The sequence below is a fragment of the Neobacillus sedimentimangrovi genome (genome assembly GCF_010614825.1).
GTDB lineage: Bacteria > Bacillota > Bacilli > Bacillales > Cytobacillaceae > Neobacillus > Neobacillus thermocopriae.
Genome location: NZ_JAAFZF010000021.1, coordinates 1 through 48487, shown reverse-complemented (window position 1 = coordinate 48487; position 48487 = coordinate 1). Strand labels below are relative to the sequence as shown.

Sequence of the window (48487 nt, the reverse complement as noted above, 5' to 3'; positions counted from 1 at the left end):
TGAATGGAAAGCTTATGAATGGGGGAACAGTCGTAAAGGTTATTGGCGAATCTCAAAAAGTCCCATATTACACAGAACCCTTGGAAACTCCTATTGGAGTAACCAAGGGCTTAAAAGTCTACAGAAACGTTATGAATTCTTGCGTCATTTATCTTGATTGAACCGCCGTATACGGAACCGTACGTACGGTGGTGTGAGAGGACGAGGGTTAATCACCCCCTCCTACTCGATTTAAAGTAAACTTTTCTAATCTATTATTATTTCACCTGTATTTTTAAAGCGTTCCAGAATAACAAACAATCTAGAATAGCAATCTTGGATAGTTTTTTCATTTTTAATATTATTGTGGAGTCCTAGTCCCCAATAGGTGTCCTTATAAAATCCTATTAAATAATCTTCTGACTTGTTTGTATGAGCATTTTCATAACTTAATTGATCGTCAATAAACGCCAAATAAACTTTCTCAGATTCAATAAAAATAAATGGTATAGGCGATTGTAGATAAACTTCCGCATATTGGGGTTTTGCTGCTTCTTTCAAGTACCTCTTAGTTATAAAGACACTGTCTAAATTTTTGAATTTATTCTGTAAAATATCTTCCATTGACAATGAGATTAATGAAATATTTTTTTCTCTAATTTTTGGTTTGTCTCCTACAATCCCAATTTTTAGTTTACTCCCGGAATAAATAGGGGAGTCAAAATTTGCTTCTTGACTACAAGAGGTAATAATAAATAGTAAAGTTATTAAAATGAAAAATTTTCTCATTTTTTCCTCCAAATGGATATTTTTTAAAACGATTCAATTATATCAGAAAAAATATTTAAAAAAGTCTCTTTTTTGAATTGTTTTTCAATTATATTTTAAATGTAATTTTATTGAAAAAAGTAATATGGAGGAAGATTATGAAAAAATATCTTTTTATGGTTTTAATAACCATGGAGTCTTATCGAATGATAAGAAAAAAGCTCCAGTGCCTATGCAAACTGGAGCCATAAATTATAGTGCTTCTTTAATAATTTTTTTGTAATAGAAGACTGATAGAATGCCGAAGATGGAGTACAATGCCGCATATAATAGCATGACAATCAGCATAGGGGTCCAAATTTCAGTACCGAATAGGAACCAGCCGGATTGAACGGCAAAATAGCTGTGAGAAAGCCCGACCACCAATGGAATGCCGAAACTAAAGAGCTGTTTTCCTTGAATCCCTTTAATTAAATCTCCCTGTGTAAAGCCAAGCTTCCGTAAGATTGTATAGTTTGGTTTTTCCTCTTCACTTTCACCCATTTGTTTAAAATAAAGGATACATCCGGATGTGATAAGGAAGGTTAAGCCTAAGAAGCCGACAATAAACATCGCAAGTCCTAATACTCTTTTCTCGTGATTGCTGATTTCAAGACGAGAGTCGCTATCACCTTTAAACTCCATTTGTTGGAATTTGTCATTAGCCTTTCCTAATTTTGTTTCATCTTTTAATACAATTCCAATATATAGGGAAGACTCCCTCTGTATATCTGGATTGAGATCGTTTTTTAACTGTGTAAAGATGGTTTCGTCGACAATCGCAACGGGAGAACTGAATGTAAAATATATTGAGACGATATGATCTTTTTTCAATTCTGTATACTTTAATGGGATAACTTCTTTTTGCCCTTCCAATTCAATAGGTCCGGAATCTTTAAGGGGCATGAATCTTTGCATTAAATCATTATAACCAGATAAAACCACTTCATCTCGTGAGACATTTATATGTTTGACAGCCCGCTCACTTACCACGGGAAGGGTCAAGTTGTTAGGGTTAAACAACTTTTCTTCTAAATTAGAATCGATGATATTTGAAAGGTTGGCATTTGTCTGAATCACTTCAATCCTTTTCTCTTTATACTCGATACCTTCTTTTTCAAGTGCATCTGTAAAACGCTTGGCGTCATCCGAATAGATAAAGGCAAAATCCGCTGCAACATAATCTTTCGCTGTTTGTTCTGCTGAATAATAGGAGATATAGCTAAGGGATAGCAACCCGATTGCTAAGGCGGACACAGTTGTAATAATGGTTAAAAGAAGGGCGTTCGATTTCATGCGGAACATGATTGAAGACAGGGACATGACTTCGTTAATAGACAAATACCCATCCTTCTTTTTTCGAATGAGATGAAAGATAAAACTAACGGATCCTTTGTAAAAAAGATAGGTCCCGACAATAACCAAAATTAATATTGATATCATCGCCACGAAAAGCTCTGTTACCGTTGTAAAGCTACCATCAAATAATTTCGAAGATATATAGTAGCCGAGAGCGATGAAAACCATGCCGGCAATTCCAATAATCATTTCCCAAACCGATAACTTTTTCGCATTCCCTTCCGTGGATGATTGGACTCTGAATAATCCCAAGATTGTCTGACGCTTAATAAATAAATAATTCATCAGCATGATCAAAAGGTAGATAGCTGAAAAAACAATGACGGTTTGCACGAATGCCTCTGATGAAAAATGAAGTTTTGCAATGGCTTCCACTCCGGTAATTTTAAAGACAATCATTACGATAAGCTTAGAGACGGAAAACCCGAGAAAAACCCCAATGATTAAGGAACTGAAATAAAGAATAAAGTTTTCGGCACTCAAGATGCGGAATATCTTGCCTTTCGTCATTCCAATCAATTGAAATAAACCAATTTCTTTGCTGCGCCGTTTAATAAAAATCGTATTAGCATAAAGTAAAAAGACAGATACAATTCCAATGAGTAACACGGATCCTGCCCGAATGGCAGCCGCCCCTTTAACCGTACCTTTTGCCTCACTCATGGAAGGATCATATTGCAGCGTAACAAAGGAAAAATAAAGGACAACGCTGAAAATAAGCGCAAATACATAGAGATAATAGTTTTTTAAATTCATTTTCAGGTTACGGAGGATGAGTTGATTAATGCTCATGATGTGGCACTCCTCCCAAAACGCCTTGTGTTTTCATGATGTCTTGAAAGAACATCTGCCGTGATTGTTCGCCCTTGTTGAGCTGTGTAAAGATTTGTCCGTCTTTAATAAAAATAACGCGGCTACTGAAGCTTGCTGCCACTGGATCATGCGTTACCATCACGATCGTGGCATTTCGTTTTTCGTTTAATTGGCTTAATTTGTGAAGCAAGTCAGAGGCCGATTTGGAGTCTAGCGCACCGGTCGGTTCATCGGCGAAAATGATGCTCGGTTCATGGATAAATGCTCGAGCCGCAGAGGTCCGCTGTTTTTGTCCACCGGAAATCTCATTTGGGTATTTATCTTTCAGTTCGTAAATCCCCAGTTCCGTGGCTACTTCTGTAAATTTCTGCTCCGCCTCTTTTTTGGGCATTTTCGAAATGGATAATGGCAAGAGAATGTTTTCCTTGACGGTTAAAGTATCGAGTAGATTATATTCTTGAAAAATAAATCCTAAATGTTGTTTGCGGAATTCAGCGAGCTGCTTCTCCTTCATCCGAGTGATTTCTTTGCCTTCAATGTGTATCATGCCGTGGCTCACTTGATCAATGGAGGAGAGGACATTCAGTAAAGTTGTTTTTCCCGAGCCTGACGGACCCATAATGCTGACAAATTCTCCTTGATGGATGCTTAGGTCCAGTCCTTTTAATACTTCCTGCTTATTAAACTTGTTTCCATAGCTTTTATATAATTTTTTAGCTTGTAAGATTGGCATATCAACACACTCCTTTATTCGATAGTCTTATTATAAAAGCTGGTGTGTATCCCATTCCTTCGATTTGGCGAACAAATACGAAAAGCATGTGACAAATCTGTCACATGCCGGTAATGTGATCGAATTCGTTTTTCTTTGGAAAGGTTAAGGAGAATGTAGTCCCTTTTCCTAAGGTTGATTCTACGTTGATGTGGATCCGTAACGGTTCGGCGGCTTTTTGAGCAAGATAGAGTCCCATGCCAGTTGCACCACGGTCCTGATGGGCAATAGTTGAAGTAAAGCCTTTCTCAAAAATGCGGGGAAGGTCCTTTGGATCAATTCCACGCCCATAATCCTTTATTTCAAGAATCGTGTGACCATCCTTTCCATAGCTTTTTATGAATATATCAGAGGCTTCACTGTATTTTACGGCATTGGTTAACAACTGCCTGAGGATAAAAGCCAACCATTTGGCATCAGTCAAGACTTCAGCACCCTCAAGATTGACTTCAAAGCCAATCCCTTTTTGCATGCACCAAGATTTTAATGCTTTAATTTCTTTAAAAATGACTGCTTTTAAATCAGTCTTTTCGATATACAAATCATTTTCCATAAACGGAATTCGCTTTTGGTGGAGCTGCTGATCAAGAAGAAGATGAATGCGCAGCCATTCGTATGTTAAGCTTGCTTTCAGTTTTTCGTCTTCGATACGGTCAATCATTAATGACATGGCTGTCAAAGGGGTTTTTACTTCATGAATCCACGCTAAAAGGTCGTCCTTTTCCTGCTCTAAAGTCATCAGATTATAGGAAGACTCCCTCTTTAATAATTCGGTTTGGTTGATGACACTCGTTTCAATGATTTTTTCAAACGGACTTTCCGCATCGGCCAGTCTTGTCACATCTAAATCGTTATCCCATTCTTGTAAGCTTTTAAAAAATTTTGTTTCCTTTTGGTAACGATAGAACAAAAAAATGACAAAAATTAGGAGCGATAAAAAAACAATATAAAGTATGGGAAGGATCGGGATCGCCGAATCAAGGTAAGAAATAAAAAGAGTTACGGCTTCAAGGAATAGGACAAGAAGAATCCAGCTTTTTCGTTCGATCAAATATTTTTTAATCATAAGACCGGTCCTTCTTCCACGGCCATATATCCTTGGCCCACTTTTGTTTCAATAAAACGCCCGAGGCCGAGTTCATCTAATTTTTTTCGAAGCCGGTTTACATTAACGGTTAACGTATTATCGCTAACAAAACGTTCGTCCTCCCACAATGCTTTGATTAAAGCTTCTCGGCTTAATATTTTGTTTTTCTGATTAATAAGTTCTCGCAAAATTAACATTTCATTTCTTGTCAGCTCAATGGTGCCTAATTCATTGGTGACAGTATTCTTTTGAAAATCAATGGTGGCATTGCACCATGTTTTTAACTCAATAGAATCGGTACTATAATCGTAAACACGACGAAGGATAGCCTGGATTTTTGCGATTAGGACATCAAAATGAAATGGTTTTTGAATAAAATCATCAGCACCGAGCTGCATAGACATTACCATATCTGAAGGGTGATCACGTGAAGATAAAAATAGGATCGGAACATTCGAATGGGATCGGATCATTCGGCACCAATGAAACCCATCAAATTTAGGTAATTGAATATCGATAATGACTAAATCAGGTTTAATGGCGGTAAATTCCTGAAACACTTTGGAAAAGTCAGTGATTCCATACACTTCATAAGACCAACTTGTTAGCCGTTCTTTCATTTCTTGAAATAAGGTAACATCATCTTCAATCAATAGCAGTTTAAACAATGTGTTCACCAACTTTTTGATTTTCCTCTCTTCATTGTATAGTAAATATTTCCTTCATGCCAAAGGTTTGTAGGCTTCCAAAAGAAGAAGTTGAATCCAATAAAATCCAAATTCAACCAGTTATTGGTATTGTAAATGGATGTGATCTTGGAAACGATGAGTAATGATAGGTAGGAAGAGGAGAGTTTGTAGAACTGTCCTATAATATTGAAAAGTCCTATTAATTCGTCATTTTACATTTCATCAATTTTTTGATACTCTTTGTATGGTTGTCAGACGACTAACATCAAGAAAACGATTTCATATTTGAAAGCGTCTACAAACAATAGGAGGTACTGTATGCATTATTTGATTTCAATAATAGGTCTGATATTTGTGATCGCGTTAGCATGGGTAGTGAGTTCAGACCGGAAAAAAATTAGATACAAGCCAATTGTGATGATGATTGTTATTCAATTGATCCTTTCTGCTGCTTTGCTGAATACGAAAGTTGGGTTAATCCTAATTAACGGGATTTCTACTGTATTTATAAAACTTCTCGATTATGCGAATGAAGGTGTTGGATTTGTTTTTGGTGGGATAGCTAATGAAGGGGAAATGCCTTTCTTTCTAAATGTATTACTACCAATTGTATTTATATCGGTATTAATAGGAATTCTTCAATATTTTAAGATTTTACCTTTGATCATGAAGGGAATCGGTTTGATTCTTAGTAAGGTAAACGGTATGGGTAAGCTGGAGTCGTATAATGCAGTTGCATCCTTGATGGTTGGCCAATCCGAGGTTTTTATCACGGTGAAAAAACAACTTAGTCAGCTACCGGCTCATCGTTTGTACACATTATGTGCCTCAGCCATGTCTACTGTTTCCATGTCCATTGTGGGAGCATATATGACAATGATCGAACCAAAATATGTGGTGACAGCTCTTGTTTTGAACTTATTTGGTGGTTTTATCATTGCTTCCATTATTAACCCTTATCAAGTAGAGAAAGATGAAGATATTTTAGATATCCGTGAGGAAGAAAAACAGTCGTTTTTCGAAATGATAGGGGAGTATATTCTTGACGGATTTAAGGTAGCAGTCATTGTCGGTGCGATGCTCATAGGATTTGTTGCCTTAATAGCTGGAATTAATCATACGTTTGATTTATTGTTTGGTCTTTCATTCCAGCAATTGCTAGGTTATATCTTTGCTCCATTTGCGTTTTTAATGGGGATTCCTTTTTCCGAAGCGGTTCGTGCTGGCGGGATTATGGCTACGAAGCTGGTGACAAATGAATTTGTCGCGATGATGGATTTATCAAAAGTGGCAGATAGTTTTTCTCCACGAACACTCGGAATTATATCTGTATTTTTAGTTTCTTTTGCAAACTTTTCATCTATCGGTATTATTTCTGGTGCGGTAAAAGGCTTGAACGAAAAACAAGGAAATGTGGTTGCCCGTTTTGGATTAAAACTCCTATACGGTGCTACACTTGTCAGCCTGCTTTCAGGCGTTATTGTAAGTTTTGTTTTATAAATCCTAGTGCTTGTTGCACTAGGTTTTCTTTTTAATAAGAAAGTAAATGTGTAGTCCAAACGTCTTTTGCTTTCACCTTATTCATCATGAATCGCAACTGGTTCTTTTCTCTGTTTTGTACGTATTGATCGGACAATCCCTACTTGACTTATAGGAATTTGTGTATTAAACTTTTGAAAGATTAATAGGGGGGTATACAATGAATAACATATTAATTGCCGTAAATGTGGCCGTGCTTTTGTTGCTTATGTCTGGTTTGTTCATCATGCAAAAGAAGCATGTTTCTTTCTCCAAACGTGTTTTTACCGGATTGGGATTAGGAATTGTTTTTGGTTTTATGATTCATCTCATTTACGGAGCTCAGCATGAAGTAACAATTGGAACGATCGATTGGTTTAATATAGTCGGCACTGGTTATGTGAAATTGTTACAAATGGTGGTTATGCCGCTCGTATTCATATCCATTGTCGGTGCTTTTACAAGGCTTAAATTGACGAAAAATATTGGTAAAATCAGTATTTTAGTCATTGGGATTTTATTAGGAACCACAGCTATTTCTGCTGCCATTGGGATTGGTTCTGCTTTAGGATTTGGTCTTGATGGCATTCAATTAACAGAAGGGGAAGCGGAAAAGGCGAGAAACGAGGCTTTAGTGGAGCGTGTGACTACGGTTGAAAACATGACGCTGCCACAACAAATTATTGAATTTATTCCAGGAAATCCATTCCTTGATTTAACAGGGGCACGTTCGACTTCCACGATTGCGGTGGTTATTTTTGCAGCATTTATCGGGGTTGCTTACCTTGGCATCAAACGTAAGGATCCTGAAAATGCTGAGTTATTTGCAAAAATCATTGATTCTTTATACGCGATTATCATGCGTGTGGTTACGCTTATTTTAAGATTAACCCCATATGGAATTTTGGCAATTATTACGAAAGTGGCAGCAACAAGTGATTATGATGCCATTGTCAAATTAGGTACATTTGTTGTCGCTTCCTATGTGGCGTTAATTCTCGTGTTTATTGTTCATTTATTGCTATTATCATTTGCTAAGTTAAGTCCTGTTAAATATGTGAAAAAAGGATTGCCAACGTTAACGTTTGCTTTTAGTTCACGTTCTAGTGCGGGAACATTACCGATGACTATTAAGACACAGACAAAGGACTTCGGTGTTTCAGAAGGAATTGCCAACTTTGCAGGGTCTTTTGGACTTACCATCGGACAAAATGGATGTGCAGGTGTTTATCCTGCCATGCTTGCGGTCATGGTTGCGCCAGCAGCAGGAATTGATCCGTTTAGCCCAACGTTTATTTTAACGTTAATTCTGGTGGTTACCATTAGTTCATTTGGTGTTGCTGGTGTCGGCGGTGGGGCAACATTTGCAGCGTTAATCGTTCTATCGGTGATGAATTTACCGGTGGCGATTGTTGGTTTGTTGATTTCCGTTGAACCTTTAATTGACATGGGCCGTACAGCTCTAAACGTCAGCGGTGCGATGACGGCCGGTGTGTTAACAAGTAAGGCAACGGGTGAATTTGAAAAAGAAGTTTACCAGCGACCAAATGTGGTTGAAGCATAAATAGAGTCGTGAGAAGGAGGCTGTCGATTTCGTTCGGCAGCCTTTTTTTCATCACTCCACATGGGAGTAAAGTTCTCTCCTATTTTTCTTAAAAATTATAACTAAAGCCATCATAAATACAATACATGGTAAAATAAACGAGTGAGGTGAAGTGTGATGGAGTGGAAAATAAATCATTCAACAAAAAAGCAGGTAGATCGTTTTGAGATCGCAACGGATGAAGTAACATTGCCTAACGGAGAAATCACGACGTTTTCTTATATTGATTTTGCTAAAGGAGTTTGCATTCTTCCCATTACGAATGACCATAAAATCTTATGTTTAAAGCAATACCGCCATTCATTAAAAAGCTGGGAATGGGAGCTTCCTGCTGGTATGATTGACAGTGGATCAGATTTGTCACCGTTGACAGCGGCCAAACGTGAATTAGAAGAAGAAACCGGTTATCAAGCAGAACACTGGATGGAACTTGGCAGCTTTTATCCGTCCCCTGGTTCGACTAGTGAGGAAATTTTCTTGTTTGCAGCCGCAGGATTAACAAAAACAAAACAACAATTGGAAAATAGTGAGCAAATTGAAGTACATAAAATCAGTATGAAAACACTTAAAGAAATGGTCTTGACTGGAGATTTTCGTCATGGGGCAGGACTGGCAGCGATACTAAGATATAAGTTTGCCACAGATTAATGATGGAATACGATAGCCTTAAAATAGATAAAGGAAACGAGCGCCATTAAAATAAGCGTAAAAAAAAGTCCATGAATTTATTAGATATATTAATAATGGAGTAAGGATGGTTATGAAAGATAATCCTTACTCCCTTTTTATATTAAAATATTTAGTAAATAGGAAATGATGAGGGAGTAGTGAATAATATGGAAAGCAATTCTTCCAAAGATGTACAAGCAGTCTATGAACAATTATTAGAGGCTTGGAATAACCAAGATGCTCGAGGAATGTCAGACCTATTTACTGAAGATGGTGAAAGCATTGGTTTTGATGGTAGCCAATCAATCGGCAGGGAGGAAATATTTTCGCATCTTAACCCTATCTTTGAGCACCATCAAACTGCTCAATTTGTTAGTAAAGTAAAAAGTGTAAAGTTTTTAAATTCGGACATAGCGATATTACGAGCCATTGCTGGCATGGTACCGCCTCAATCAAACGACATTAACCCGAAGGTAAATACGCATCATACTCTTATCTTGGTAAAAAAAGAAGGAACTTGGCGTATTCATTTATTTCAAAATACTCCTGCCCAGTTTCACGGTAGACCTGAATTAGTGGAACAAATGACAGAAGAGCTTAGAGCCGTATTAAGGAGTAGTAAATAACTGTGAAAATATGTATGAATGATAAAAATAAAATACAAGAAAATTCATCCGAAAAAAGTAAAAATACTACTTACTGATTTCCTGGGCGTTGGATTGGAGGATTCTCCTTAATCATTGGACCGCTTTTATTATTGGCAGCAGCCCTCCTTAGGATACAATTTCATTATTTTTTTGATGCGCAGCTAGAAGCCTATGCTGAGCATCCCGTGCTGATCACTTCGGCCTATAGTTGTTTTGTGCTGGGGTGCCTTTTCCTTTGGCCGGGGATTATTACGTTAGTGAGATTCATTGGTGTGAAACATCCCAATTTGGCAGCATGGGGTGGAATGTTTACAATCCTATGTCTTATTGGCCGTGTTTTTCATGGTGGAATCGATCATATGGCTTTCCAACTTGTAAATATACAAAGCCTGGAACTCGCAACAAAGGCTGTAAGCGACTCATACCAAGCTTTCCATATCGTTCGTTATTTTAATGGTTGGATGATGGGTGGCTGGATTCTATTGGCAATTGGTGCCTATCGTTCAGGTACATTGGGAATCATTCGCTCAATTGCCTTAAGTTCCATGTTTTTCCTTCCATTAGGCACCCTTAAAGGAACAAGATTCGAGTCCACATTCATATTACTTGGCCTTTGCATAGCGTTAGTCCCGTTGGGTGTCAAAGTATTGCTTGATGGCCCGCCCCCTTCACGAAAGGCAATCATCTGGACTATTGCATTTATAGTGGGAGAGATTGCATTTATTGTACTTTCCATTTTCTTCCCTGAAATGATGCAGCACTAGTTTTTGTAGATATAATCCAGGACATCGATCCAACAATCGGAAGCGTTAGTTGAAGAAGGAATATGTTTATAAAAAAGCCTGTATTAATGATTACTTTGTCATCAACAATACAGGCTTTTCATCATTGTGGCTCATTTTTTATAGGTCGGCTTCGAAGACGATTCCGGCATCTTTTCTCGCCTCGACCAGCATGCGGATCACTGAATGGCTGTAGTCGAGCAGCTCATAGCAGCGGTTGAAGTCCCTATTTTTGAACATCTCATTAAATGCTAGTAGTTCATAATAAAGTCTATTGGTCGTTGTCTGGTTATTAAGGGTAACTTCTGTATCTTCCGTATGTAAAATGATGGATTCGCACGGGTTTGCACCATTTTTTACATGAATATAGCCTTTTTCTCCTTGAATGATCGCAAAATTGAAGCTTTGTGTATCTTTCGCTCCTACACATTCGGCAATAAAGTCCGGATATTTTAGAACTAAAACCCCGGAGGTATCAATTCCATTTGGATGTTTATTAGCGGTGTAACGAATGGAATCCGGAGTTCCAAACAAATTCATCACAAAATGTAGATTGTAGATGTTGATATCCACAAGGGCACCGCCGGAAAATTTAGGATTGAATACATTTGGCGTTTCACCGGCAAGAAGCGCATTGTATCTGCTCGAATATTGGCTATAGTTGCACTGGATCAATTTTATTGGTCCAAGCTTGTGTATATTCTCTCGAATTAATTGATAGTTTGGCATGTGAATCGTTGTAATGGCTTCAAACAGCATTAATTGTTTTTCCTTTGCCAGCGCCATCAACTTCTCCATTTCCTCGACAGTAGAAGTGAATGGCTTTTCGCAAATGACATGTTTGTCATGCTCTAAGGCAAGGCGAGTGTGTTCATAGTGTAGGCTGTTGGGAGATGCCACATAAATGAACTCGATCGCGGGATCTTTAAGCATCTCCTTTAAATCGGTATAAATGGTGTTGATGTGATATTTTTCCGCGAGTGGCTTGGCGGTTTCCCTTTTTCGAGAATACATCGCCACACACTGGACGTCGTCAATTTTTTCTACTGCAGAAAGAAAAGAGTCAACAATGAATCCTGTTCCGATGGTTGCAATTTTCATTTCAAAGCACTCCTATCATTAAACTCCTTTTATCATAATGGATTTTTCGGTGTATGCCAATAAAGACAAATAAAAAGCAGAATGTCAACACATTCTGCTTTTGTATAAAACATTCTGTTAACCAATGGCGTGAAGTAGAAAGTTGGTTAAGAACAGAATGGAAACGATATAGATGGATAAAGAAAGCTGTTTTTGCTTGTTAGTAAAAAGTTTTACCAGCGGGTAAGCAATGAATCCGAATGCGATTCCATCGACAATGCTGTAGGTTAACGGAATCATAATGATCACAAGAAAGGCCGGAAAGGCTTCCGTGAAATCGGTAAAATCAATATGGACGATATTCGTTAACATTAATCCCCCAATAATAATGAGGATGGGAGCGATGGCCGTATTCGGTACCATTTTAATAAATGGCATAAAGAATAGAGAGGATAAGATGAGAAACCCTGTTACACAAGAGGTTACTCCTGTTCTTCCGCCTGCTGTAATGCCTGCCGCTGTTTCAACCGTTGATACCGAAGGGCTTGTGCCTAGCAATCCACAAACGATCGTGGAAAGGGAAACGGCTTTAAGTGACTTGCCGTTCTTTTCAGGTGCTTGAAGCATACCATTCACTTGGGAATGCAGCAGCCCAATATTTTCAAACACAAGTACTAACACCAGTGAAAAAGTGGCACTCCAAAATGGAATGGTGGCCATTTTTCCAAAGTCGGCACTAAATAAGACATTCTTATAGTCCGAAAAGGAAAGAAATGCTGTACCTTCTTTTGGGAAATGAACCAGCCCGAAAAAGTAAGAGATAATGGTACCTACAATAATGCTGATTAAGAAATTCCCTGGTACTTTCTTTAAAAATAAAAATAACGTCAAAATCAGGTTAATGATCGAAGCCAGTACCACTGGGGACGACAGATTGCCCAGAGCTACAAAGTTCGTTGGGTTTCCAACGATAATTCCGCTTTTTTGCAAGCCGATAAAGGCAATGAATAAGCCAATCCCGACAGTAATCGATTCCTTTAATGATGTGGGAATGGCCTTGAATAAAACGGTGGCCAATTTTGAAAAAGCCACGATCACAAAAAGGCTTCCTGATATGATAACTGCAGCTAATGCTTCCATGTAATTAAGTCCGAGCGATCCGACAATGGTATAGGTAAATAAGGCATTGATACCCATACCCGGAACGAGGATTAATGGAGCATTGGCTATAAAGGCGACTAGCAAGCAGCCTATGAGCGAAGAAAGAACGGTGGCAATGATTCCGGCTTCCAGCGGAATTCCCGCATCCTGAAGGATATTCCCATTGACCGCAATAATGTAGACAATGGAGAAAAATGCCGTAATCCCTGCGATAACCTCCCTCTTCAAATTGGTTTCATGTTGCTTAAGCTTGAAAACTCCCTTCATTTTTTTATCACACTTTCTCGTGTGTCCCTCTCCCACCCGCATCAAGTTTATCGTATTTCGATACAACTCATGCCGAGAATATTATAACATATCATCTAGACAAGACAGAAGACCTAGCACCTAGTGTATGAACGTATTCAGGATTGGTGGAATTTACTTTTTTGGTAAATGGTAGGTTATTGGGTTTAGATTTTCCTGTATGGGAAGGACGAGTTTGGATATGAAAAAAAGCATTCTTGTGAAAGAATGCTATGATGATAATATTTGTTTTTCTTTCTCAAGTTCCCAAGCTGAAACAATATAAGCAAAACCATTCATTAAAAAGTAAATGACGTTAGATTTGACCCGTTCGGTTTCTTCTAAATACGTGTTTATGATGATAAATACCGAGTATAACACAACAAAGAATAAAGCAATTTTATTAAAAATTGTCATGGACACTCCTCCTTTATTTCAATGAAATGACGTATCCGCATGTAGGGTTGAAAACAATGGGATTTATTTAATCTTATTTGCTTATGACAAGTCTTATGCAGAGAATCACTTAAGGCAAAAACCGTTTCGTGTCATCATCAAGGTAAGCTGTTAATACATTTTATTAAAGAGGAGAATGAGGAGGTCCTTATTCTTTGATTATTTTTTTGAAATTCCAAAAGGTAGCTTTTCTTGGAACGAATAGGAGTTGATGGATTTAATGGCGGGTTTTAGGAATGTTGAGTGATCTACCATTTGTGGTGTGATTTTTTTGTTTTTAGGATGGGGAGGAAGAGAATGAGGCTTGCTTCAACTCGTAGAGTAGGGAAAAAAGATAGAGGAGGTGGCTGACAAAATGTGAATCGCTTTTGATAGAATCGAGCATAGTCGTCCAATCAATATAGTAGATACATATGATCGGATGAAGCTCATTTGAAAATTCAAGAAAATTAGGACCTAAATCCCCGCAATGATAACAAATTAACTAAATAGGGGTTAGGCCCTTGGATCATGTTATTAATAATCTGTGACAATGAGATCTCGATCTAAATAGGATTCAATTAATTCGCTAATTTGGTAAGCTACCTGAGGGGCATCAAAATTTTCAAATACATGTTCACAGTTATTTTTATAGCTCATAATCTCATCATAATGGGACAAATGCCGTTGGATGTCTTCTTCGCTATCTTGACGCATCCTTTGTCTTTCGACGACTGTATCGCGGTCGGCATAAACGAAAATGCGGACAACGTGGTCACCGTACATGGCTTTTAATTTTTCTGCCCCTTCTGGGTTTAAAGTTAAATAAATAAGATCATGGTTTTTAAAGGATTCGACGACATCCTGTTCACGGATTCCATAATAAATTCCGTCTATTTCAACGCTTTCAAGAAATTCTTGTTGGGCTTCCATTTGTTTGAAGGTTTCTTCGCTTACAAAGTGGTAGTCTTCGCCATTTTTTTCATAGTGTCGGGGAGAGCGAGTGGTGTATGAGATGATGGTTTCCATGTCAAAAGCAGTAGCGACCATTTTGGCGATGGTTTTTCTTCCTGACCCATCCGGTCCGGTGTAAACAAATATTTTCTCTTTTCCTTTGATTTGGTACATTAAGTAACCTCCTTTTATTATGATGATGGAAAAAATAACCTCATTTTCAATAAATAGCTATTAAAAAATGAGTTTACTATTATTATACCAAAACTATTTGATTAATAGAAATATTTCAATTATTTTAGTAGATTTAGGGATTAATTATGGCTTTTCGGGTAATCATAGGAGAAAGTAAAAAGGTTGTTTAAATGAAATAATGAAAAAGCAGAGCGGAAATGGACAAATGATGAAACAGGGTGAATGGAAGGTGGACAGTCGTTGGAACAGAGCTTGTTAAAGATCCATCAATTATATTTGAGAGGTGCCAAGGAATGGCACGATACAAGCAGCCAAAAAAACAAGATGAAACGAACTGAAATGTTGTTCGTATAACATAGTACAAAGTATAAAGGAGTTAGGTGACATGTTCTTAGAAGAACTTCTACCGGAGGAGAGAGTGGCTTTTATTGAATTGGCTGCTTTGATTGCTGGCGTCGACGGAAATTTATCCGTATATGAACATTCCATTCTTGAAAAGTACAAAAAGGAAATGGATTTGAAGAATTATCAAATAAAAGGATGGGCAATGGAGGAAATACTAAATACGTTCAAAACAAAACGAGCCAAAACCATTGTTCTAACAGAACTCTTTCAACTTATTTTTTCAGATGGTATTTTACATGAGCAGGAAAATGTGTGTATCCGCCAGATTAAGAAGCACTTTGGTTTTGACGAAAAGGAATTTCAAAGCTTTAAGGATTGGGTTGATAAAATTAAAGAATTGTCAAATGAATTGGGAAAATAAACGTTGACCTGCCTTTTCTTGTTAAACAAGCTTTGACTCTCACCAAACATTACTACACAAATTCACCAATCGTACCTCGAATCAGCAGCCAAAGATTCCACCGATATGATAAAAATCCTATAATATGACATTGTTCATGACGAAGTTGGAAAAGGAACCTACATCAAACAAAAAATAAGAGACACCTGATCCATTTATCGGGTGTCTCTTTTTAGCATTTTTGTTTTAAAATCAATTTCACGACTAAACCCATTCCTTTACGTTAAAATGATTCCTTACTCATCCTCCGCATAGGCTTCTGTTGTTGAGTCACGGCAATCCCAGCATTCTGCACGATTTCTCTCCATGATAGATAGCTCCATTCCGCAAGAAATACAGATGTCTATAGCAATCGCCCCCTTTCTAACATTAAATATATTCATATATATGTTATAAATATGCGATTTTTGAATCTTTATTGCTTGACTACAAAAATTTATTCGAGCAAGGGGTATGAAAATTCATCAGAATGGCAGGTGGGAGTGGCGGGAGAAGACGGAGGATCGAAGCTGGAAGGGCTAAATAAGGTTTCACTTGAGTTCATAATGGGTGCTTTTTTCCCTCCAAGCAAAATACGATAGTAAGAGGAGGATGATGTGAGGAGTGGATGATCGTGCCAATCAAGTGGAATGAAAAGGACAAGGTTTTTCATTTATATAATCATCGAGTAAGTTATTTCATTCAATTAGTCCATGGGAAGTATCCAGCTCATTTATATTGGGGAAGGAGGGTATCTTCCTTGCAGCCTGCTTCCATCTTATCCTACAAAAAGAGGGCTTTCTCTCCAATGACAGAACCGTCCGATCCCTCCTTTTCTTTGGATACACTTCCCCAAGAATACCCTGCATTTGGAAATGGAGATTTCAGAACCCCGGCCTATCAACTTCGTACAAAGGATGGTTCAACGATTACCGAATTTATTTATGATTCACATAAGATTTTTCAAGGAAAACCACCTCTAAAAGGATTGCCGGCAGCTTATGTCGAAGATTCGACAGAGGCAGATACGCTTGTTCTTACCTTAGTAGATTCGAAGCTGGGGATCGGACTTCATCTTCAATACACGATTTACCGTGACATAGATGTGATCACAAGATCCGTTCTATTTGAGCATCTTGGAAGTGATGAAGTGGAAATTCATCATTGTATGAGCATGTCTGTTGATTTTCACCATGCGAATTGGGATTGGCTGCACTTACACGGTACATGGGCAAGGGAACGGCATATCGAACGACAACCCGTCCATCGAGGAATACAGTCAATTTCCTCATCAAGGGGGGCTAGTAGCCACCAACATAACCCGTTTCTTGCTTTACTTTCCAAACATGCGACTGAAGAGTATGGAGATGTGTATGGGGTAAGTCTCGTTTATAGTGGAAATTTCCAAGCCTCCATTGAATCCTCTCCTTTTGATACAACGAGGCTGTCCATCGGTATCAACCCATTTGATTTTATTTGGCTTTTAAAACCGGGAGAAACGTTTCAAACTCCGGAGGCATTAATGGTGTATTCATCAGAAGGGCTTGGCGGCATGTCGCGAACTTTTCATACCCTGCTACGGACTCGGGTATGTCGCGGCATTCACCGAGACAAACCCCGCCCTGTTTTACTCAATAATTGGGAAGCTACTCGTTTTCATTTTTCTGAGGAAAAATTAAAAGAGATGGCGGACGCAGCAAGTCAACTCGGAATTGAGCTGTTTGTCTTAGATGATGGATGGTTTGGGAAACGTGATAATGACAAAAGCTCACTAGGGGATTGGCAAGTAGATCAGAAAAAACTTCCCCATGGATTAAAAGGAATTGCTGAGTATATGCAAAAAAAGGGGATGCAATTTGGATTATGGGTTGAGCCGGAAATGATATCTCCTGACAGTCATTTGTACCGCAAGCATCCGGATTGGTGTTTGCATGTTCCAGGGAGAAAGAGGACATTGTCACGAAACCAACTCGTGTTGGACTTAACCCGCAAGGAGGTATGCGACTGGCTAGTCGAGACGCTTACCAGTCTCTTTGAAAGTGCACCGATCTCATATGTGAAATGGGATATGAACCGAAATATGACGGAAGTACGTTCTGCTGTACTGCCTCCTGAACGACAAAAGGAAACGGCCCATCGTTATATGTTGAACTTGTATCAGATTTTGGAAATATTAACAAATCGATTTCCACATATTTTGTTTGAAAGTTGCTCGGGTGGGGGAGGCCGGTTCGATCCGGGGATGCTATATTACATGCCCCAAACATGGACGAGTGATAATACAGATGCGGTAGAAAGGCTGAAAATTCAATATGGAACAAGCATGGTCTATCCCGCTGTGACGATGGGCGCTCATGTGTCGGATGTACCTAATCATCAGGTAGGCAGAATGACACCAATGAAAATGAGGTGTCATGTTGCTATGGCTGCCAATTTGGGGTTTGAATTGAATGTGGAAAAACTCACGAAAGAAGATAAGAGGACAGTGATGGAGGAGCTTCGGTTTTACCACCAAATTAAGGATCTTGTCTGGTATGGCGATATGTACAGACTCCTTAGTCCATTTGAAGGAACAGACACAGCCTGGATGTATGTAGCATCCAATCAGGAACGTGCAGTAGTTTTCTATTACAAAACTCTTGCCACCCCCAATCCACCGTTTTTTCGCCTACCATTGCGCGGGTTAAATCCAGCATGGTTATACAGTATTAATTATGGAGAGAAAAAGTTTTATGGTGATGAATTGATGAAAATGGGATTAACTATGCCGTTGATCAAATCCGATTTTTCCTCAGAGACGTTTTATTTACAAGCTGTTCATTAATATTTGAAAAGTTTGTAGATGAAAGAAAATCAGAAAAAGATTGGTTGAAGGAAAGAAAAGGTCCGTGAATAGACATTCACGGACCTTTTTAAGGAATGACACGGAATATTTATGTTTCACTATGAAGTAAAGGAAATTCAATGGTTACTTTCGTCCCTTGGCCAAGTTCACTTTCGTATTCAATCGAACCATTCATATCCCGAATGATTTTGTTAGTGACCATGCTGCCAAGTCCTGTCCCCTTTGATTTTGTCGTATAAAAAGGCAAACCGATTTGCTTTAACTGTTCCTGTGACATTCCTCTGCCATTGTCACTAATCCGCAATTGAACCTTATTTTTAAAGTAATCTGGCTTTACATTTATTTTTATGATTCCTTGTCCCTCAATGGCTTCAATGCCATTTTTGATAATATTCATAATCGCTTGTTTTAATGAATGTACATCCCCACGAATAAAAATAGGATCGTTTTTTTCCCATTCGATCGATACATTGGTATATGAGGCATATGGACGCATTAATTGGACACAGCCGTTAATCACTTCATGCAGCGGTATATCGGTTAAGTGAAATTGTTCAGGCTTAGTCATCTTTAAATAATTTGTAATGATGCTATTTGTCCGATCGAGTTCTTCTAAGATGATGGGAGAGAATTGTTTAAACTGTTCATCCTTGGTCTCTTTGCTTAGAAACTGAATAAATCCCCTTACCGTGGTAAGCGGGTTTCGTATTTCATGAGCAATAGAAGCAGTCAACTGACCGATCATCGTCAGCTTATCAAGATAGACCATTTCCTCAAATTGCTTATTGATTTTTATCAATTTTTCAATCACAAATATAAGAGCCATACAAATGAAATAAGAAATGGTAAAGTAAATGATATAAAAGCTAAAATGTAAAAAATGTATTGAAAATGAAAGGAGTGTGATGTAAATACTTATATAACAAAGGATGGCAATGGTTCCTAATAAATATTTATTAGATGAACGTAAGAATATTTTTCGAAATAAAAGGGCAATGAATAATGCAAATAAATTGATAGTAAGTCCAATTTCAACAAATGGACCACTGATCAAAAAACGAATAAAACAAGTACATATTAAAACGATCGTTCCAGGGAGCCAACCAGTATATAAAGTAATGATAAAAATAGCAATCATTCGTAAATCAAAACGAGTATCTCCCAATGTTTCTATCGGATAAAACATGCAAAGCAGGCCGCCAAAGGCACCAATCAGTCCGTAAATGATCCTTTGTTTAAGTGAAAGGTGCTGTTTCGTCTGAAATGGGAAAAATAAATTCGCGTTAAAGGTAAAGGAAAATAGAATCGTAATATTCACTAATAGTGGTTTAATCAGAGTTATCAAGAAAGGAATCCTCACTTTTAGCTAACAGGTTAATGAGAGTTAATAAAGACTCGTCCATTCTCCTGTAGATAATTTGAATACCATCTTATTATTTCATTCTCTATCATATCACTTTCTTATGCAGAGAGGAAAACTATATTTGTACGGTAATAAAAAAATGACCACGAGAGAGTGCTCGTGGTCCTCGTTTGTTTATCCACTTTTTCTTGTTGTTGTTGTTGTGTCCAGACTTTTTACAGGTGTTAGGACGGTTACTCCAACAATAACAAGAATCCCTGTAATTAATCCGTAAATGATTGGTAGTGTTGATGTTATTCCATAAATCATAAAGGTGGTAAAGATAACAAGTGAACTTGCAATAATAGAATAGAAAGCAGCTTGGCTTGTTACCCGCTTCCAATATAGACCGATAATGAGGGGGGCGAAAATGGCACCTGATAGAATAGCATAGGCCATATCTAAGGCTACAAGAATATTTTGAATCCAGATCGAGAATATGATAGACAACACACCTAAACCAAGTGTGACGATTCGGGATGTTTTAATGATCTCTTGATCGTTCCTAACTTTTTTTCCATATACTTTAATGATATCGTTAGTGATCAAGGTTGCGGAAGCAAAGATGGCACCTGATGCATTTGACATCAGTGCGGAACAAACACTAGCAAGAACGAGCCCTAACAAGCCTGGTGGGAGAATTTCTAATGCGAGACTTGTAAAGGCAGATTGAGAGTCACCTAAATTCGGAAGAAGGACGAGTGCACACATACCGACAATACTAAGTGCCAAACCATATAAAATACTATAAATACCAGCCGAAACGGCACTGCCTTTCATGACCTTTTGGCTTCTTGCTGTAAATACTCGCTGCCAAATGTCTTGAGAGACAATTAATCCGAAAAAGTATAATAAAAAGTATTGAAAAATGCGATCCCAGCCAATGTTTGTGATACTATGATGACTTACTGGCACACTTTGGAATAGGGCAGTTAGACCACCTACACTATCTATACTGTAAGGAAACATGATAAAGAAGATGCCAATGGTCATGACGGCAAATTGGATAATATCTGTTAACGTAATGCTCCACATTCCACCTAGAATGGTATAAAAGAGGACAATCCCGCCGCCAATAACCATTGAAGGAATGACAGGCCATCCTAACAAAACATGAATGACATTTCCCATTCCGATTACTTGGGTGACAACAATCATGAGGGTATAAATAGCTGTAACAACCGCACTAATAAGCTGTGTCCCTTCTCCAAATCGTTTACCTAGTAACTGGCTTATTGTAAAAACTTCATAACCGCCAATTTTATTGACAACGAAAATTCCTAAAGCCGCTATACCAAACCCCATCATTGAAACAAACCAAAAACCAGAAATACCGAATTCATAGCCTAATGTGGTGGACCCCATTGTAGCGGCCCCACCAATAATCACAGCAGCTAAACAGCCTACATGGCTAAAGTAACCTAAGCGGCTTCCTGCAAGTAGAAAATCTTTTTCTGATTTTGCTTTTTTAATTCCAATGATTCCAACAATCATTAGAACACCAAAATAGAGAAGTAGAACAATCGTATCAAGAAGATTCATTTACACACCCCCATAACATACTTCTAATTCATATTCGGTAACCGCTTCGTCCAGCAAAGAAATGCCTAAGTCTAAATGTTTTTTATCGATCGTTAACGGAGGGATCATCCGAATGACTTCTCCCTGATTCCCGCTTAAATAGAAAATAACCCCTTTTTGTAGACATTTGTTAAGAATGTTCATTAATCCTTTACCGTTCGGTTCTCCTGTTTCCGGATGGACAATTTTTATTCCTAACATCAAACCGATGCCTCGAACATCTCCGATGGCAGGGTGTTTTTCTTTTAAATCCATTAGTTTTTTTAATGCATAGTCCCCTAAAATTCTAGCATTTTCTACTAACCCTTCTTCTTTTAAAACATCAATGGTTGCACACCCAGCTGCACAGGCGACAGGATTTCCGCCAAAGGTCGTACTATGGCTACCAATATCCCATTGTTCCATTAATGTTCGTGAAGCAACTGTGGCGCTTAGTGGTAACCCACTAGCAATACCCTTTGCAATGGCCATAATATCGGGTGTCACTTGGAATCGGTTCGCTGCAAACCAATCTCCTGTACGGCCAAACCCTGTTTGAACTTCATCAAAGATTAGTAAAATTCCATGTTGGTCACAAATTTCCCGGATTTTTTGCAGCCATGCTTTTGGTGGGACGACATAGCCCCCTTCACCAAGCACGGGTTCTAATAGGACAGCTGCTACTTCATCTGGTGAAACGAGATGGTTAAATAACCTTCTAAAATCTTTCTCAACTTGTTGGGACCAATACTCGTCATGGTCAAACCCATCTGGCGTTTCCGAAATTTGCGCATAGGGAAGTTGGTAAGTCAAATTGGCTCCAACGGGTAAATTCCTTCGATACTTGCTTTTTGATGTCGTCAAACTGAGTGCTCCCATTGTTCTCCCATGGAAGCCACCAATGAAAGAGATGACATAAGGCCTTTTAGTAACATGCCTTGCTAATTTAACTGCTCCTTCAATTGCCTCAGCTCCACTATTCCCAAAGAAGAAACAATCTAGCGGCTCTGGTAAAATCGCTTTCAATTTTTTTGCTAACAAAAGGATCGACTCGTAATTAATGATCCCGATAGGGCCATGAACTAACCGATCTACTTGCTCCTTGATGGCTGCCATGATTTTTGGATGTCGGTGTCCCGTATTTTCTGTAGCGATCCCAGAAGTGAAATCTAAATATTTTTTTCCATCGGCACCAATGTAAAAATATCCTTCCGATTTGACGACTGGAAGGTTAGGGAAATCTTTCGCCATCGTAGGTGCCAATAACCCTTCCTCATTTACGGTTTTCCAATCAATCATCACCATTAACCCCATTTCAAAAGATAAATATTGAGTGAATTTTCCTATAATTTTTACGGTTGGTCAAATAATAACTATAAAAAAATTTAATAGTAAAAATAAGGAAATCTTGTATTCGGTATGAAAAACATTCTTCTATGTATGAGACATAAAGAATCTAAAGGGAAGTTTGATATAATAATAGTAAATGAGGATTGGAATCGGATTCATTTCATATAGAGTAGTAAAGCGGTGATAAAATGGAATTGCGGAATTTACGGACATTTCAAGTGGTGGCAGAAGAACTAAATATGACGAAGGCAGCTAAACGATTAAAATATACACAGCCGACTATTACATTACAAATACAGTCTTTAGAAAAAGAATTAAATCATACTCTCATAACTAGAGTTGGAAAAAAGACCATGTTGACGACGGCTGGAAAAAAGTTAAAAGAACATGTTGATCACTTATTTGTTCTGTTGGAAAAAATGGAAAGAGACATGGAGTCACTACGCGGACCATCGGGGATACTGACAATCGCCGCATCGGAATACTATTGTACTCATCATCTTTCCCCGTTAATTAAAACGTATATGGAAATGTATCCTGGAGTAAAAGTTAGTCTTCTTCCGTTAAATAGTGTCCATGCCATCCAAAGTGTGAAGGATCAAGTGGCAGACATGGCGATTATTGCAAGTGAATGCAATGAGAGTGAACTAAGAAAAACATTTTTAGAGGAAGAACAGACCTTATTAGTGGTTTCTGAAGAACTGGCAAGAGGGAGGACGTATCAGGAAATCGTAAGGGAATATTCCTTTATTTCCTACAATGAGGATTGCAGCTTCAGCCGTATTATTGATTATTATTTTAAAAATAGCCGATTTCAGCCCCGTTCCACGATTATGGTGGGTGGAAGTGATGAGATGATTAAGCGAGCGGTCTTAAATGGAACAGGGTATGCGATATTAGGTGAGAATATTATTAAAAAGGAAATAAAGGAAGGATTGATTACTGTCCTCGAAAAAATAGACAAACCGATTATCACCTCTGCCATCCATTTAAAAATTCGCTCGAATGAACCCAATATTGAAACGTTTCATGAGTTTTTACAAAATGCCTGGCCTGTTCATTGGGAATAGGTAATGATGGTTGGGGACGGAATCATGTGGTGATAAGGAATCCTAGGAAAGAAACGAGACTTCTAAACGACTGAGTTTGTCACAATTCAATCATTCATAAATGTCTTCCTTAAAATTAGAATGAAGGCGAACAAGTGACCATCTTTGTTCGCCTTTTATGAAAACTGAATCCAAATTCCTGTTTTGTCGTCTTGTGTTAGGTTATTGGCCTGTTCATACTCGATTAAATTTTTTGCATACTGATATAACCCGTTTTGGTTAATGTGACTTAACATCGTTCCCCAATTTCTGTCTTTTGGAAATAAACCATCCGTTATTAATAGAATTCCCCTATATTCATCCTTTGGAAGAACTCCTTCATTTAAAAACTGGATGGCTGCTGGATCCCCATTTAATACAGCATAACCGTTCTCTTTGTTAGCTAATGATTTGTTATAAATAAGGGAATGTTTTTTAATCTGATAATATTCTTCAGGAGGCAATTTTCGTCCTAGGCGCCTTTCGTTTTCCCGGTGTTGCCTAGCTCTTTCTGAAATCCCAAAAACCATATCTTTCGATAAAATTTTCCATTCTCCTGTTCTAGTGGTGGCAAAAATCATACAATCTCCAATTTGGGCAAAATGGATCTCATTATCATACACTTTCACCAAGGCTAAACAAGTGCTCCAAAGTTCTTCTTTTTTGGAGGTGTCAATTCGATGGGTTTTCATTTCATTGGCTAGCAGCAAATTAGCCTCAGAAATAGTCGTTTTGATGGAGGTGTTCTCCATCTTGTTTAAAGCGTTTCCAACAATTCTTGAGGCTAAAACCGCTCCATTATGTCCATCTTGATTAACGAAGTTTGAGATGGGGGTTGCACCGTCCAATACAGCAAATAGCCCCATTTCTTTATTTGAGATAAAATAATCTTCACAAATATGTTTATTCGCACTTTTCATTTGAATAATCTCAATTTCCAGTTATATCACCTCCATTTCTATTAATGTATGATGGATCCATTCGTTTGATTAGTGTGAAACATGCGGACGCCAAATGGCTTAAAAGAAGGAGTTAAAAATGACAACAACGAAAACATATATTAAAGAATGGCAGCAAGCTTTACAGCAAGAAATTCATTATTTAAAGAAGTTCGGTGGTAGCCGCTATATTGTGACTAATGGCAGACTGCTATCGAATGAAGGGGATTACAACTATTATTTTGATACTGCTGTTCCATTAAGAATACCAGTCGGCTCCTTGATTAAATTGGAATGGGGCACGATGAAAACGAGTGGAAAAGTGCTTTCCTCAGAAGGTAAGGGAGTGATCCTTTCATTAGAACAGAGCTTCGGTGATCTCATCCCTGATGCTTATTTACTTCATGATCCATGGGAACTGCTTGAACAATTAATTGAACGTTTGGATGAAATCAAAAAAAGTAAACAAAAGCGTCTCCGGATCAAGCGGTTGATGAATCCCCCAACCGAAGCGAGGCATCCGAAAGAGAAGATTAAAAGTAATGTTCATGAATTGGTATTGCGGTCTAAATACAATCCGGTCACGTTCGTCTGGGGGCCGCCGGGAACCGGAAAAACATACACTTTGGCAAGAACAGCAGCCAACAAATATTTTCAACAGAAAAAAGTGTTAATCCTTTCGCACAGCAATCAAGCGGTTGATGTATTAATGGAGGAACTGACCGCTTTTATTAAAAAGAAAAACCGATTCAAGGAAGGCGATGTCCTCCGTTATGGTGCCAACATGGGGCAGATGACAGTCCATCATGAAATTTCGACGGATCGGCTTATTGAAAAAAAGGACCCGAAACTGGCTCAAGACCGAAAGAGACTGCTAGAAGAAAGGCAGCACTTAAAGCAGGATTTAGCGCAATCTTTTAGCAAACGGGATTCAGATCATCTGTTGGAACTAGAAACACAAATTGCTAGGATGTTGGAGAAAGTTCGGAAAAGAGAAATCCAATTAATCAAAGAGGCGTTTATTGTTGGGACAACCCTGGCAAAGGCGGCAAGTGACAGTGCGGTTTATGAACGGGAATATGATGTCGTCATTGTCGATGAAGCAAGTATGGCCTATGTGCCACAAACCGCTTTTGCTGCTTCTTTAGGGAAGAGGGTCATTATTTGCGGGGATTTTAAACAACTGCCACCGATAGCGGCTAGTAGAGATCCACTTGTAACCAAATGGTTGAAAGAGGATGTCTTTCATCAGGCAGGGGTAGTAGAAGGGTTGAATGAAGGGATGCTTCACCCCCATCTTTTTTTATTAAAAGAACAGCGGAGAATGCATCCTGATATTTCCGCTTTCACGAATGAGTATGTCTATCACGCTTTGGTTGGAAATCATGAAAGTGTTTATCATAGCAGAAACCCAATTGTAAGCCGGGCCCCTTTCAAAGATCAGGCGTCCATGCTAGTAGATACGAGTTTCACAGGCAGGCATTGTATGAGTGATCGAGCAACGAATTCAAGGTTCAATCTATGGCAGTTGCTGTTGTCTTTTCAATTAATTCATGAAGCATATATCGGAGGCACGAAATCGATTGGATATGTCACCCCATACCGGGCTCAGGCCAATTTGATGGAGCAGCTTTTGGAGGAGATCTATCAAGAAGAATGCACCCAGGCGGATATCATTGCAGCCACTGTCCATCGTTTCCAAGGAAGTGAACGGGATATGATGATCTTTGATACGGTCGATAGTGCCCCGCAAGATCGGGCCAGCATGCTGTTAACCGGCAAGGACAGTGAACGCCTTATTAATGTTGCGATAACGAGAACAAAAGGAAAGTTTCTTCATGTTAGTAACAACCATTTTATAAAAACCCATGTTTTTCAAGGAAAGACATTGAGGCAACTTGTTGACTATCAAATCCAGCACCAACAAACAGTTACCACGAAAGAGATCGGCACTTGGATCCGTAACCAGCACCCGAAACTAAGATGGATGCACGCTTTGAAGTTAGAAGCTGTGTTTCGGGACATAAAAGCGGCTAAGTTTTCGGTGATCCTCTCCTTGCCGGAAGGAATGGAGTTATCTAAAGCATGGCAGGAGCAGCTACGAAATAGAGGAGACCGAGTGGAATTTAGGCTGATTTCCAATCGAGAACAAGATGAAGGCTATCCTTTTCCATTTGTCATGATTGACGAGAAGGTGTTATGGCTGGGACTTCCGTATGAAGGTGCCAAAGATATTCGCCCCCCTTTTGTAGCGGCAAGACTGTGTTCTGAAAAGATATGTGAGTATTTGTTGAAACAAATGTAAGCGTAGGGTGGATTTTTTTAAAAAAATAGGTGAGGGGATGTGTAATTCATATGCCAATGACACCAAGTTTAAATTGGCTTTCTGATGTTCATGTGTTTGCCGTTAATCGTGTTCCAGCCCACTCGGATCATGTCTATTATGAGACGATGGAAGAGGCACGTAAGGCTGCTCCTATGAAGTGGCGTTATGATTTAAACGGAAATTGGAAATTTTCCTACAACATCAATCCAGAATTAAGACCGGTTAATTTTTTTAAAAAAGAAGTTTCTTGTGCCAACTGGGAAGATATAACCGTTCCAGGACATATTCAGCTTCAAGGCTATGGACAGCCACAATATGTCAATACGATGTATCCATGGGATGGCCATCATGAGATTCGACCGCCAGAAATTCCAACCGATTATAATCCAGTGGGAAGTTATGTGAAATATTTTACCCTGCCAGTCAATATGGAAAAACAGCCGGTATATATTTCGTTTCAAGGCGTGGAAACCGCCTTTTATGTATGGCTGAATGGCGAGTTTGTTGGCTACAGTGAAGATTCGTTTACACCGGCAGAGTTTGAGCTTACTCCGTATTTGACAGATGGAGAAAACAAACTAGCTGTAGAGGTGTATCAACGAAGTACCGGAAGCTGGCTAGAAGATCAGGATTTTTGGAGATTTTCTGGAATTTTTCGTGATGTGTATCTTTATACTGTTCCAGAGATTCATGTATTTGACCTGCATGTTCGCCCTGAACTTGATTCCACTTTTACAAAAGGATCACTGATGGTGGATTTAAAGCTTCAGGGAGACATTCCTTCAAAAATAACAGCTGAACTAGTTAATTCGAAAGGGGAACGGGTTCAAACTGGCATAGCAGAAAAAAAAGACGGTAAATGGTCGATTGCCATGACCGTCGATCAGCCGGCACTTTGGAGCGCAGAAAAGCCTCATTTGTATCAATTATTTATTCAAATCTATAACAAGTCTGGAAGTTTAGTAGAGGTATTGCCACAAAAAATTGGATTTCGAAAATTTGAATTGGTAAACAATATCATGTACCTAAATGGGAAGCGGATTGTATTCAAGGGGGTAAACCGACATGAATTCAACCCACGCCGCGGACGGGCAATTACGAAGGAAGACATGCTTTGGGATATTAAAACGTTAAAACGAAACAACATTAATGCTGTCCGTACTTCCCACTATCCGAATCAGAGCTATTGGTACGAGCTATGTGATGAATATGGAATATATGTCATTGATGAAATGAATCTTGAAACACATGGTTCATGGCAAAAGATGGGGGTTGTCGATCCATCCTGGAATATTCCCGGCAATAAACTGGAGTGGGAGCCGATTGTAATGGATCGAGCCATTTCTATGTTGGAACGGGATAAAAATCACCCTTCCATTTTAATTTGGTCTTGTGGCAATGAATCTTACGCAGGAGAAGTCCTTTTGAATGTTTCGAAGTATTTCAAACAAGCGGATCCAAGCCGCCTCGTTCACTATGAAGGGGTTTTTCATCATCGTGAATATAATGATACGAGTGAGATCGAAAGCCGAATGTATGCAAAACCAGCTGAAATTGAGAAGTATTTAAGGGAAGACCCGAAGAAGCCTTACATTAGCTGTGAGTATATGCATGCAATGGGTAATTCACTTGGTGGGATGTACAAATATATTGAATTAGAAAAATATCCTATGTACCAAGGCGGGTTTATTTGGGATTTTATTGATCAAGCCATCTATAAAAAAGATCGTTACGGGAATGAATTTCTCGCTTATGGTGGTGATTTTGGCGATCGTCCAACCGATTACGGGTTCTGTACAAATGGAATTGTCTACGCGAATCGGAAGCTATCACCGAAGATGCAAGAAGTGAAATTTTTATATCAAAATTTTAAACTTTTTCCTGATCAATCAGGGGTAACAATTAAGAATGAAAGCTTGTTTACGAATACAGCGGATTATGAGTGTGAGTATGTGTTATTCCATGAAGGGAAGGAATTGTATCGAAATACTCTTTTGACTGCAGTGGAAGCGCAAGGCGAGGGGCGTTATGAGTTTGCCCTACCTGTTGGGATCACTGCAACTCCGGGTGAATACTGTATTCAAACGTCTTTAAAACTGAAGGTAAGCACCCTTTGGGCGGACGCCGGTTATGAGGTTGCTTTTGGGCAATTTGTGTTTCAAATCGGGACAAGAGAAATCGCACCACCAACTGGAGAGTTTCATATTGTCCATGGGGATGTCCATATTGGTGTACATGGCCGTGACTTTACGGTGCTCTTTTCAAAGGCCGTCGGTAGTTTAGTTTCGCTGAAATATAATGGCAATGAGATGATATCCCAGCCGCCTGCACCATTATTTTGGAGAGCAACGACCGATAATGACAGAGGCTTTGCCCAAAACTATCATTCCGGACTATGGTTTGCAGCGAGCCTGGCACGAAAATGTGTCAATGTAGAGGTAGAGGGGAGGGAAAGCTCCGTCAGCGTTGGTTTTACTTATCATTTCTCAATCCATCCAGATATTGAAGTTAAGACCATTTACACGGTTTATCCGGATGGGAGTTTAAAGGTGAAATCTTCCTATAAAGGAGCAGAAAATTTGCCTCAACTACCGATTTTTGCTCTGTCATTCAAGATGCCGGCAGACTATGATCAATTAGAGTGGTATGCTTTGGGGCCGGAAGAAAATTATTGTGACCGCACGATGGGAGCGAGACTGGCCACCTTTAAGAATCAGGTATGTGACAACCGATCAAGTTATGTCATGCCACAGGAATCAGGGAATCGGACGGGTGTCCGCCGTGTCAGCGTGACCAATCGTAACGGACAAGGAATAAGAATTTCTTTTGTTAAAGAACCGCTGGAATGCAACTTTTCCCCTTATACAGCTTTTGAACTGGAAAATGCTCAGCATGTTTATGAACTGCCGAACATCCATTATACGGTTGTTACCGTTTCTGGCAAGCAAATGGGTGTCGGCGGGGATGACAGCTGGGGAGCGCCTGTCCATGAGGAACACTTGATCAAAGCAGACCAAGACTTAGTATTTGAATTTATGATCCAAAAAGTGTAATCGGTGATGATTGGTTTGCGGCTTCCTTCGACAACACGCTAAAGATCTTTTGTTTTGGAGAGGAAAGAGGAGACGGTGATAAAATCATCAGCTTTATAAAATTTATAGTAAACTTTGCAATGGAAAAAGCCAGGAGAATCTCCTGGCTTTTAATATACAACTACTGGCTCGTAAGTTTCTAAATGATCAAATACAGTTTTCATGACTTTTGGAGGGATATTGACGCAACCACCTGAACCTGCATTTAAATAGGCAGTAGGTGACCAGTTTGTTCTCCAGCTAGCGTCGTGGAACCCTTGACCACTGTTTGTAAATGGTACCCAATAATCAACATGAACAGCATACTCTCCACCGCCTACCCGGCTACCATTGAGGATGTCATCTTTTTTCTTGTAGAGAATATACCACACACCTTTGTCCGTATCTTCCCCCGTGCTGTGTTTACCGGTTACGACATGTGTGGTGAAGACCATTTTGCCATTTTTATATATCCACAAGCGTTGATCGTTAATGGATACTTCGGCATAGGTATCACCGATTCCGTTATTGGTTAATGTTTCGTAGCCATAGCCTTCGCCTTTCCAACCATGACCTTTAATATTAGCTGCTGAGATGTCAGTTTCTCCTTTTGCAAAAGCTTCTGCAATCAAAGCTGTTTCTTTTTTCACATCGAGTGCCCAACCATATCCTTTCCCTTGCACCGTGATCACGGCACCTGAATGGGTCTTGAATGTAAAAGGTTTATTTAAGGTCGATTGTGCAGCATTAATTTCATCGATCTTTTGGTTAATTACTGTTTCCTCGATGGTAATAGTATTTTCTTTTGAAACGGATGCTTTTTTAATTAATTCATTAGCTTTTAATGTATACACTTTATCTTGCACTTTATAATTCACAGTTCGTCCAAGTAGTTCTTGCAGCATTTTTTCTTGTTTTTTGACGATTTCACTATCAGCAGTGATCGGTTTAAGAAGAAGTGGTTTTAGGTTAATTTCACTCGTATAGCCATGCTTTTCGTACTCTTTTAATAGTCCAGCGACATCATACTGCTCTCCACCAACACTTTCTGTAATAACAATTTTGCCATCCTCTAATCGAGCTTGGGCGTCTACTGGTGCCTTTAACCCTCCATTCAATGATATAAGCTTTTCCTCTAATTGTTTTTTCAGTGTCACACCTCGATATTCATCCTGGCTGCTTGGCTTTAAGGCAAGATTCTGTTCTTTGGAGGATGGAAAAAAGGACCATTGGCTTTTTAATAATTTTTCGACTGCTGGGAGGTCTTTCTCGGTAAAAGCCATTTTTGTGTCATTTCCATCTAGGATTTGTTGATCTCCGATATAGATCGTATTTTTTAGTTTGGAAGATGTTAATTTATGCAGTGCTTCTTCCGCTGTCATACCGCCGACATGTACCCCATTAATCTTTACTTGGGCATTAAAGTGACTTGTTTGGTAAAAAGTTAATGCTCCCAGAAGTATCCCTACAACAATGACGCTACTTGCTGTGATAAACTTCCAATTTTTAACCCATTTTGTCGAATGTGTATGTTGTCTAGTTTGTTGCCCCATTGATTCTTGTAAAGCAGCATTTTCCAATTTCATTCCCCCTGTTTTTTTGTATTTTAACAAGATCGTTTGTAAGAATATGGATTGTATCAAAGATTTCAATTGTTTTTCGAAAATATTACTGTCTGTTATTCTAGCAGAAATCTTTGTAAAAAGTGTGTCGTTTTTTGTGGAATTTAAGATTAATTTTATTGAATAGCACAAAAAGTTGATAGAACGCGCTAAGACAAGTCCTTTCTATAATGATATTTTGATAGTAAAGACGCCTTAAGTAGTGAAAATGTTTCACTTCCTCCGAAAAAAATTTGAAATATTTACGGATATTATTTACATATTAGGAAAAAAGTGTCGTTTAATTTTTACAAAAATTGGCTGATTGGGAAAAGTATTCTAGAAAAAGAGGATGTGAAAATGAGCGTTCTTCTATTGGAAAAGCACGAATATAAATGGGGTAGTAAACTTTGTGTAAATATTCATAAATTTCAAAATAGATATTTACTAAATAATGAATGAATTGTACTATATTAATAACTTGTCAAATTCTTTAATATTCCAAATTTGGTCAATACTTCGTATATTTCAACAAGTTGGGAAAACTCTTACATAGTAATCACATCGTAAGGAGGAGGTTTGGGATGATTCGGTTTAAGTCTGTAAATAAGTATTATGGTGACTTTCATGTACTTAAAGATATTAATCTTGTCATTAATAAAGGAGAAGTAGTTGTTGTCATTGGCCCTTCCGGATCGGGAAAAAGCACCATGCTTCGCTGTATTAATCGTTTGGAAACGATCAGTGACGGAGAACTGACGGTTAACGGTGTGAAAGTCAATGACAAAAACACCAATATAAATGAGTTAAGACGAAATATCGGCATGGTTTTTCAGCATTTTAACTTGTATCCACATAAAACGGTCTTAGAGAACATTACCCTTGCTCCAACCATGGTGCTGAAACAGTCAAAAGAAGAAGCGGAAAAAATAGCTATGTATTATTTGGAAAAAGTAGGGATTCCAGATAAAGCGAATTCCTATCCATCCCAGCTATCCGGTGGACAGCAGCAGCGGGTGGCCATTGCAAGGGGACTTGCCATGAAGCCAGAAATCATGTTGTTTGATGAGCCTACATCGGCACTAGATCCGGAGATGATTGGCGAAGTGCTAGATGTTATGAAAGCTTTGGCAAAAGAAGGAATGACGATGGTTGTCGTGACCCATGAAATGGGGTTTGCGAAAGAAGTGGCCGACCGGATTATTTTTATGGACCAAGGGAGAATTCTGGAAGAGGGAAAACCGGCTGATTTTTACGCGAATCCAAAAGAAGAAAGAGCTCGCGTATTTCTTAGCCGTATTTTAAATCATTAAACATTTTAAGGGGGAATTATATGTTTAAGAGTAAAGCAAGCAAACTTGCCGGAGTTCTTTTATTATCCGCATCCATGTTACTTGCGGCATGTGGAAAAAGCGATGAAAAAACGTCAGGTACTTCAAAAAATGCTTTAGAACAAATAAAAGAAAGAGACAAAATGATCGTCGGTGTCAAATATGATACCCGTTTATTTGGACTGAAGAACCCGAATACTGGCGAAGTAGAAGGGTTTGATATTGATATTTCAAGAGAATTAGCAAAAGAAATTCTTGGAGACGAGAATAAGGTAGAGTTTAAAGAAGTGACTTCCAAAACCCGTATCCCAATGTTAAATAACGGGGATATTGATATGATTGTTGCAACGATGACGATTTCAGAAGAACGGAAAAAAGAGGTAGATTTCTCTGATGTGTACTTTCATGCTGGTCAGTCCCTTCTTGTCAAGAAAGGAAGCCCTATTAAAGGACTGGAAGATTTGAAAAAAGGGACAAAAGTTCTTGCGGTGAAAGGGTCTACCTCTGCTTTAAACATTCGTGAGAAAGCCCCAGAGGCCACCGTTTTAGAATTTGAAAACTATACAGAAGCGTTTACGGCATTAAAATCCGGACAAGGCGATGCCTTAACAACGGATGATGCAATCCTTTATGGAATGGCTGACCAGGATCCAAACTATACATTGGTTGGCGGAACATTTACAGAAGAGCCATATGGAATTGCTGTTAAAAAAGGAAATAAAGAATTAGTGGATGCAATCAATAAAGCGTTAAAGAAGATGAAAGACAGCGGAAAGTATGACGAAATCAAAAATAAATGGATTAAAACCAACGAATAACTGTGATATCAGGATGGGTGCAGGTCTGGCCCATCCTAATACTTCTTAAGAAAAAGGGGGGAGATTTATATGATTGATTTTTCGATTTTGATCGATCATTTCGATACTTATTTAGAAGGATTTAAAAACACGATATTAGCTAGTATTATTGGCTTAATTGGGAGCTTTATTATTGGTGTGATTATAGCTGTGATGAGAATTGCCCCGATTAAACCTTTCAATTGGATTGGCACCGCATATGTGGAATTTATTAGAAATATTCCTCTTCTCATTATCGCCTTCTTCTTTTATGTCGGTCTTCCTGCAGTAGGTATTCAGTTAAACGGATTTGTTGCAGGTACGATTGCTCTTGCTATATATACCGCTTCTTTTATTGCGGAAGCGATTCGAGCTGGAATACTATCGGTTCCAAAAGGGCAAATGGAGGCGGCAAGATCATCAGGACTCACCTATTTGCAGGCCATGAAGGCCGTTATTTTGCCACAAGCAATAAAAATCGTCATTCCGCCGATTGGCAACCAATTTATTAATCTTGTAAAAAATTCATCGATATTAGGGATTATAGCGGGACTAGATTTAATGTACTTTGGGGACATCGTTTCCTCCCATACATTTGTTACGTTTGATGTGTATATTTTCGTTGGGCTGTTTTATCTTGTATTGACCATACCACTAAGCTATGGCGTTCGTTATTTGGAAAAACGCCTTGCTAGAAGTTATTAAGGAGGGGGATTTATGGATTTTGCAGGAGCTCTTTCAGCCGATCATCTAAAATTCCTCGCCGATGGTTTTTGGGTGACATTATCTATTGCCTTTATTTCCATTATATTAAGTTTTATTATTGGCATTCTGTTAGGGACATTGCGTTATGCTCAAATTCCAGTTGTTTCGAGGGTTGTGGCGATTTATGTTGAAACGATTCGGAATATGCCGTTGTTACTCATCATATTCTTTACTTTTTTCGCACTTCCGGAAGTGGGGATCAAGTTAACCGTTACTCAAGCAGCGATTACGGCCTTAACGGTGTTTGAATCCGCGATGTTGGCGGAGATTGTTCGTGGTGGATTGAATTCCATTGATAAAGGGCAGATTGAAGCCGCACGTTCATCCGGGTTAACTTATATTCAAACCCTATGGCATATTGTCATGCCTCAGGCTCTTCGGAGAATGGTTCCTCCAATTGTAAGCCAATTTATTTCCTTATTAAAAGATACCTCTTTATGTGTCATTATCGCCTTACCGGAATTTATGCACAATGCTCAAATTATCTATGCTCAAAACGTCAACTATATTATTCCAATCTTTATACTTGTTGCCTTCATGTATTTTATTGTGAACTATGCTCTGTCACTCGTGGCTAGAAGATTGGAAAGTAGACAAGCATGAGGATTGAATGGATGGAAAAGCTAATAGTCCATGGATATCGGGGTTCGTATTCATCATTCAGAGGTAAACGAAAAGGGTGTTCCTAAAAGTATAATTTGGGGACACCTTCTTTATATGAAATAAAATTGGCCCGCATTTAATGTAAATACGAGGAAGAAAAAGAATTTCGGATTCTCTTAGAAGAATTATTTGGATATATTTTCCCTGTAACGAAGTAGGAGCTGCTTCCGTTTTATATAGAGAGTAGGAAAATTAGCCGTTCATGTTCCGAAAAGAAATACGAAAGGAGATGATCTATTGAAAAGAATAGCAAAGATTTGTTTCATTCCTTGTCTATTGGCTCTTCTTGTAGGCTGTTCCAATAACCAAGAAACACAAGCACCTCTTACTTCACCCAAGCACCCCCCATCGATAAATGAAGCAACCAATCCAACTAATCCATCCAACCCACCATCCCATTCCCAACAAAATAGTAGCAATCCTAAGCATACGACTTTAATACAGGAAATCGTCACATTGGCTAAAGTTGGAACAGTTAAAAATTGTAGTTTTCCAGCAAGTACAACGGTGATTGATGAAGTCATGTTATATTGGGGTAATCCTGATCAAGAAGATTTTGTTGCAGGGAATAGATATTTCACGTTTTCTAGCCATGGGATTGTTTTTGGTGTGAATAAGGGAGAACAAATTTTTGATGTACGCTCTTATTCTAAAGAAATTCAACAAATCACGTTTGATGAGGTTGAGAAAGTACTGGGTAAACCAGACAACGTTCGTTCCAATAGCGGGGACAAGATTTGGGTATATCATGTGAATGAGAAATTTCAATTAAAATTTGTTGGTTCAAAATCGACGATTGACCATATTTCAGTTTTTTATCCTGCAGGTGCCAAAAATCAAATGGCAGGTTGAGCATAAGCTATTAAAATGGTTGAAATAATTCATGCCTGTCACTGCAAGAATGTCTAGTCGATCACAATGACATCATACGTGAAGTGACAGGCACTTTTTTCTTTTCATGTTAGCCATTTATCACCCTAAATATCGATGATAGAGCGATTTAGCTTCTGATACATCCTTCGTTCCATGGATCAATACTCTTCCATCTTTAAAAACAACCATTCGGTATGGATCAACCTGAAAGGATAATAAGAAAGGGTTTCGCTGCACGGCTCTTCCTTGTTGAATCAATATCGTTTCTAAAGCTTCCAAATCACGGTCAGCAGTTTGAGGAGGCCGGATTTGTACGGTATCCCTCCCGCATAGGACAGCCGTTTTGGTTTGATTTTCAAACGATAAGAATGGATAGGAGCGAGAGGCTCCGCAAGAAGGACAATCCTCTTTTTTCAATGAATCGACGTTAACCACACTAAATTGATTTTTCCAAAGATCAAAGGAAACGAGTTTGCCGCGCAATGAATCCAGGTCGCCGACCAAAATTTTCAATGCTTCACTAATTTGATAAGAAACAACCATGCTTACAGCTGGGGAAATAATGCCAGCTGTATCACAAGTTAATCCCCCAAGTGGAACGGTTTCTAATAAACAGGCGAGACAAGGTGTTTTTTCAGAGATGAATGTATAGGATATTCCGTAACTTCCTACACAGGCTCCGTAAATCCAAGGAACACCGTACTTTTGTGAAATATCGTTTATGATCATTCTTGTTTCAAAATTATCTGTGGCATCAATGATCAAATCAACCTTGTTAGCCCAGGCCTCAAGCTCTTGAACGGAAGCATCCGCAACAATGGCCTCGATCTCTACAGAGGAGTTAATGGCATTTAAACGATTTTTCGCAGCAATGGCTTTTGGTAGTCGGTTTTTAGCGTCTTCCTCGGAATATAATTGCTGTCGCTGGAGATTGGACCATTCTACATAATCGCGATCAACAATCGTTAATTTGCCGATTCCGGCACGGACGAGAGCTTCGGCACTCCCTGATCCAAGAGCGCCGGCTCCAATGATAAGCACATGACTGGATGAGATCTTTTTCTGCCCGTTTTTTCCGATGGGAGAAAATAATTCTTGGCGAGAGTAACGGCTAATCAACCGGTAATCATTCCTTCTTTTGGACTGCTGGCTGTTGCATAGCGTTTTTTCTCCATTCTGCCTGCTTCAAATCCTAAACGGCCCGCTTCAATGGCTAATTTCATTGCTTTTGCCATTTTTACAGGATCCTTTGCAGCAGCAACAGCGGTATTTAATAACACACCGTCGGCCCCTAGTTCCATGGCCAGTGCGGCATCGGCAGGGGAGCCGATTCCTGCATCGACAATCACTGGAACTTCAGCCTGCTCAATAATATAGCTTAAGTTGACTGGGTTGATGATTCCTTGACCTGATCCAATTGGAGAAGCTCCCGGCATGATGGCGTGGCAGCCGAGTTCTTGAAGTTTCCTGGCTAACACGACATCGTCGGACGTATAAGGGAGGACAATAAATCCTTCCTTCACTAATTCTTCTGTGGCTTTTAGGGTTTCGACTGGATCTGGAAGTAATGTCTTGTCACAGCCGATCACTTCGACTTTAATCATGTCACACAGACCAGATGCTTTGGCGAGTTTGGCGATACGCACTGCTTCTTGGGCTGTTTTAGCTCCCGCTGTATTTGGCAGCAGTGTATATTTTGAGGTATCAAGTAGCTCTAGAAAGTTCGGCTGACTTGGTTCAAAAATATTCATTCGTCTGACGGCAAAGGTTAAGATTTCTGCTTCAGAGATTTCAACGGCATTTTTTTGGATTTCATAGTTTGGATATTTTCCTGTTCCAAGTAATAATCGGGATTGAAAAGAATATGGACCAATTTTTAACATATCAACCGCCTCCTACAAAATGAACTATTTCAATTCGATCATTATCTGCTAATCTAGTATTCTCATGTTCTAAACGAGAAAGTATTTTCCCGTTTACTTCTACGACGATGATTTTCTCATGGATGTTATAATGTTTGAGTACATCGGAAACAAACGTAACATGTTCCGGTAATTGTACAGATTCACCATTTAATGCAACTTTCATTTTTACCTCCTACATTACGGATGGTTGATGTCGATCGAGGCGAAAGGCTGAAAGCTCAGTCGTATTGCCTTCCAACAAATCGGCTACAAGTTTACCAGTTATCGGACTTAATAAGATTCCGTTGCGGAAATGTCCGGTTGCCACAAAAATTCCCTTATATTCAGGGTGCTCACCAATGTATGGTTTTCCATCATTGGTTTGCGGCCGGATACCGCACCACACCCGTTCCCAAGTGGCGTCCCTGATTTCTGGTACGAGCTTCACCGCTCTTTCGATTAATGAGGCTATTCCCCCAGGTGTGACGGCCTTATCAATAGAATTTTCAATCATCGTCGCTCCAATATATATTTCTCCATTTCGTTTTGGAACGAGATAGCAGCGCTTATCTGAAAAAATAGTTGTGTTGATGATTGGTTTATCCACTTTCACAGAAAAGCACTCGCCTTTTACCGGAAACACAGGAAGATCCTTTATCAGTCTGTTAGCCCAGGCACCTACCGCGATGACAACCTGCTCACAATGAATGATCCCATTTGAAGTATTTAAGCCTTTCACTTTGCCTTGATCATAGATGAAGGAGAGGACCTCCGTATGTTCGTGAATCTCTGCTCCAAAATGGAGGGCAGCTTTCGCAAAGGCTTTCGTTAATTTTTCCGGATGTACATGTCCATCATTTGGGAGGTACATCCCTCCGGCTACAGTAGGAGATAGCGCTGGTTCCAGCTCCCTGATTTCATGGGAATCGAGCCATCGAATTTCATGGTCCCACTTTCTTTGAAAGAGGACTTGTTGTTGAACTTCATGTGCGATATCTTCGGTTTCGGCAATTTTAAGCATCCCTTTTTGGACGAACTCAATATCAATGCCGGAGTATTCCAATAATTCTTGTGAAAGCGAGGTAAACATCTTTTGGCTTTTTAATGCTAGCTGGAAAAGCGGGCCATCTTGTTCAATCTCCGCTTGGGCTGCCAGCATTCCGGCTGCGGCACGGGATGATTCAGCGGCTATTTGTTGCTTTTCAAGTAGAATAACTTTTCGTCCTTTTTTGGCCAGTTCGAAGGCAATGGAGGTCCCATTCACTCCTCCTCCGATAATGGCTGTGTCAAATGATTTTTTCATCAATTCCATCTCCATTTTTTCACTAATAAGAAAGGATTAATTGATACACACCAAGAACTTTCTGATTTATCCATTTACGATTGTTTATGTAAGGCCATTGTATACGCTTTTACGGCATCGAGCGGGTTGCAGGAATCTAAAACTCCTGACATCACCGCAATACCAGCTACCCCAGCTTGAAGTACCTGCGGAGTATTTTCTGGTGTGATCCCGCCGATGGCAATAACCGGGATGTTGAGTTGGGATAACTTGGTTAATTCCTCCAGTCCTTTAGGAGGCAGGCCAGGCTTTGATTTGGATGGAAAAACATGGCCGTATAGCAGAAAATCTGCCCCCTCTTGATGGGCTTCTTCATAGGAATGGATGGAGGCCCCTACTTTTAGTAGAGGAAAAGCTTTTTTTACATGAACGGCATCTAAACTGTGCCCAGCTAATTGAACACCGGCCGTTCCTGCCGTAACGGCGACATCCACGCGGTCATTAATCATAATTTTGGAAAGTGGAATGTCTTTAGCTAACTGCTCAACAGCTTGAAAAAGCTCTTTTGCTGACTTTTGTTTTTCCCGTAAGTGAATCATGGTGACATAGGGATGTATATCCGTTAAAATCTCATGTAATTGTTCAATCGGCATTTTGCCATTGGAAATAATATGTAACTCCTTTATGTTCATCCCCCCAGTTTTCAGATAGATACCGCTAGAGGGAAAATAAAAAGCCACTTTCTTTTGTAAGAAAGTGGCTGTGAATAATGCATACAACGATCCCATTTTCCACTTCCCTACGCTGGTATTAACCAGATCAGGTTCATAGAGTCCCGAAGTAACACTTCGATCTCAGCCTTTTATAAAGGCACCTCTAGCGGATTTATTTACGTATTTATTTGTCATAATTCCTACGCTATCCATCGTAACACATTGAATAATGCCTGTCACTTGTTTCCTTGTTTTTTCTTCCTATTTATCTATTTTACAATGTTTGAATGGTGGTTTATCTCTAATTTTAAACCGCCGCCGTTTGCGTCTTTTGTTTCTTAGGTATTCTTACCGATTACTATCGTGGGCATTTTGAAAAGCATCGTATGAAATAATATTTTTATTAGCTATATCAAAGGCAATATAATTCAGTTTGACATTATAAATTATATCCTTTAAAAAATTCGATTCCTTTTTTGTAAGTGATACATGGTAGTCTTTCTCTGCCACTGTATCCGTGAACCATTTCCGTTATAACATTATATTTTTCCGTAAAATCAATTGGTGTTATTATAATTTTTAAAGTTTTTGCATTTTGATGGAAATTATGTTAAATTATGTTAGTATTTTTGTTTGGGGCAACTTTCGGAGATTCAACTAGTGGAGCCTCTTCTGAAGAATCTTTCCAAATTAAATATAATGGTGCCGCCTGGAATTACAGTAAGTCAAAATATCAATATACTTCGTTTAAATATACACGAGATGGTAGAACTTTACTGAGTAAAACAGCCTATAACGGCAAAGTTACAGGTTCTGTTTGGGACGATTTAAGATGGGGAGACAAGTATACTACGTATTTTTCTTGGAAGCGTGGACCACTTAAATAATTTTTCTGGGTTTGATTTTTTTAAATATTCGCTTAACAAAATTTAATGAAATATCTATGAGATTTAATTATTAATGAATTATAGGAAATCGTTGGGGCCTGATAGGTGTTTTTCTACAGGTCCCGATTTTAATTAGAAATAATGTTATCGACTTTTAAATCTTATAAAGTACCGCATTACTTTAATTATGAATAATAACTAATTGTTTTTACAGCTACGTAGTAGGTATTATTAAAAGGTGATACTATTAAATTTATAGATGCCATCTTTAAGGAGTAGTTTATGAAATATTCTTTATTTAGATTTTTCGACGTTTTTGAGGCGGTTGCTATCTATCTAATCTGTTTTGCTTCAAACTTACTATGTATTTATGTACAAACGTTGAATTTAGAAGGTTCTTCTATTTTAAAGTCTTTTTTGGAAAGTATTACAGATTATCAACTTATTATAAATATTTTTCTTACATTTATTATAATAGTATTTCACTATCAATTTTTAAATCGTAGGAAAACAGAAATATTCTGCCGAATACTTGTAGGAGATACGATGGTAAATATTATAATCCGATATATCTTGAATAGTATAGCTATTTTAGTGTTTAGTTTTTTACTCTCACTTTCATTAAACTTCTATTTAGGGCTGAATGTAACCAGCAATCTTTACTTAGTTTTTATTTTTATTATATATATACTATTTAGTGCGTGTCAGGTGAAAAAAGAATGAAAATTTTACATTTTTTTATAACTAGAATATTTTTAAAAAGATGGACACTTGTTTTAGGTATGATAATATTACTTTTTTTAGCTAATTATCTTTCTTTTACTGCTGCTCGTTCAATTATTTCAACTTTTCAAGGTTATCAAGAAATAGAAACTCTGAATCAAGAAGGAACTTTTATTGCTAATCTAGACCCAAATAGTGAAGCTGATTTTGATAGAATTGAAATAGATGATACAAAAAAAGTATATGAATATTTAAACAACAATTATACTTATGCTATGCAAGTCGATGGTTTTGTCACTTCATTATATAATAAATATAAGATGGAAGTTTCTTTCAATTATATCAATGAAGAGGCTTATAAGATAAATCAATTTAGATTATCTCAAGGAAACCACTTAAACTTCAACTATAAATTTAATAAAGAAGAAATACCTGTTTTAGTAGGTGCAGGTCTGGCCACAACATATCCTGTAGGGTCATATATTGAGATTACAGATCCTGTCACCCAACAATTAGTCAATTTAAAAGTTCAAGGGGTCTTGGAGAAGAATACTCATCGTTCTAATTTTTATGCTCCTAATTCAAAAAATTATTTTAATTTTTCGATTTTTCTACCTATTAACGAAGAATTTATTCAAAGTGCAGGTCTTGACCTCCTCGTTAATGGTTTGATGGACATGGTGCTTCTTGATTCGACAAAAGAGAAAGCAACGAATTTAAGTGAACTTATCCAGGAAAATCTAGGTTTAAAATTTAACTTTTTTAATCAACAAGAAAATTTTAATTACTTTGAAGATTCTTATTTTGATTCATTAAAAATTATCTGTATTATCACCTTTATTTTGCTACTAATCATTGTTTGTCTAGCTATCTGGAATACTTTGGTAAGCATTCGTTTGATGATAAAAGATTTTACAATCAATTTATTAGTCGGATTAAGTTATTCAAAACTAAGAGCAATTTTTTATAGTTATTTTGGAATATTGTTTTCTATTAATCTAGTCATACTATTTGTGATAACCGCTTTCAATAGATACGGCTTTTGGTTAAAAAAAGACTCAATATTTGCTACTTACGGAATGTTTGGCTTAATAAGTATGGATTGGATTGCTCTACTAATTGTTCTCTTTATAGATTTGATTATTGGGTTTACGATTGTTGAACTTACGATAAAAAAAATTAAAAGTATTCCGATTTCCGTGGGGGTGTTAAAATGAATAGTATAATTAAACTAGAAATCCAGAAAAAAACATTCAAGAAGAAAGGTTTTTCTATCTTAAATGATTTTAAATTGGAAGTTGAACCTGGGGAAAGACTTTGTATTATAGGGGAATCTGGAGTTGGAAAAACTTCTTTGCTTAATATTATTGGTCTACTTGATACACAATATCAAGGGAGCTATAAGCTTTTTGGTTCATCTGTTAAGGATTTATCACGAAATAGACTAGCTGAGTGGCGTAATCAAAAAATTGGTTTTGTTCTTCAGGAGTCCGCACTAATTAATTCTTTGACCATCGAGGATAATATTAAATTGCCGCTTATGTATGCTAACATTGAAAAAGACTCAACTGTCCAAGATCACTTTAAACGAATTGTTAATAAACTTGGGATTGAGTCCATTTTGAAAAAAAAACCACTTGATTGTTCTGGTGGCCAACGATCTAGAGCTGCTTTTGCTAGGGCTGTCATTATGAATCCCCAAATAATCTTATCAGATGAACCAACTGCGTCTTTAGACTTAGCAAATAAAGAAAAAATTATCAATCTACTTTTTGATATGAATAAAGAATCTAATACTACTGTTATTACAGTGACTCATGATTTAGATGTAGCCAATCGTCATGAACGAATCATTACTCTCGAAAGGAATGAATAAAATGGGATTCTATACAATGATCATGTCATTCATACTTGGCATATTCTTCACCATTTTTGGTGTTTCTCGTAGAAAACGGAATTTTTTATACAAGTTTTTCATAGTGCTAGGAATCATTCTCATTCTTTTTGCTGTTTATCTAGCAAGACCTCATTAAGAATCATAGTTATATATAGGAGTTATATTTCTAATTAAGCCCCTGGCTGGAATTTCATGATACATAGTTATTTTTGCAAAAAAAATCACTGCGTGTAAATGGACACTCCATTTTGACTTCGTGATATTTTCTTGGCTCCGATTTGAAGTTTTCTCCTTTAGTAAAAGTATACCGAATCATCATCATTCTGGGGAACTAGTATATGATTATTTGTATCCTGCTAAAAAGGGCTATCAGCTATCTACATGGCATAAAACGATGGGGAATCAGGATCTAACAAATTCTTGCTGAAAGAATTAGGAGTGGAAACGGTTCTGCCAGAATGGTTAGGGGCCAATCTTCTCATCAAAGGATTTCCAGAGTTTACGAAACTCACAATAGGCTCTCGTATTCTATTTCCAAGCGGAGCAGGTTTAATATGTATGGGAGAAAATCAGCCATGTACTTTATCAGGAGATGAGATTCAAAAACATTATGTGGAGCATGAGAAGCTGTCCACTCGTTTTGTTCGTGCAGGTTATAAAAGGCGCGGGATCGTTTGTGCGGCGGAAAGGCCAGGGGAAATTCATGAAAATGATGAAGTACAAATGTTGATAAATGATTTTGTTCATCTGATGCAATAGAGGAATGATGAGAGAGGAAGATTTCCTATTAGAAGAGATGAATACATATTAGGGGATGATAATCTCTCAAAAAATTTCTTTCTAATCATGTTAGAAAAATGACTAAACGGCCTTTTCCCTATAAATATAGAGCTAAGACCGCTTAGACCATTTTTGTTCTATACTATTTTTACCTCAGTTTAAAATCGTTACCTCTACTTGTTTTCTTCCAAATTGGATCGCTTCTTCTTTAGAAGGAATAAAGACATCAATTTTATTTCCTTTGATAGCTCCACCAGTATCACCGGCAATGGCTTCTCCATAACCTTCTACATACACTTTGCTACCAAGTGGAATCACCGATGGGTCAACGGAAATAACTTTTAGGTCTGGGTTTGCTCGTAGATCAATGCCAGTGGCTGTAATACCAGAGCATCCCTCGCATGATGCCGTATAGGCTGTAGCTTCCATTATAAGTTTCTTTTTACCTTCCGTTGTTGTTGAAGGAGCAGCGGCTGCAGGTTCACTTTTTGTTGTTGCATGATTTGTTGAAGGGGTCGCCGTTGCAGTTGGAGCATTCTTCGTTTCTTGCGCTGCTGGCGTTACTGTTTTTTCACTTTTAACTGTATTCGTTGTTTTTGCTCCTTCAAAGATAATAAGGTTTAAACCAGGATGAATGAGATCCGAAGATAATTTGTTCCATTCTTTTAATTGTGCGACGGTTACATCATGTTCTTGTGCTATGTCCCATAAAGTGTCACCTTTTTTCACCGTATATTGTTTTTCAGGTGCAATGGTGAGGATGTCACCAGGGTGAATAAGGTCAGTTGTAAGATTATTCAACATTTGAATATTTTCAACAGTAGTATTATTTGTACGTGAAAGATCCCATAAGGTATCACCTTTTTTTACAGTGATCGTTGCTGCTTGAACATTAGCACTTACAGTGACTGAGAGTACAGCACCTGCTACTATTGACATTGTTTTCTTTAGCATTGTTTTACCCTCCATGTTCTTTGGTTGCTAATTGTTATTTATCGTAACATAGATTTTTCTCAGAAAAAGAACAGGCAGGTAATATTTTGGTTACGTCTATGGCATTTATATTGCAATAATATTTCTAGAAATGCTAAAACTACTGGAAGGATGTTGGAAATTAAGAGGGGTTTAATAGGTAGCAAATATAAAAATACATTAAAAGGGAGTAATTAAATAAGATAAGCCTCTTCTTTTTACTACAAAAAAAGGTTAGTATTATTAATAGATAAATGAATTTTATGAATAGTAGATCAGAGAAAGGAATATGGGAATATGTTTGGCTTAATAATCATACTATTATTGGTCTTATTTCTGCCTTTTCTAGTAAAAAAAGTAGAACACAACTTGGAAGTTTTTTTGTTTATTATGGGAATTGCGGCAGCGACCATCAGTGGAATGATGGATCGCCATCTTATTGAGAAAGCACTTCTTGACCCAATCCATATTACATTGGCTGTATTTATAGCTGGATTGATTTGTAAGTGGTTTCAAACACAAATTGAAAAATCTATCCTATGGGGAAGTAGAAAACTGACACCAAGAATCTTTTTCGCCTTAACCGTTATATTGCTTGGGTTAATCTCTAGTATCATTACGGCTATTATCGCGGCGATTGTTCTTGTCATTATCGTGAATGTTCTTCCACTTGATCGAAAATCAGAAGTTCGTTTTACCGTATTAGCGTGTTTTTCCATTGGTCTAGGAGCAGCATTAACCCCGATTGGAGAACCATTAGCAACCATTGCTATTAGTAAGTTAAATGAAGACTTTTCTTTTCTACTTCAACTGATTGGGAAAGATGTAGTTCCTGCTGTCATCTTATTCGGGCTTTTGTCCTTAGTCTTGGTGAAACCATATGAAGACCATAAAGGATTAAAAGCGGATAATAAAGGAGAGACCTATAAAGAAATAATCGTCCGTTCTCTAAAAATTTATTTATTCGTAATGGGGCTTACCTTTCTTGGACATGGGTTTGAACCTTTTATCAATGAGTATGTCATTGGTCTTTCTCCAAGTTTATTGTATTGGATTAATATGATATCTGCGATTTTAGATAATGCGACTCTTGTTGCTGCAGAAGTAAGCCCGGCAATGGATACGGAAACCATTCGAGCGGTATTGCTCGGTTTGATTATTAGTGGTGGAATGCTCATACCTGGTAACATTCCAAATATTATTTCAGCAGGAAAGTTAAACATTACGAGCAAAGAATGGGCTGCCTTTGGTGTTCCAATCGGATTGGTTTTCATGGCAGTATACTTTATCCTATTGACTGTCTTTTAGTAAATAAGGGATCATCGGTAGTTCCATTTATTATGTGATGCATCTTTGCAATGGTATTGATTAATGGAATTTTCTGTTGGTTTCATTTTTAATTGGTTTATGGTATGATAAATGTACAAAAGAATAGCTAAGAGTTATGGAGGAGTCTGTCACCAAGGGGATTATTATGCCCTTTGGTAACAGGCTCTTTTTTTGTTGTAAATTTTTATGAATATGGAGGGATGGAATCTATGATTATTCTTCAATTGGTACTCATTATCCTTGCAGCCAAACTGGCAGGAAGCTTAAGTGTGAAATGGGGCCAACCTTCTGTACTAGGAGAAATAATTGCAGGGATTTTATTAGGGCCATCTGTGTTTGGACTCATTAGTCCATCAGATACCTTATCCGCATTTAGTACGATAGGTGTTATCTTGTTAATGTTTATCGCAGGCCTAGAAACGGATCTTGATGAATTAAAACGCGCTGGAAAATCATCGGCCTTTGTTGGATTTGGTGGCATTCTTGTTCCATTATTCTTAGGATATGCCGCAGGAGGAATAATGGGTTTAACCAACTTACAATCATGGTTTTTAGGTGTGATGCTTTCTGCCACGAGTGTAAGTATTTCAGTTCAGGCTCTTAAAGAAATGAATCAGTTGAAAACTCCGGAAGGAACGACGATATTAGGTGCTGCCGTTCTTGACGATGTGGTGGTCATGATCATTTTAGCTTTCTTAATGAGCATTGCTGGCGGTGGGGACGTATCCTTATCCACTTTAGTCATGAAGAAAGTATTGTTCTTTGTCATTGCTATTTTCTTAGCATGGAAAGTGGTTCCATGGGTGATGAAGAAATTAACCAAATTCCCAGTTAGTGAAATGGTCGTTTCCTCAGCTTTAATCATTTGCTTTATTTTTTCAGTCGCAGCGGAATACACAGGTGTGGCTAATATTATTGGAGCTTATATAGCTGGGATTGCGATTAGCTTAACAAAATTTAAGCATGAAGTGTTTGAAAAAGTGGAAACGATTAGCTATTCGATTTTCGTACCCGTATTCTTTGCCTTCATTGGAATTTCGGCAAAGTTTTCGGGGATTATGGATCATTTAGGTTTAATTATTGCACTTAGTATTTTAGCGATTTTAACTAAATTTATTGGTGCAGGACTTGGTGCCAAACTTTCTGGTTTTGGATGGAATAGTTCAATGGGAATTGGTTCGGCCATGGTTTCTCGTGGGGAAGTAGCCTTAATTGTTGCGGCCATGGGTTCATCAGCAAATTTAATTCCTCAAGATTTATTCGCTATAGCTGTAGTAGTAGTGATCGTGACAACCCTTGTTACTCCTCCAATGTTGAAATGGTTTTTTCAATCCAAGAGCAACAAAAAAATGGTTTTATCTCCAAATGAGAGATCAGGCCAGTTCTAAATGATAAAAAAATGAGCTTGCCCTATTTTCAAGGTGCTTGGCATTTGCCTAGAGAGGAAAAGGGCATAAGAGAGAAGTGGTTCAATCTGCTTCTCTCTTTTTTTATGTGCGCCCGGCATGTACATGAACTATAGGGTGTAAGTCCCGAACCCCGAAGACAGAAGTAGAGGTTAGCCAAGAGCAAGGGTGTCCGTGGTGACGCGGAATCTGAAGGAATCTGGAGGCAAAACACCGGTCCGAGGAACACGAACCTCATATAAGGCTAGGTATGATTGAGTGAGTTTGCATAACAAAACAAAGCTCTTTCTGTCGAAGGTCATATCGAGTAAATGAGGCGGATAGAT

The 48487-nt window shown here is 38.3% G+C and carries 41 protein-coding genes, 1 pseudogene and 1 riboswitch; of the genes and pseudogenes, 22 read left to right on the top strand and 20 right to left on the bottom strand.

Going from position 1 to position 48487, the window contains the following annotated elements; genetic code table 11:
* Positions 1-157, top strand: a pseudogene (locus GZA11_RS16700) (group II intron reverse transcriptase/maturase); the annotation flags it as partial.
* Between the two features lie 89 nt (positions 158-246).
* On the opposite strand, the gene GZA11_RS09010 reads toward GZA11_RS16700, so the two are convergent.
* The 5 genes from GZA11_RS09010 to GZA11_RS08990 form a co-directional block, all read right to left on the bottom strand.
* Positions 247-768 carry a hypothetical protein gene (locus tag GZA11_RS09010; protein ID WP_204317760.1) on the bottom strand — a complete coding sequence of 174 codons (522 nt, stop codon included), beginning with the start codon at positions 766-768 and terminating at the stop codon, positions 247-249.
* Between the two features lie 231 nt (positions 769-999).
* Entirely contained in the window at positions 1000-2937 is a 1938-nt protein-coding gene (locus GZA11_RS09005; RefSeq protein ID WP_163183538.1) for an FtsX-like permease family protein, read from the bottom strand.
* Positions 2927-3691: an ABC transporter ATP-binding protein gene (locus GZA11_RS09000; RefSeq protein WP_163183537.1), complete on the bottom strand. Its 765-nt coding sequence runs from the start codon at positions 3689-3691 to the stop codon at positions 2927-2929. Before GZA11_RS09000 ends, GZA11_RS09005 begins: the two co-directional genes overlap by 11 nt.
* Positions 3692-3791: 100 nt before the next feature.
* A complete protein-coding gene (locus GZA11_RS08995) occupies positions 3792-4796 on the bottom strand; it encodes a sensor histidine kinase (protein ID WP_163183536.1) in 1005 nt (334 codons plus the stop codon).
* Positions 4793-5485: a response regulator transcription factor gene (locus GZA11_RS08990; protein ID WP_163183535.1), complete on the bottom strand. Its 693-nt coding sequence runs from the start codon at positions 5483-5485 to the stop codon at positions 4793-4795. The genes GZA11_RS08995 and GZA11_RS08990 overlap by 4 nt, the downstream gene beginning before the upstream one ends.
* Before the next feature lie 339 nt (positions 5486-5824).
* On the opposite strand from GZA11_RS08990, the gene GZA11_RS08985 reads away from it, so the two are divergent.
* From GZA11_RS08985 to GZA11_RS08965, 5 genes are all read left to right on the top strand, one after another.
* Entirely contained in the window at positions 5825-7006 is a 1182-nt protein-coding gene (locus tag GZA11_RS08985) for a NupC/NupG family nucleoside CNT transporter (protein ID WP_163183534.1), read from the top strand.
* A gap of 199 nt (positions 7007-7205) precedes the next feature.
* Positions 7206-8588: an L-cystine transporter gene (locus GZA11_RS08980; protein WP_163183533.1), complete on the top strand. Its 1383-nt coding sequence runs from the start codon at positions 7206-7208 to the stop codon at positions 8586-8588.
* A gap of 156 nt (positions 8589-8744) precedes the next feature.
* The gene (locus GZA11_RS08975) at positions 8745-9275 is read left to right on the top strand and encodes an NUDIX hydrolase (RefSeq protein ID WP_163183532.1); all 531 of its coding nucleotides are present in this window, start codon (positions 8745-8747) and stop codon (positions 9273-9275) included.
* 188 nt (positions 9276-9463) lie between these two features.
* A complete protein-coding gene (locus tag GZA11_RS08970; RefSeq protein ID WP_038539061.1) occupies positions 9464-9922 on the top strand; it encodes an SgcJ/EcaC family oxidoreductase in 459 nt (152 codons plus the stop codon).
* Between the two features lie 278 nt (positions 9923-10200).
* Complete coding sequence (locus tag GZA11_RS08965; RefSeq protein WP_235924942.1) at positions 10201-10707, top strand: hypothetical protein; 507 nt, start codon at positions 10201-10203, stop codon at positions 10705-10707.
* A 138-nt stretch (positions 10708-10845) separates the two neighbouring features.
* On the opposite strand, the gene GZA11_RS08960 is transcribed toward GZA11_RS08965, so the two are convergent.
* From GZA11_RS08960 to GZA11_RS08945, 4 genes are all read right to left on the bottom strand, one after another.
* Positions 10846-11826 carry a Gfo/Idh/MocA family protein gene (locus GZA11_RS08960; RefSeq protein WP_038539063.1) on the bottom strand — a complete coding sequence of 327 codons (981 nt, stop codon included), beginning with the start codon at positions 11824-11826 and terminating at the stop codon, positions 10846-10848.
* Between the two features lie 117 nt (positions 11827-11943).
* The gene (locus tag GZA11_RS08955) at positions 11944-13233 is read right to left on the bottom strand and encodes an NCS2 family permease (protein ID WP_163183531.1); all 1290 of its coding nucleotides are present in this window, start codon (positions 13231-13233) and stop codon (positions 11944-11946) included.
* A 249-nt stretch (positions 13234-13482) separates the two neighbouring features.
* The gene (locus GZA11_RS08950; protein ID WP_038539067.1) at positions 13483-13668 is read right to left on the bottom strand and encodes a hypothetical protein; all 186 of its coding nucleotides are present in this window, start codon (positions 13666-13668) and stop codon (positions 13483-13485) included.
* Between the two features lie 555 nt (positions 13669-14223).
* Complete coding sequence (locus tag GZA11_RS08945; RefSeq protein ID WP_038539069.1) at positions 14224-14814, bottom strand: guanylate kinase; 591 nt, start codon at positions 14812-14814, stop codon at positions 14224-14226.
* 406 nt (positions 14815-15220) lie between these two features.
* On the opposite strand from GZA11_RS08945, the gene GZA11_RS08940 reads away from it, so the two are divergent.
* Together GZA11_RS08940 and GZA11_RS08935 are read left to right on the top strand one after the other, a co-directional pair.
* Positions 15221-15601 carry a TerB family tellurite resistance protein gene (locus GZA11_RS08940; RefSeq protein ID WP_038539071.1) on the top strand — a complete coding sequence of 127 codons (381 nt, stop codon included), beginning with the start codon at positions 15221-15223 and terminating at the stop codon, positions 15599-15601.
* Between the two features lie 652 nt (positions 15602-16253).
* The gene (locus GZA11_RS08935) at positions 16254-18443 is read left to right on the top strand and encodes an alpha-galactosidase (protein WP_163183530.1); all 2190 of its coding nucleotides are present in this window, start codon (positions 16254-16256) and stop codon (positions 18441-18443) included.
* Between the two features lie 109 nt (positions 18444-18552).
* Here GZA11_RS08935 and GZA11_RS08930 read toward each other — a convergent pair whose 3' ends face one another.
* The 3 genes from GZA11_RS08930 to GZA11_RS08920 all read right to left on the bottom strand — a co-directional run bounded on the left by GZA11_RS08930 (position 18553) and on the right by GZA11_RS08920 (position 22731).
* Positions 18553-19809, bottom strand: a complete 1257-nt coding sequence (locus GZA11_RS08930; protein WP_163183529.1) for an ATP-binding protein — start codon at positions 19807-19809, stop codon at positions 18553-18555.
* Between the two features lie 192 nt (positions 19810-20001).
* Entirely contained in the window at positions 20002-21408 is a 1407-nt protein-coding gene (locus tag GZA11_RS08925; RefSeq protein ID WP_038539081.1) for a sodium:solute symporter, read from the bottom strand.
* Positions 21409-22731 (bottom strand): aspartate aminotransferase family protein, encoded by a 1323-nt coding sequence (locus tag GZA11_RS08920; RefSeq protein WP_163183528.1) that lies wholly within the window; start codon positions 22729-22731, stop codon positions 21409-21411.
* A gap of 233 nt (positions 22732-22964) precedes the next feature.
* Between GZA11_RS08920 and GZA11_RS08915 the strand changes: the two genes are divergently transcribed.
* Positions 22965-23846 carry a LysR family transcriptional regulator gene (locus GZA11_RS08915; protein ID WP_038539088.1) on the top strand — a complete coding sequence of 294 codons (882 nt, stop codon included), beginning with the start codon at positions 22965-22967 and terminating at the stop codon, positions 23844-23846.
* Between the two features lie 155 nt (positions 23847-24001).
* Here the strand turns inward: GZA11_RS08915 and GZA11_RS08910 are convergent, their stop codons facing one another.
* Complete coding sequence (locus GZA11_RS08910; protein WP_163183527.1) at positions 24002-24784, bottom strand: protein phosphatase 2C domain-containing protein; 783 nt, start codon at positions 24782-24784, stop codon at positions 24002-24004.
* A 118-nt stretch (positions 24785-24902) separates the two neighbouring features.
* Here GZA11_RS08910 and GZA11_RS08905 point away from each other — a divergent pair, with 118 nt between their 5' ends.
* Together GZA11_RS08905 and GZA11_RS08900 are read left to right on the top strand one after the other, a co-directional pair.
* The gene (locus GZA11_RS08905) at positions 24903-27107 is read left to right on the top strand and encodes a DEAD/DEAH box helicase (protein ID WP_163183526.1); all 2205 of its coding nucleotides are present in this window, start codon (positions 24903-24905) and stop codon (positions 27105-27107) included.
* A gap of 50 nt (positions 27108-27157) precedes the next feature.
* Positions 27158-30181 carry a glycoside hydrolase family 2 TIM barrel-domain containing protein gene (locus tag GZA11_RS08900; RefSeq protein ID WP_163183525.1) on the top strand — a complete coding sequence of 1008 codons (3024 nt, stop codon included), beginning with the start codon at positions 27158-27160 and terminating at the stop codon, positions 30179-30181.
* Between the two features lie 149 nt (positions 30182-30330).
* Here the strand turns inward: GZA11_RS08900 and GZA11_RS08895 are convergent, their stop codons facing one another.
* Complete coding sequence (locus GZA11_RS08895) at positions 30331-31785, bottom strand: L,D-transpeptidase family protein (RefSeq protein ID WP_081905121.1); 1455 nt, start codon at positions 31783-31785, stop codon at positions 30331-30333.
* A gap of 599 nt (positions 31786-32384) precedes the next feature.
* Between GZA11_RS08895 and GZA11_RS08890 the strand changes: the two genes are divergently transcribed.
* The 5 genes from GZA11_RS08890 (at position 32385) to GZA11_RS08870 (ending at position 36247) form a co-directional block, all read left to right on the top strand.
* Positions 32385-33113 carry an amino acid ABC transporter ATP-binding protein gene (locus GZA11_RS08890; protein ID WP_163183524.1) on the top strand — a complete coding sequence of 243 codons (729 nt, stop codon included), beginning with the start codon at positions 32385-32387 and terminating at the stop codon, positions 33111-33113.
* 20 nt (positions 33114-33133) lie between these two features.
* Entirely contained in the window at positions 33134-33949 is an 816-nt protein-coding gene (locus GZA11_RS08885) for a glutamate ABC transporter substrate-binding protein (RefSeq protein ID WP_163183523.1), read from the top strand.
* A 69-nt stretch (positions 33950-34018) separates the two neighbouring features.
* Entirely contained in the window at positions 34019-34672 is a 654-nt protein-coding gene (locus GZA11_RS08880; protein WP_038539108.1) for an amino acid ABC transporter permease, read from the top strand.
* A 12-nt stretch (positions 34673-34684) separates the two neighbouring features.
* A complete protein-coding gene (locus GZA11_RS08875) occupies positions 34685-35335 on the top strand; it encodes an amino acid ABC transporter permease (protein ID WP_163183522.1) in 651 nt (216 codons plus the stop codon).
* A gap of 297 nt (positions 35336-35632) precedes the next feature.
* Positions 35633-36247, top strand: coding sequence for a YjgB family protein (locus GZA11_RS08870; protein WP_163183521.1), 615 nt, complete (start codon positions 35633-35635; stop codon positions 36245-36247).
* A 120-nt stretch (positions 36248-36367) separates the two neighbouring features.
* On the opposite strand, the gene GZA11_RS08865 is transcribed toward GZA11_RS08870, so the two are convergent.
* From GZA11_RS08865 to GZA11_RS08845, 5 genes are all read right to left on the bottom strand, one after another.
* Positions 36368-37387, bottom strand: a complete 1020-nt coding sequence (locus GZA11_RS08865; RefSeq protein WP_163183520.1) for a thiazole biosynthesis adenylyltransferase ThiF — start codon at positions 37385-37387, stop codon at positions 36368-36370.
* Positions 37384-38151: a thiazole synthase gene (locus GZA11_RS08860; protein ID WP_163183519.1), complete on the bottom strand. Its 768-nt coding sequence runs from the start codon at positions 38149-38151 to the stop codon at positions 37384-37386. The genes GZA11_RS08865 and GZA11_RS08860 overlap by 4 nt, the downstream gene beginning before the upstream one ends.
* A 1-nt stretch (position 38152) precedes the next feature.
* Positions 38153-38356 (bottom strand): sulfur carrier protein ThiS, encoded by a 204-nt coding sequence (gene thiS, locus GZA11_RS08855; protein ID WP_163183518.1) that lies wholly within the window; start codon positions 38354-38356, stop codon positions 38153-38155.
* A 9-nt stretch (positions 38357-38365) separates the two neighbouring features.
* Positions 38366-39475: a glycine oxidase ThiO gene (gene thiO / locus GZA11_RS08850; RefSeq protein WP_163183517.1), complete on the bottom strand. Its 1110-nt coding sequence runs from the start codon at positions 39473-39475 to the stop codon at positions 38366-38368.
* Between the two features lie 74 nt (positions 39476-39549).
* On the bottom strand, positions 39550-40146 hold the full coding sequence (locus tag GZA11_RS08845) for a thiamine phosphate synthase (RefSeq protein WP_163183539.1): 597 nt from the start codon (positions 40144-40146) through the stop codon (positions 39550-39552).
* Positions 40147-40233: 87 nt separating this feature from the next.
* Positions 40234-40342, bottom strand: a riboswitch (TPP riboswitch).
* Between the two features lie 442 nt (positions 40343-40784).
* On the opposite strand from GZA11_RS08845, the gene GZA11_RS08840 reads away from it, so the two are divergent.
* The 4 genes from GZA11_RS08840 (at position 40785) to GZA11_RS08825 (ending at position 44433) form a co-directional block, all read left to right on the top strand.
* Positions 40785-41054, top strand: a complete 270-nt coding sequence (locus GZA11_RS08840) for a hypothetical protein (RefSeq protein ID WP_038539130.1) — start codon at positions 40785-40787, stop codon at positions 41052-41054.
* 719 nt (positions 41055-41773) lie between these two features.
* Positions 41774-42994 carry an ABC transporter permease gene (locus GZA11_RS08835; RefSeq protein WP_163183516.1) on the top strand — a complete coding sequence of 407 codons (1221 nt, stop codon included), beginning with the start codon at positions 41774-41776 and terminating at the stop codon, positions 42992-42994.
* Positions 42991-43653, top strand: a complete 663-nt coding sequence (locus GZA11_RS08830) for an ABC transporter ATP-binding protein (RefSeq protein ID WP_163183515.1) — start codon at positions 42991-42993, stop codon at positions 43651-43653. Before GZA11_RS08835 ends, GZA11_RS08830 begins: the two co-directional genes overlap by 4 nt.
* 441 nt (positions 43654-44094) lie before the next feature.
* Positions 44095-44433: an MOSC domain-containing protein gene (locus tag GZA11_RS08825; RefSeq protein WP_051968259.1), complete on the top strand. Its 339-nt coding sequence runs from the start codon at positions 44095-44097 to the stop codon at positions 44431-44433.
* A 174-nt stretch (positions 44434-44607) separates the two neighbouring features.
* On the opposite strand, the gene GZA11_RS08820 is transcribed toward GZA11_RS08825, so the two are convergent.
* A complete protein-coding gene (locus GZA11_RS08820; protein ID WP_163183514.1) occupies positions 44608-45408 on the bottom strand; it encodes a LysM peptidoglycan-binding and 3D domain-containing protein in 801 nt (266 codons plus the stop codon).
* Between the two features lie 315 nt (positions 45409-45723).
* On the opposite strand from GZA11_RS08820, the gene GZA11_RS08815 reads away from it, so the two are divergent.
* Complete coding sequence (locus tag GZA11_RS08815) at positions 45724-46734, top strand: DUF1646 family protein (protein ID WP_163183513.1); 1011 nt, start codon at positions 45724-45726, stop codon at positions 46732-46734.
* Positions 46735-46964: 230 nt separating this feature from the next.
* A complete protein-coding gene (locus GZA11_RS08810) occupies positions 46965-48143 on the top strand; it encodes a cation:proton antiporter (RefSeq protein WP_163183512.1) in 1179 nt (392 codons plus the stop codon).
* The last annotated feature ends 344 nt before the right edge of the window (positions 48144-48487 follow it).

Excerpts from the sequence above, each read along its gene's own strand:
- GZA11_RS09010 (WP_204317760.1), bottom strand. The coding sequence starts at position 768 with ATGAGAAAATTTTTCATTTTAATAACTTTACTATTTATTATTACCTCT.
- GZA11_RS09005 (WP_163183538.1), bottom strand. The coding sequence starts at position 2,937 with ATGAGCATTAATCAACTCATCCTCCGTAACCTGAAAATGAATTTAAAA.
- GZA11_RS09000 (WP_163183537.1), bottom strand. The coding sequence starts at position 3,691 with ATGCCAATCTTACAAGCTAAAAAATTATATAAAAGCTATGGAAACAAG.
- GZA11_RS08995 (WP_163183536.1), bottom strand. The coding sequence starts at position 4,796 with ATGATTAAAAAATATTTGATCGAACGAAAAAGCTGGATTCTTCTTGTC.
- GZA11_RS08985 (WP_163183534.1), top strand. The coding sequence starts at position 5,825 with ATGCATTATTTGATTTCAATAATAGGTCTGATATTTGTGATCGCGTTA.
- GZA11_RS08980 (WP_163183533.1), top strand. The coding sequence starts at position 7,206 with ATGAATAACATATTAATTGCCGTAAATGTGGCCGTGCTTTTGTTGCTT.
- GZA11_RS08975 (WP_163183532.1), top strand. The coding sequence starts at position 8,745 with ATGGAGTGGAAAATAAATCATTCAACAAAAAAGCAGGTAGATCGTTTT.
- GZA11_RS08970 (WP_038539061.1), top strand. The coding sequence starts at position 9,464 with ATGGAAAGCAATTCTTCCAAAGATGTACAAGCAGTCTATGAACAATTA.
- GZA11_RS08960 (WP_038539063.1), bottom strand. The coding sequence starts at position 11,826 with ATGAAAATTGCAACCATCGGAACAGGATTCATTGTTGACTCTTTTCTT.
- GZA11_RS08955 (WP_163183531.1), bottom strand. The coding sequence starts at position 13,233 with ATGAAGGGAGTTTTCAAGCTTAAGCAACATGAAACCAATTTGAAGAGG.
- GZA11_RS08950 (WP_038539067.1), bottom strand. The coding sequence starts at position 13,668 with ATGACAATTTTTAATAAAATTGCTTTATTCTTTGTTGTGTTATACTCG.
- GZA11_RS08945 (WP_038539069.1), bottom strand. The coding sequence starts at position 14,814 with ATGTACCAAATCAAAGGAAAAGAGAAAATATTTGTTTACACCGGACCG.
- GZA11_RS08940 (WP_038539071.1), top strand. The coding sequence starts at position 15,221 with ATGTTCTTAGAAGAACTTCTACCGGAGGAGAGAGTGGCTTTTATTGAA.
- GZA11_RS08925 (WP_038539081.1), bottom strand. The coding sequence starts at position 21,408 with ATGAATCTTCTTGATACGATTGTTCTACTTCTCTATTTTGGTGTTCTA.
- GZA11_RS08920 (WP_163183528.1), bottom strand. The coding sequence starts at position 22,731 with ATGGTGATGATTGATTGGAAAACCGTAAATGAGGAAGGGTTATTGGCA.
- GZA11_RS08915 (WP_038539088.1), top strand. The coding sequence starts at position 22,965 with ATGGAATTGCGGAATTTACGGACATTTCAAGTGGTGGCAGAAGAACTA.
- GZA11_RS08910 (WP_163183527.1), bottom strand. The coding sequence starts at position 24,784 with ATGAAAAGTGCGAATAAACATATTTGTGAAGATTATTTTATCTCAAAT.
- GZA11_RS08905 (WP_163183526.1), top strand. The coding sequence starts at position 24,903 with ATGACAACAACGAAAACATATATTAAAGAATGGCAGCAAGCTTTACAG.
- GZA11_RS08900 (WP_163183525.1), top strand. The coding sequence starts at position 27,158 with ATGCCAATGACACCAAGTTTAAATTGGCTTTCTGATGTTCATGTGTTT.
- GZA11_RS08895 (WP_081905121.1), bottom strand. The coding sequence starts at position 31,785 with ATGAAATTGGAAAATGCTGCTTTACAAGAATCAATGGGGCAACAAACT.
- GZA11_RS08890 (WP_163183524.1), top strand. The coding sequence starts at position 32,385 with ATGATTCGGTTTAAGTCTGTAAATAAGTATTATGGTGACTTTCATGTA.
- GZA11_RS08885 (WP_163183523.1), top strand. The coding sequence starts at position 33,134 with ATGTTTAAGAGTAAAGCAAGCAAACTTGCCGGAGTTCTTTTATTATCC.
- GZA11_RS08880 (WP_038539108.1), top strand. The coding sequence starts at position 34,019 with ATGATTGATTTTTCGATTTTGATCGATCATTTCGATACTTATTTAGAA.
- GZA11_RS08875 (WP_163183522.1), top strand. The coding sequence starts at position 34,685 with ATGGATTTTGCAGGAGCTCTTTCAGCCGATCATCTAAAATTCCTCGCC.
- GZA11_RS08860 (WP_163183519.1), bottom strand. The coding sequence starts at position 38,151 with ATGTTAAAAATTGGTCCATATTCTTTTCAATCCCGATTATTACTTGGA.
- thiS (WP_163183518.1), bottom strand. The coding sequence starts at position 38,356 with ATGAAAGTTGCATTAAATGGTGAATCTGTACAATTACCGGAACATGTT.
- thiO (WP_163183517.1), bottom strand. The coding sequence starts at position 39,475 with ATGAAAAAATCATTTGACACAGCCATTATCGGAGGAGGAGTGAATGGG.
- GZA11_RS08845 (WP_163183539.1), bottom strand. The coding sequence starts at position 40,146 with ATGAACATAAAGGAGTTACATATTATTTCCAATGGCAAAATGCCGATT.
- GZA11_RS08840 (WP_038539130.1), top strand. The coding sequence starts at position 40,785 with ATGTTAGTATTTTTGTTTGGGGCAACTTTCGGAGATTCAACTAGTGGA.
- GZA11_RS08835 (WP_163183516.1), top strand. The coding sequence starts at position 41,774 with ATGAAAATTTTACATTTTTTTATAACTAGAATATTTTTAAAAAGATGG.
- GZA11_RS08830 (WP_163183515.1), top strand. The coding sequence starts at position 42,991 with ATGAATAGTATAATTAAACTAGAAATCCAGAAAAAAACATTCAAGAAG.
- GZA11_RS08820 (WP_163183514.1), bottom strand. The coding sequence starts at position 45,408 with ATGCTAAAGAAAACAATGTCAATAGTAGCAGGTGCTGTACTCTCAGTC.
- GZA11_RS08815 (WP_163183513.1), top strand. The coding sequence starts at position 45,724 with ATGTTTGGCTTAATAATCATACTATTATTGGTCTTATTTCTGCCTTTT.
- GZA11_RS08810 (WP_163183512.1), top strand. The coding sequence starts at position 46,965 with ATGATTATTCTTCAATTGGTACTCATTATCCTTGCAGCCAAACTGGCA.